General features: G+C 72.3%; 50 protein-coding genes and 1 pseudogene (1 of these 51 only partly in view). 26 read left to right on the top strand and 25 right to left on the bottom strand.

The window, feature by feature from the left end; all coding sequences use genetic code 11:
• The 4 genes from ACJ6WD_RS04335 to ACJ6WD_RS04320 form a co-directional block, all read right to left on the bottom strand.
• A protein-coding gene (locus ACJ6WD_RS04335; protein ID WP_331249260.1) for a penicillin-binding protein 2 crosses the window boundary here: on the bottom strand, positions 1-1,371 show its 5' portion. It extends 114 nt beyond the left edge of the window; 1,371 of the gene's 1,485 nt are visible here — the first part of the coding sequence; the start codon lies at positions 1,369-1,371; the stop codon falls past the left edge of the window.
• 195 nt (positions 1,372-1,566) lie between these two features.
• Positions 1,567-1,695 (bottom strand): morphogenic membrane protein MmpB, encoded by a 129-nt coding sequence (gene mmpB, locus ACJ6WD_RS04330; protein ID WP_016571392.1) that lies wholly within the window; start codon positions 1,693-1,695, stop codon positions 1,567-1,569.
• A 109-nt stretch (positions 1,696-1,804) separates the two neighbouring features.
• Positions 1,805-2,020 carry an acyl-CoA carboxylase epsilon subunit gene (locus ACJ6WD_RS04325; RefSeq protein ID WP_016571391.1) on the bottom strand — a complete coding sequence of 72 codons (216 nt, stop codon included), beginning with the start codon at positions 2,018-2,020 and terminating at the stop codon, positions 1,805-1,807.
• 26 nt (positions 2,021-2,046) lie between these two features.
• The gene (locus ACJ6WD_RS04320) at positions 2,047-3,636 is read right to left on the bottom strand and encodes an acyl-CoA carboxylase subunit beta (protein WP_233657013.1); all 1,590 of its coding nucleotides are present in this window, start codon (positions 3,634-3,636) and stop codon (positions 2,047-2,049) included.
• Positions 3,637-3,767: 131 nt separating this feature from the next.
• On the opposite strand from ACJ6WD_RS04320, the gene ACJ6WD_RS04315 reads away from it, so the two are divergent.
• The 5 genes from ACJ6WD_RS04315 to hutH all read left to right on the top strand — a co-directional run bounded on the left by ACJ6WD_RS04315 (position 3,768) and on the right by hutH (position 9,993).
• Entirely contained in the window at positions 3,768-4,652 is an 885-nt protein-coding gene (locus ACJ6WD_RS04315; protein ID WP_331249261.1) for a biotin--[acetyl-CoA-carboxylase] ligase, read from the top strand.
• 280 nt (positions 4,653-4,932) lie between these two features.
• Positions 4,933-6,144, top strand: a complete 1,212-nt coding sequence (locus ACJ6WD_RS04310) for an adenylate/guanylate cyclase domain-containing protein (RefSeq protein ID WP_233657011.1) — start codon at positions 4,933-4,935, stop codon at positions 6,142-6,144.
• Between the two features lie 99 nt (positions 6,145-6,243).
• A complete protein-coding gene (locus ACJ6WD_RS04305; protein WP_233657010.1) occupies positions 6,244-7,038 on the top strand; it encodes an enoyl-CoA hydratase/isomerase family protein in 795 nt (264 codons plus the stop codon).
• A 167-nt stretch (positions 7,039-7,205) separates the two neighbouring features.
• Positions 7,206-8,318, top strand: coding sequence for a GGDEF domain-containing protein (locus ACJ6WD_RS04300; protein ID WP_233657124.1), 1,113 nt, complete (start codon positions 7,206-7,208; stop codon positions 8,316-8,318).
• A 130-nt stretch (positions 8,319-8,448) separates the two neighbouring features.
• Positions 8,449-9,993 carry a histidine ammonia-lyase gene (hutH, locus tag ACJ6WD_RS04295; RefSeq protein ID WP_233657009.1) on the top strand — a complete coding sequence of 515 codons (1,545 nt, stop codon included), beginning with the start codon at positions 8,449-8,451 and terminating at the stop codon, positions 9,991-9,993.
• Positions 9,994-10,083: 90 nt separating this feature from the next.
• On the opposite strand, the gene ACJ6WD_RS04290 is transcribed toward hutH, so the two are convergent.
• The gene (locus tag ACJ6WD_RS04290; protein WP_233657008.1) at positions 10,084-10,476 is read right to left on the bottom strand and encodes a hypothetical protein; all 393 of its coding nucleotides are present in this window, start codon (positions 10,474-10,476) and stop codon (positions 10,084-10,086) included.
• Positions 10,477-10,584: 108 nt separating this feature from the next.
• Here ACJ6WD_RS04290 and ACJ6WD_RS04285 point away from each other — a divergent pair, with 108 nt between their 5' ends.
• The 4 genes from ACJ6WD_RS04285 (at position 10,585) to ACJ6WD_RS04270 (ending at position 15,158) form a co-directional block, all read left to right on the top strand.
• Complete coding sequence (locus ACJ6WD_RS04285; RefSeq protein ID WP_037633066.1) at positions 10,585-10,923, top strand: hypothetical protein; 339 nt, start codon at positions 10,585-10,587, stop codon at positions 10,921-10,923.
• A 448-nt stretch (positions 10,924-11,371) separates the two neighbouring features.
• Positions 11,372-12,664 carry an Ig-like domain-containing protein gene (locus ACJ6WD_RS04280; protein WP_233657007.1) on the top strand — a complete coding sequence of 431 codons (1,293 nt, stop codon included), beginning with the start codon at positions 11,372-11,374 and terminating at the stop codon, positions 12,662-12,664.
• A 170-nt stretch (positions 12,665-12,834) separates the two neighbouring features.
• Positions 12,835-14,241: a DUF2786 domain-containing protein gene (locus tag ACJ6WD_RS04275; RefSeq protein WP_331249266.1), complete on the top strand. Its 1,407-nt coding sequence runs from the start codon at positions 12,835-12,837 to the stop codon at positions 14,239-14,241.
• A 149-nt stretch (positions 14,242-14,390) separates the two neighbouring features.
• A complete protein-coding gene (locus ACJ6WD_RS04270) occupies positions 14,391-15,158 on the top strand; it encodes an SDR family oxidoreductase (protein WP_331249267.1) in 768 nt (255 codons plus the stop codon).
• A 450-nt stretch (positions 15,159-15,608) separates the two neighbouring features.
• Here the strand turns inward: ACJ6WD_RS04270 and ACJ6WD_RS04265 are convergent, their stop codons facing one another.
• The 3 genes from ACJ6WD_RS04265 to ACJ6WD_RS04255 form a co-directional block, all read right to left on the bottom strand.
• Positions 15,609-16,073, bottom strand: coding sequence for a hypothetical protein (locus ACJ6WD_RS04265; RefSeq protein ID WP_233657004.1), 465 nt, complete (start codon positions 16,071-16,073; stop codon positions 15,609-15,611).
• Positions 16,074-16,155: 82 nt separating this feature from the next.
• Positions 16,156-17,796 (bottom strand): alpha/beta hydrolase, encoded by a 1,641-nt coding sequence (locus ACJ6WD_RS04260; RefSeq protein ID WP_407615157.1) that lies wholly within the window; start codon positions 17,794-17,796, stop codon positions 16,156-16,158.
• 81 nt (positions 17,797-17,877) lie between these two features.
• Entirely contained in the window at positions 17,878-18,480 is a 603-nt protein-coding gene (locus tag ACJ6WD_RS04255; protein WP_233657002.1) for a type VII secretion target, read from the bottom strand.
• On the opposite strand from ACJ6WD_RS04255, the gene ACJ6WD_RS04250 reads away from it, so the two are divergent.
• Positions 18,432-19,292, top strand: coding sequence for a transposase (locus tag ACJ6WD_RS04250; protein ID WP_407615156.1), 861 nt, complete (start codon positions 18,432-18,434; stop codon positions 19,290-19,292). The two genes, ACJ6WD_RS04255 and ACJ6WD_RS04250, sit on opposite strands and share 49 nt — an antisense overlap.
• A gap of 219 nt (positions 19,293-19,511) precedes the next feature.
• Here the strand turns inward: ACJ6WD_RS04250 and ACJ6WD_RS04245 are convergent, their stop codons facing one another.
• From ACJ6WD_RS04245 to ACJ6WD_RS04230, 4 genes and pseudogenes are all read right to left on the bottom strand, one after another.
• Entirely contained in the window at positions 19,512-19,862 is a 351-nt protein-coding gene (locus tag ACJ6WD_RS04245) for a replication initiator (protein ID WP_331250115.1), read from the bottom strand.
• A gap of 39 nt (positions 19,863-19,901) precedes the next feature.
• Positions 19,902-20,271 (bottom strand): annotated as a pseudogene (locus ACJ6WD_RS04240) (replication initiator); the annotation flags it as partial.
• A gap of 85 nt (positions 20,272-20,356) precedes the next feature.
• Positions 20,357-21,022, bottom strand: a complete 666-nt coding sequence (msrA, locus tag ACJ6WD_RS04235) for a peptide-methionine (S)-S-oxide reductase MsrA (protein WP_331250114.1) — start codon at positions 21,020-21,022, stop codon at positions 20,357-20,359.
• Positions 21,023-21,194: 172 nt separating this feature from the next.
• Positions 21,195-22,322, bottom strand: a complete 1,128-nt coding sequence (locus ACJ6WD_RS04230) for a hypothetical protein (RefSeq protein ID WP_407615155.1) — start codon at positions 22,320-22,322, stop codon at positions 21,195-21,197.
• Between the two features lie 200 nt (positions 22,323-22,522).
• Here ACJ6WD_RS04230 and ACJ6WD_RS04225 point away from each other — a divergent pair, with 200 nt between their 5' ends.
• The gene (locus tag ACJ6WD_RS04225; RefSeq protein WP_233656999.1) at positions 22,523-23,683 is read left to right on the top strand and encodes a cystathionine gamma-synthase; all 1,161 of its coding nucleotides are present in this window, start codon (positions 22,523-22,525) and stop codon (positions 23,681-23,683) included.
• Positions 23,684-23,733: 50 nt separating this feature from the next.
• Here ACJ6WD_RS04225 and ACJ6WD_RS04220 read toward each other — a convergent pair whose 3' ends face one another.
• From ACJ6WD_RS04220 to ACJ6WD_RS04210, 3 genes are all read right to left on the bottom strand, one after another.
• Positions 23,734-24,003 carry a hypothetical protein gene (locus ACJ6WD_RS04220; RefSeq protein ID WP_016572716.1) on the bottom strand — a complete coding sequence of 90 codons (270 nt, stop codon included), beginning with the start codon at positions 24,001-24,003 and terminating at the stop codon, positions 23,734-23,736.
• Entirely contained in the window at positions 24,000-24,464 is a 465-nt protein-coding gene (locus ACJ6WD_RS04215; protein WP_376435207.1) for a sigma factor-like helix-turn-helix DNA-binding protein, read from the bottom strand. The genes ACJ6WD_RS04220 and ACJ6WD_RS04215 overlap by 4 nt, the downstream gene beginning before the upstream one ends.
• A 267-nt stretch (positions 24,465-24,731) precedes the next feature.
• Entirely contained in the window at positions 24,732-25,232 is a 501-nt protein-coding gene (locus ACJ6WD_RS04210; RefSeq protein ID WP_016572718.1) for a MarR family winged helix-turn-helix transcriptional regulator, read from the bottom strand.
• 184 nt (positions 25,233-25,416) lie between these two features.
• Here ACJ6WD_RS04210 and ilvA point away from each other — a divergent pair, with 184 nt between their 5' ends.
• The 3 genes from ilvA to ACJ6WD_RS04195 all read left to right on the top strand — a co-directional run bounded on the left by ilvA (position 25,417) and on the right by ACJ6WD_RS04195 (position 28,970).
• Positions 25,417-26,700, top strand: a complete 1,284-nt coding sequence (gene ilvA, locus ACJ6WD_RS04205) for a threonine ammonia-lyase (protein WP_233656997.1) — start codon at positions 25,417-25,419, stop codon at positions 26,698-26,700.
• Positions 26,701-27,078: 378 nt separating this feature from the next.
• On the top strand, positions 27,079-28,095 hold the full coding sequence (locus ACJ6WD_RS04200; RefSeq protein ID WP_407615154.1) for an ATP-binding cassette domain-containing protein: 1,017 nt from the start codon (positions 27,079-27,081) through the stop codon (positions 28,093-28,095).
• Positions 28,092-28,970 carry an ABC transporter permease gene (locus tag ACJ6WD_RS04195; RefSeq protein ID WP_233656995.1) on the top strand — a complete coding sequence of 293 codons (879 nt, stop codon included), beginning with the start codon at positions 28,092-28,094 and terminating at the stop codon, positions 28,968-28,970. The genes ACJ6WD_RS04200 and ACJ6WD_RS04195 overlap by 4 nt, the downstream gene beginning before the upstream one ends.
• A gap of 82 nt (positions 28,971-29,052) precedes the next feature.
• On the opposite strand, the gene greA is transcribed toward ACJ6WD_RS04195, so the two are convergent.
• Complete coding sequence (gene greA / locus ACJ6WD_RS04190; RefSeq protein ID WP_233656994.1) at positions 29,053-29,550, bottom strand: transcription elongation factor GreA; 498 nt, start codon at positions 29,548-29,550, stop codon at positions 29,053-29,055.
• A gap of 246 nt (positions 29,551-29,796) precedes the next feature.
• A complete protein-coding gene (locus ACJ6WD_RS04185) occupies positions 29,797-30,213 on the bottom strand; it encodes a DUF4307 domain-containing protein (RefSeq protein WP_233656993.1) in 417 nt (138 codons plus the stop codon).
• 131 nt (positions 30,214-30,344) lie between these two features.
• Here ACJ6WD_RS04185 and mca point away from each other — a divergent pair, with 131 nt between their 5' ends.
• Both mca and ACJ6WD_RS04175 read left to right on the top strand, forming a co-directional pair.
• A complete protein-coding gene (gene mca / locus ACJ6WD_RS04180) occupies positions 30,345-31,217 on the top strand; it encodes a mycothiol conjugate amidase Mca (RefSeq protein WP_331248665.1) in 873 nt (290 codons plus the stop codon).
• A gap of 4 nt (positions 31,218-31,221) precedes the next feature.
• Positions 31,222-31,470, top strand: coding sequence for a hypothetical protein (locus ACJ6WD_RS04175; protein WP_016572725.1), 249 nt, complete (start codon positions 31,222-31,224; stop codon positions 31,468-31,470).
• Between the two features lie 199 nt (positions 31,471-31,669).
• Here the strand turns inward: ACJ6WD_RS04175 and ACJ6WD_RS04170 are convergent, their stop codons facing one another.
• The gene (locus ACJ6WD_RS04170) at positions 31,670-34,954 is read right to left on the bottom strand and encodes a tetratricopeptide repeat protein (protein ID WP_233656992.1); all 3,285 of its coding nucleotides are present in this window, start codon (positions 34,952-34,954) and stop codon (positions 31,670-31,672) included.
• Positions 34,955-35,170: 216 nt separating this feature from the next.
• Here ACJ6WD_RS04170 and ACJ6WD_RS04165 point away from each other — a divergent pair, with 216 nt between their 5' ends.
• The 4 genes from ACJ6WD_RS04165 (at position 35,171) to ACJ6WD_RS04150 (ending at position 40,276) form a co-directional block, all read left to right on the top strand.
• Positions 35,171-37,216, top strand: coding sequence for a thioredoxin domain-containing protein (locus ACJ6WD_RS04165; RefSeq protein ID WP_407615153.1), 2,046 nt, complete (start codon positions 35,171-35,173; stop codon positions 37,214-37,216).
• A 146-nt stretch (positions 37,217-37,362) separates the two neighbouring features.
• Positions 37,363-38,367: a zinc-binding dehydrogenase gene (locus tag ACJ6WD_RS04160; protein ID WP_407615152.1), complete on the top strand. Its 1,005-nt coding sequence runs from the start codon at positions 37,363-37,365 to the stop codon at positions 38,365-38,367.
• Positions 38,368-38,466: 99 nt separating this feature from the next.
• Positions 38,467-39,810: an amidase gene (locus tag ACJ6WD_RS04155; RefSeq protein WP_407615151.1), complete on the top strand. Its 1,344-nt coding sequence runs from the start codon at positions 38,467-38,469 to the stop codon at positions 39,808-39,810.
• A gap of 37 nt (positions 39,811-39,847) precedes the next feature.
• Entirely contained in the window at positions 39,848-40,276 is a 429-nt protein-coding gene (locus tag ACJ6WD_RS04150; protein ID WP_233656980.1) for a MerR family transcriptional regulator, read from the top strand.
• On the opposite strand, the gene ACJ6WD_RS04145 is transcribed toward ACJ6WD_RS04150, so the two are convergent.
• Positions 40,266-40,889 (bottom strand): TetR/AcrR family transcriptional regulator, encoded by a 624-nt coding sequence (locus tag ACJ6WD_RS04145; RefSeq protein WP_407615150.1) that lies wholly within the window; start codon positions 40,887-40,889, stop codon positions 40,266-40,268. The two genes, ACJ6WD_RS04150 and ACJ6WD_RS04145, sit on opposite strands and share 11 nt — an antisense overlap.
• A gap of 388 nt (positions 40,890-41,277) precedes the next feature.
• Entirely contained in the window at positions 41,278-42,012 is a 735-nt protein-coding gene (trhA, locus tag ACJ6WD_RS04140) for a PAQR family membrane homeostasis protein TrhA (RefSeq protein WP_016570431.1), read from the bottom strand.
• A gap of 239 nt (positions 42,013-42,251) precedes the next feature.
• Between trhA and ACJ6WD_RS04135 the strand changes: the two genes are divergently transcribed.
• Complete coding sequence (locus ACJ6WD_RS04135; RefSeq protein ID WP_233656979.1) at positions 42,252-44,069, top strand: phosphoenolpyruvate carboxykinase (GTP); 1,818 nt, start codon at positions 42,252-42,254, stop codon at positions 44,067-44,069.
• A gap of 143 nt (positions 44,070-44,212) precedes the next feature.
• On the opposite strand, the gene ACJ6WD_RS04130 is transcribed toward ACJ6WD_RS04135, so the two are convergent.
• The 4 genes from ACJ6WD_RS04130 to ACJ6WD_RS04115 all read right to left on the bottom strand — a co-directional run bounded on the left by ACJ6WD_RS04130 (position 44,213) and on the right by ACJ6WD_RS04115 (position 49,151).
• Positions 44,213-44,629 carry a hypothetical protein gene (locus tag ACJ6WD_RS04130; protein ID WP_016570429.1) on the bottom strand — a complete coding sequence of 139 codons (417 nt, stop codon included), beginning with the start codon at positions 44,627-44,629 and terminating at the stop codon, positions 44,213-44,215.
• A gap of 84 nt (positions 44,630-44,713) precedes the next feature.
• Positions 44,714-45,925: a pyridoxal phosphate-dependent aminotransferase gene (locus ACJ6WD_RS04125; RefSeq protein WP_016570428.1), complete on the bottom strand. Its 1,212-nt coding sequence runs from the start codon at positions 45,923-45,925 to the stop codon at positions 44,714-44,716.
• A 77-nt stretch (positions 45,926-46,002) separates the two neighbouring features.
• Positions 46,003-47,709 (bottom strand): amidohydrolase family protein, encoded by a 1,707-nt coding sequence (locus tag ACJ6WD_RS04120; protein WP_407615149.1) that lies wholly within the window; start codon positions 47,707-47,709, stop codon positions 46,003-46,005.
• Between the two features lie 152 nt (positions 47,710-47,861).
• The gene (locus ACJ6WD_RS04115) at positions 47,862-49,151 is read right to left on the bottom strand and encodes an amino acid deaminase (RefSeq protein WP_407615148.1); all 1,290 of its coding nucleotides are present in this window, start codon (positions 49,149-49,151) and stop codon (positions 47,862-47,864) included.
• 273 nt (positions 49,152-49,424) lie between these two features.
• Here ACJ6WD_RS04115 and ACJ6WD_RS04110 point away from each other — a divergent pair, with 273 nt between their 5' ends.
• From ACJ6WD_RS04110 to ACJ6WD_RS04090, 5 genes are all read left to right on the top strand, one after another.
• Positions 49,425-50,528, top strand: a complete 1,104-nt coding sequence (locus ACJ6WD_RS04110) for a sugar kinase (protein ID WP_331248658.1) — start codon at positions 49,425-49,427, stop codon at positions 50,526-50,528.
• Positions 50,529-50,601: 73 nt separating this feature from the next.
• Positions 50,602-51,369, top strand: a complete 768-nt coding sequence (locus ACJ6WD_RS04105) for an IclR family transcriptional regulator (protein WP_376443510.1) — start codon at positions 50,602-50,604, stop codon at positions 51,367-51,369.
• Between the two features lie 20 nt (positions 51,370-51,389).
• On the top strand, positions 51,390-51,800 hold the full coding sequence (locus tag ACJ6WD_RS04100) for a RidA family protein (protein WP_016578960.1): 411 nt from the start codon (positions 51,390-51,392) through the stop codon (positions 51,798-51,800).
• A 142-nt stretch (positions 51,801-51,942) separates the two neighbouring features.
• Positions 51,943-53,418: a gluconate:H+ symporter gene (locus ACJ6WD_RS04095; protein WP_331248657.1), complete on the top strand. Its 1,476-nt coding sequence runs from the start codon at positions 51,943-51,945 to the stop codon at positions 53,416-53,418.
• A 271-nt stretch (positions 53,419-53,689) separates the two neighbouring features.
• Entirely contained in the window at positions 53,690-54,571 is an 882-nt protein-coding gene (locus ACJ6WD_RS04090; protein WP_407615147.1) for a serine protease, read from the top strand.
• A gap of 87 nt (positions 54,572-54,658) precedes the next feature.
• Here the strand turns inward: ACJ6WD_RS04090 and ACJ6WD_RS04085 are convergent, their stop codons facing one another.
• Positions 54,659-55,642, bottom strand: a complete 984-nt coding sequence (locus tag ACJ6WD_RS04085) for a chitinase (protein ID WP_331248666.1) — start codon at positions 55,640-55,642, stop codon at positions 54,659-54,661.
• Between the last annotated feature and the right edge of the window lie 298 nt (positions 55,643-55,940).

Genomic DNA, 55,940 nt, shown 5'->3' with positions numbered 1-55,940 from the left:
CGCCACCGGCGAACTGCCGTCGGGCAGCTTCGCGTAGGAGACGAACCAGGCGTACGGCCGCTCGTCGTTCACATTCGCACCGTGCTGGGCCGTACCGGTCTTGCCGCCGACCGTCACGCCGTCGATCTTCGCCTTCGAGGCGGTGCCGTCCGAAACGGTGTACTCCATCATTTCCTGCACCTTCAGTGCGGTGTCCTTGGAAACCGCCTGCGGGTCCTTCGGATTCAGCGGCGCCGGGTCGAACTTCTCGATCGTGGAAAGGTCCGGACCGCGCAGCTCCTCGACCATGTACGGCTTCATCACCTTGCCGTTGTTGGCGATTCCGGCGGCGACCATCGCCATCTGCAACGGCGTGCTGGTCACGCTGCCCTGCCCCATGCCGGTCAGCGCGGTCTGCGGCTGGTCCAGCTTGCTCGGATAACCGCTCACCGCGGAACGCACCGGAATGAACTGCTCGGCGTTGAAGCCGAACTTCTCCGCGGTCTCGCGCATCTTGTCCGTGCCGAGCTTGTGCGCGGCGTCCAGGAAGACGTTGTTGCAGGACCACTGCATGCCGGTCTTCAGCGACGCCTTGTCGCACGGCGCCCCCTCGACGTCGTTGCCGACCTGGGTGCGGGTCTGCGGGAGCGTGTACGGGGCCGGGGCGCCGGAGGAGGCGTTGATGTCGCCGACCGTGCCGTGCTCCAGTGCCGCGGCCGCGGTGAGCACCTTGAAGGTGGACCCCGGCGGGTAGATCTCGCGCAGCGCCCGGTTGTTCATCGGCTTGCCCTTGTCGGCTTCGAGCGCCAGGTACTTCTTGCCCTCCGCGTCCGACAGCCCCGCGAAGGTCGACGGGTCGTACGACGGCGTGCTGGCCATCGCCAGGATCTTGCCGGACCGCGGGTCGAGGGCGACCACCGCGCCGTTGGCGTGCAGGTCGGTCAGGCCCTTGTACGCGGCCTTCTGTGCCTTCTCGCTGATGGTCGTCAGGACGTCGCCGCCGCGCGGCTTCTCGCCCGTCAGCATCCCCCGCGCCCGGTTGAAGAACAGCCGGTCGTCCTTGCCGTTGAGCACCTTGCGGTAGACGCCCTCCAGCATGGTCTCGCCCGCCGCCTGCCGGGCGTAGCCGGTGACCGGGGCGTACATCGCGCCGTCGGTGTAGGTGCGCTTGTACTTGAAGTCGCCGCTGGTCTGGGTCGACCCGGTGATGGGCTTGCCGCCCACGATGATGTTGCCGAGCGGGTACGAGTACGCCTCGATCTTGACCCGCCGGTTGTTGTCGTCGTTGGCGAGCTGGTCGGCCTGTACGAACTGCACCCAGGTCGCCCGGACCAGCAGGGCCAGCACCAACGCCCCGCAGAAGACGGCTATGTGTCTGAGCGGCCTGTTCATGGTCTCCCTCCGGCCCGGGGGGCGGCCAGCCGATCACCATGCGGCCGCATGCCCGAATTGCACTGTCGAGAGAGAAAGATGCATTTACGGGCTCTGCGGTTGCAGGGAGCGACGAGGCCCCTGTGGCCGGTGGGGCGTTCGATGCGCTCCCCGTCCGTGTCCCGGTCCGCGGAACCGGGCGGTCCACACGTGCCGTCAGCGCACCAGGAGCACCAGCGTTCCCACCATGATCGCCGTGGCCAGCACGAAGCCCATCCGACGGAGCTTCTCCTGCACTTCGCGCAGCTCCTCGGGCGGTTCGTCGGGCGGATCGGACCACAGCATGACCTCGATCCTCCCGCCCCCCACGACGACGGCGCCTGAGTACGCGTACTCAGGCGCCGCACCGCGAAGGACTAGTCAGTGCACCCTGCACCGACCGCGTTCGGCCAGCTCACCGCGGCCAGAAGCTGGTCCGCCAGGCCCGCGGTCCCGGATGGGGCACATGGGACCGGGCCGGAACCGTCGCCGCCGGATCCGACCACTGACTGCGCGGCCCGCCCTCCTCGGCGGCGCCACCGGCGGCCACCGCCGCCGCGCGGGCCTGCACCACCGCCAGTGCGGCGGCCAACTCCTCGGGCGTGGGATTGCCCCGTACGACCTTGATCATCGTCAACCGACCTCCTCCGGCGGGGACTACAGCGGGATGTTGCCGTGCTTCTTCGGCGGCAGCGCCTCGCGCTTGTTGCGCAGCGTGCGCAACCCGCGGACGATGTGCCGCCGGGTCTCGGAGGGCATGATCACCGCGTCGACGTAGCCCCGCTCGGCCGCGACGTAAGGATTCAGCAGCGCGTCCTCGTACTCCTGGATCAGCTCCTGGCGCCGGGTGTCCTGCTCGGCCGGGTCCTCGATCGCGGCCAGCGTGCGGCGGTGCAGGATGTTCACCGCGCCCTGCGCGCCCATCACCGCGATCTGCGCGGTCGGCCACGCGAGGTTCAGGTCCGCACCCAGGTGCTTGGAGCCCATGACGTCGTACGCCCCGCCGAACGCCTTCCGCGTGATCACGGTGATCAGCGGGACCGTCGCCTCCGCGTACGCGTAGATCAGCTTGGCGCCGCGCCGGATGATCCCGTCGTACTCCTGGTCCGTCCCCGGCAGGAAGCCCGGGACGTCCACGAACGTCAGCACCGGGATGTTGAACGCGTCGCAGGTGCGCACGAACCGCGCGGCCTTCTCGCTCGCGTTGATGTCCAGGCACCCCGCGAACTGCATCGGCTGGTTGGCCACCACGCCGACCGAATGGCCCTCGACCCGCCCGTACCCGGTGAGGATGTTCGGCGCGAACAGCGCCTGGGTCTCCAGGAATTCGCCGTCGTCCAGCACGTGCTCGATCGCCGTGTGCATGTCGTACGGCTGGTTGGCCGAGTCCGGGATCAGCGCGTCCAGCTCGCGGTCCGCGTCGGAGACCGCCAGGTCCGCCTCCTCGGGGAAGGCCGGCGGGTCCGAGAGGTTGTTGGACGGCAGGTACGACAGCAGCCCCTTGACGTACTCGATGGCGTCCTTCTCGTCGCCCGCCATGTGGTGCGCCACGCCGGAGGTGGTGTTGTGCGTACGGGCCCCGCCCAGCTCCTCGAAGCCGACGTCCTCACCCGTGACCGTCTTGATGACGTCCGGCCCGGTGATGAACATGTGCGACGTCTGGTCGACCATCACCGTGAAATCCGTTATGGCCGGCGAATACACCGCACCACCCGCGCACGGACCCACGATCAGGGAAATCTGCGGCACCACACCCGACGCATGCACATTGCGTCGGAAAATCTCCGCGAACAGCCCGAGCGCGGCCACGCCCTCCTGAATCCGGGCACCGCCGCCGTCGTTGATCCCGATGACCGGGCAGCCGTTCTTCAGCGCGAAGTCCATCACCTTGACGATCTTCTCGCCGTAGACCTCGCCGAGCGATCCGCCGAAGATCGTGAAGTCCTGCGAATACACGCACACCGGACGGCCGTCGACCGTGCCGTAGCCGGTGACGACGCCGTCGCCGTACGGCCGGTTCTTCTCGATCCCGAAATTCGTCGACCGGTGCCGGGCGAACTCGTCGAGCTCGACGAACGAGCCGTCGTCCAAAAGGAGGTCGATGCGCTCACGCGCCGTCAACTTCCCTTTGGCGTGCTGCTTTTCCACTGCACGGGCGGAGCCGGCGTGAGTGGCCTCCTCGACCCGCCGTTGCAGATCCGCCAATTTGCCCGCGGTGGTGTGGATGTTTGCTTCCGGTTCGGACATCGGGATGCGGCTCCTGCTCGTCCTGGACTGGCACTCGTACGGGGGGAGGTACGGGTGTGGCTACCGATTCGTAGCGTATCGGCGGGACTGCTCTGCGGCACTGCGTCGTTGACCACACCTAGGCTGGGGCCATGACGCCTCAACCACCGGAAAACCGGGACAAAGACGCCGGTCGCTGGAGCGATCTGAGCCGCCCGCCGCTGAACGCCGTCGCGCTGCGCCGGGCCCTCGTCCGGCCCGACTCGCTCTGGTCCGCGCTGGACGTCGTTCCCGCCACCGGCTCCACCAACACCGACCTCGCCGATCGCGCGGCCGCCGGTGACCTGCGCGAGGGGACCGTCCTCGTCGCCGAGGAGCAGTCGGCCGCCCGCGGGCGCCTGGACCGCCGCTGGTCGGCGCCGCCGCGCTCCGGCCTCTTCGTCTCCGCCTACCTCACGCCGACCGTGCCGCTCGCCCGCTGGGGTTGGCTGCCGCTCCTGGCCGGCGTGGCCACGGCCACCGCGATCGCCCGCACCGCCGGCGTCGACACCGCACTCAAGTGGCCCAACGACCTGCTGGTCACCGTGGACGGCGCGGAGCGCAAGACGGGCGGCATCCTCGCCGAACGCGCCGGCGACGGCGTCGTCATCGGCATCGGCCTCAACGTCTCCCTCACCGCCGACGAGCTCCCCGTCCCCACCGCCGGCTCCCTCGCCCTCGCCGGCGCCCCCCACATCGACCGGGACCCCCTGCTGCGGGCCGTGCTCCGCTCGCTGGAGCACTGGTACGGCGCATGGCAGGCGGCCGACGGCGACCCGGGCGCCTGCGACCTCCAGGCCGCGTACGTGGCGGGCTGCGCCACGCTGGGCCGGCACGTGCGCGCGGAACTCCCGGGCGACCGGTCCGTCGAGGGCGAAGCGGTCGCGCTCGACGCCGACGGCCGGCTGGTGCTCGCCACCTCCGACGGCGTCCAACAGCCGGTGGGCGCCGGCGACATCGTCCACCTCCGCCCGTCGACGGGGGACGGCTACACGTAGCGAAGGGGCCTGCCGCGCGGGCCTCGCCGGTGGGGTGCCGGGTGCGTCGGGCCAGGTGGCGGCGGCCCCTGCGGCCCGCACGTGCCGGACGGCGGGCGGGGCCGCCCGCACCGCGACCCGGCCGCACCGGCCGGACGCGGCTCCGCGACCCCGACGCCGCGACGACGTGAGGCAGAGCACACCTGCCGTATCGTTGGGGCGGTCCGCCGGCAGGGAGCGGATCATGGGCGAGCAGCGAGATCGGAAGGGCCGTGCGCAGGGAACGGACAGGGAGCGGTCGGTGACCGCCGACGAGTCGGGGGCCACCCCGCGCGGCGCGGACGCCGAGGGCGAGGCGGTGGGTGAGGCGTCCGCGGGCGACCCCGCGGGCGACCCCGCACGGACCGACGACGGCCCCGAAGCGGCCGCCGGCGCCAACGGCGAGAACGACGGCGAGAACAACGGCGAGAACAACATCGCCGTCAAGCTCGAACAGCTCATCCTCGGTGCCGAGCGCCGCTACACGCCGTTCCAGGCGGCCCGCAGCGCCGGCGTCTCGATGGACCTGGCCGCCCGCTTCTGGCGGGCCATGGGCTTCGCGGACATCGGCCAGGTCAAGGCCCTCACCGAGGCCGACGTACTGGCCCTGCGGCGGCTCGCCGGCCTCGTCGAGGCGGGGCTGCTGAGCGAGGCCATGGCGGTGCAGGTCGCCCGGTCCACGGGCCAGACCACGGCCCGCCTCGCCGACTGGCAGATCGACTCCTTCCTGGAGGGGCTGACCGAGCCCCAGGACTCCGGCCTGACCCGCACCGAGATCACCTACCCGCTGGTCGAGCTGTTGCTCCCGGAGCTGGAGGAGTTCTTGGTCTACGTGTGGCGGCGGCAGCTGGCCGCGGCCACCGGGCGGGTGGTCCAGGCGCAGGACGACGCGGAGATGGTGGACCGGCGGTTGTCCGTCGGGTTCGCCGACCTGGTCGGCTTCACCCGGCTGACGCGGCGGCTGGAGGAGGAGGAACTGGGCGAGCTGGTCGAGGCGTTCGAGACCACCGCCGCCGATCTGGTCGCCGCGCACGGGGGCCGGCTCATCAAGACCCTGGGCGACGAAGTGCTCTTCGCGGCGGACGACGCGGGTGTCGCCGCCGAGATCGGGCTGCGCCTGATCGAGACCATGGGCCACGACGAGACGATGCCCGAGCTGCGGGTGGGCATCGCGTTCGGCACGGTCACGACCAGGATGGGCGACGTCTTCGGCACGACCGTCAATCTGGCGAGCCGGCTGACCTCGATAGCGCCGAAGGACACCGTGCTGGTGGACGAGGCGTTCGCGGTGGAGCTGGGGCGCACCGGCGACGCCCCGGTCTCCGAGGCGGACGCCGCGGCAGCGGAGAAGGCGGCCCAGGAGGGCACCGGCAGTCCGCCGCCCCCGTACCGCTTCGCGTTGCAGCCGATGTGGCAGCGGCCGGTCCGCGGGCTCGGCGTCGTCGAGCCGTGGATGCTGACCCGGCGCGGGTGACCCGGGCGCGAGCGCGGTAGCCCTGCCGGAACCGGCCGTGAGCTGACATGATCCTCGTCGTCAGGTCAACGAGCGTTAACCGGTGATCGGGAGGGCGGCATGCGGCGGTTCGGTGCACAGGAATGGGTGGGCGTGGCGCGCCACGGCTTCGTGGCGGAGTTGGTCCTGGACCGGCCGAAGGCGATGAACGCCGTGTCGACGGCGATGGCCGACGCGCTGACGCAGGCGTGCGCCGAGCTGGCCGCCGACCGGACCGTGCGGGCGGTGGTGCTCACCTCCACCCATGAGCGGGCGTTCTGCGTGGGCGCCGACCTCAAGGAGCGGAACTCCTTCACGGACGCGGACCTGATGCGGCAGCGTCCGCGCACCCGGGCCGCGTACACCGGGGTGTTGGAGCTGCCGGTGCCGACGGTGGCCGCGGTGCACGGGTTCGCGCTCGGCGGTGGCTACGAGTTGGCGCTGGCCTGCGATCTGATCGTCGCGGACGGGACTGCGGTGGTCGGCCTGCCGGAGGTGTCGGTGGGCGTCATCCCCGGCGGGGGCGGGACGCAGCTGCTGCCGCGCCGGGTGGGGGCGGCGCGCGCCGCCGAGTTGGTGTTCACCGCGCGTCGGGTGCCGGCGGCGGAGGCGGGCGAGCTGGGCCTGGTGGACCGGGTCGTGGCGGACGGGCAGGACCGGGCGGAGGCGCTGGCGCTGGCCGCCGCGATCGCCCGCAATTCGCCGGTCGGCCTGCGCGCGGCCAAGCGCGCCCTGCGGCTCGGGCAGGGACTGGACCTGCGGGCCGGACTGGAGGTGGAGGACGGTGCGTGGCGGAGCGTGGCGTTCTCCGGGGACCGGGCCGAGGGCGTCGCGGCCTTCAACGAGAAGCGGGACCCCGACTGGCCGGGGGAGTGACCGCCCGGTCCGCCCCTTCCGGTGGTCCTTGACCAGCGGAAGGGGCGGTTCGGGTCAATCATTCCTACGCTGTAATACAGAGCGTGCGCACGGCTACGGAATGTGAGGATCCGGTGACGGGCGAGGGTGACGCGAGGCTGCGGGCCGTGGTGGAGCTGGCGCAGGCGATGGCGGCCGCGCCGGCGCTGCGCGACTCCGCCCGGGCCGCGGCCCAGGGGGCGCGGCAGGCGCTGGGCGGTTCCTTCGCGGCGATCTGCAAGTGGGAGCGCGAGCGGGGGCGGCTGCGGGTACTGGTCAACGTCGGCGAACTCGCCCCGGGGGAGCGGGAGTTCCCGGACGACGAGACGTATCCGGTGCACGCGTTCGCGGAGATCGTCGGGTTCCTGCACGAGCAGTGGGCCGGTGGCGGGGAGCCGAGCGCCTGGGTGGAGGTGGCTGCGGGGGAGCCGGGCGGTGACGCCGCCGACGGTCCGCTGGTGCCGCCCGGCAGTCCGGGGCGGGTGGCCGCGCTGCGTCGGCGGGGCCGGGGCTGCTGCGTGGTGGCGCCGCTCGTGCTGCACGGTCGGGCCTGGGGCGAGTTGTACGTGGCGCGACGGCCGGGGGAGCCGGTGTTCGGGCGGGCGGACGCCGATTTCGCGACCGTGCTGGCCGCGGTCACGGCCGCGGGGATCGCCCAGACCGAGCGGCTGGCGGAGGCCCGCCGGCTGGCGTTCACCGACGCGCTGACCGGTCTGGCCAACCGCCGGGCCGTGGACATGCGGCTGGACGAGGCGTTGGAGCAGCACCGCGCCGACGGGGTGGTGGTGAGCCTGGTGGTGTGCGATCTGAACGGGCTGAAGCAGGTGAACGACTCGCGGGGGCACGCGGTCGGCGACCGGCTGTTGGAGCGCTTCGGTTCGGTGCTGTCGCTGTGCGGCGCGATGGTGCCGGGGACCCTCGCGGCGCGGCTGGGCGGGGACGAGTTCTGCCTGCTGGCGGTCGGCCCGGACTCCGACGAGGTGGTCAAGGTGGCCGGCGAGCTGTGCGGCCGGGCCGCGGAGTTGGACCTCGGCGAGGGGGTGGCCGTGGGGGTCGCCTCGACCGGCGATCCGATCGGCCCGGTGCACACCGCCCGGCGGCTGTTCCGGTTGGCGGACGCCGCCCAGTACCGCGCCAAGGCGGCGAAGTCCGGCGGTCCCGTGGTGGCCGGGCGGCATGGCGGGGCGGACGATCCGGTCGTGCGGCTGGCGGACGCGCCCGAGCCGTCGCAGGGGCCGGAGCGGCGGAGGTTCCGCAGGTGAGCGGGGGCCGGGGCGCGGGGTGCGGGCGGTCCGGGTGAGGAGCGGCGGTGGTGTCGGACGATGATCGGTAAGGGGTGATCCCGAAATCCGGTGGTGACATCCGGCGATTCAGTCTCTAGGGTGCCTGAATATGGATATGCACACTGTGGTGCTGGGGACGTCCGGCACCACCGCACAGGACGTCATCGCGGTGGCCCGCGGCGCGGCCCGGATCGAGCTGTCCGAGGAGGCCCGCTCCGCCGTCGCCACCTCCCGCGCCTTCATCGACGAGCTCGCCGCCAAGCCGGAGCCGGTCTACGGCGTCTCCACCGGCTTCGGCGCCCTCGCCGTACGCCACATCAGCCCGGAGCTGCGCGCCCAGCTCCAGCGCAACATCGTGCGCTCGCACGCGGCCGGCATGGGCCCGGCCGTCGAGCGCGAGGTGGTCCGCGCCCTGATGTTCCTGCGGCTGAAGACCCTCGCCTCGGGACACACCGGCGTCCGCCCGGTGGTCGTCGAGACCATGACCGCGCTCCTGAACGCCGGCATCACCCCCGTCGTCCACGAGTACGGCTCGCTCGGCTGCTCCGGCGACCTGGCCCCGCTCTCGCACTGCGCCCTGACGCTGATGGGCGAGGGCGAGGCCCAGGGCCCGGACGGCGTCGTCCGACCGTCCGGCGAGCTGCTGGCCGCGCACGGCATCGAGCCCGTCGAACTGCGCGAGAAGGAGGGGCTGGCGCTCCTCAACGGCACCGACGGCATGCTCGGCATGCTGGTGATGGCCTGCGCCGACCTGGCCCGGCTGTTCACCTCGGCGGACGTCACCGCCGCGCTCTCCATGGAGGCGCTGCTCGGCACCGACAAGGTCCTCGCGCCCGAACTGCACGCCATCCGGCCGCACCCGGGGCAGGCCGCCTCCGCCGCCAACATGCTGGCGTTCCTGGACGGTTCCGGCCTCACCGGCCACCACCAGGACGACGCCCCGCGCGTGCAGGACGCCTACTCCATCCGCTGCGCCCCGCAGGTCGCCGGCGCCGGCCGGGACACCCTCGCGCACGCCCGCCTGGTCGCCGACCGGGAGCTGGCCGCCGCCGTCGACAACCCCGTCGTGCTGTCCGATGGCCGGGTGGAGTCCAACGGCAACTTCCACGGCGCACCGGTCGCCTACGTCCTGGACTTCCTGGCCATCGCCGCGGCCGACCTGGCCTCGATCGCCGAGCGCCGCACCGACCGGCTCCTGGACAAGAACCGCTCGCACGGGCTGCCCGCCTTCCTCGCCGGGGACCCGGGCGTCGACTCGGGCCTGATGATCGCCCAGTACACCCAGGCCGCGCTGGTCAGCGAGTTGAAGCGGCTGGCCGCCCCGGCGTCGGTGGACTCCATCCCGTCCTCCGCCATGCAGGAGGACCACGTCTCGATGGGGTGGTCGGCGGCGCGCAAGCTGCGCACCGCGGTGGACAACCTCACCCGGGTCATCGCCGTCGAGCTCTACGCCGCGACCCGCGCCGTCGAACTGCGCGAGGGGCTGACGCCCGCCCCGGCGACCCGTGCGGTGCTGGACGCCCTGCGCGCCGCGGGCGTCCAGGGCCCGGGCGAGGACCGTTTCCTGGCGCCGGACCTGGAGGCGGCGTACGCCTTCGTCCGGGACGGCGCGCTGGTGACGGCGGCGGAGTCGGTCACCGGCGAACTGGCCTGACGCGACATCAATCCGCGCCGGCGGCCCCCGCACCGGGGCCGCCGGCGCCCGGCCGTTCCCGGCCCGGCCGGTGGCGGGACGGCCCCGGGCTCAGGCGGATTCGTCGCGGGTGCGGTGCACGGAGTAGCCGACCAGGGCGGCGCCGAGCGCCAGGCAGGCCGCGCCGCCGACCACGTACGGCGCGGTGTTCGGGCTGCCGGTGTCGGCGAGGTAGTGGGCCGGCCCGGCGCTCCCGACCGGCGCGCCGCCCGGCCGGGTCGTGGTCGAACCGCTGTCGGACTGCCGCGCACCGGCGTGACGCTCGGTGCCCGCCGGGTCCGAGACCTTCGCGCGCCCCGGAACCGCCGGTGCGGAATCCGTCCGGAGGTCGGAATGCGGGGCTTCGCCGTCCCCCACGATCGCATTCGCGGACGGTACGAACCACAGGGCGAACAGCACCGATCCCGCGGCAGTGGCGGTCAGCAGCGGTCGTCGTGCGGTCACGAAAGCAATCCCCCTTGTGGGTTCGGCGAATTGGCCGTTGATCGCAGATGTTAGTGACCGCCGCGGGTCGTGCGGTAGTCGGGACCCGCTGGTGCTTACCCTCCGTTCATGAGCAATGGCGAGACATCACGCTTTGTACGGCTTCACGTCGAACTGGTCATGGAGGTCACCGACGCCGCCGAGCTGACCGGCGCCGCCGTCGGCCGGATCGACGCCGACACCGCGCTCCCCGACGACGAGCGCAGGCAGTCCCTGGAAACGGTCAGAGACGATCCAGCGGAGGCGCTGGCCCACCTCATCGATCCCTTCGACCTGGTCAACGAGGTCCCCGGCACCGAACTCGCCCAGGCGTCCTGGAGCAGCGAGGAGATGACCGACTACGACCCGGACGCCGAGTGGGACGCCGCCGAGTGGGACCTGGCGGACGACGCGGACGAGGAGGGCTGACCGCGGATCCGCCGTCTCCCCGCCCCGTCGGCCACCCACCGCGACCCCCGTGCGACGCCGTGTCGCACGGGGGTCGACGTCGCGCACGGGGGCGACGCGTCCACCGCTCGTTCGCGGCGTCGGCGGGGTTGCGGAGCCGCTCCCCGCGCCGACCGGCGCCCTCACCCCGCGTCGCGCGCCCCGCGCCGTGCGTCATCCCTCCTCACGCACGCCGCACGGCCGGCGGCACTCCGCTGCCCTGTGCGTGATCTACGCCATTGTTTAGCTGATGGGCGTTTTGCTGGCATTGCGTGTCCTTCCCCACACTTCTGCCGTGAATGAAGCGGATGAAAGGGATAAGGCGTACCAATGAAGTCGGCCGGAATGCCTGCGTCCAGATATGCCTGCGTTCATTCGGCGGCTCGCTCGGGGATTTTTCGCGAAATCGTTAGCAATGGAGAAGCGTGTGATGACGGACCGCAAGCGCCGCAAGGGCCTCATAGCCAGTGCCGCGCTGCTCGGGGGAGTGCTCACGGTCGCTGCGTGTGGTGCCAGCAACGCCACCGGTCACGGCGGCGGTGCGAACGCGGGGCGGCAGGACGGCTCCCAGCACGAGAGCACCCAGCAGGTGGACGAGGCAGCAGCGCAGGACGCCTCGCAGGCGAAGATCACCATCACGCCGAGGGACGGCTCGACGGACGCCGGTCTCAACGACGCCAAGGTGACCGCCAGCGGCGGCAAGCTCACCGACGTCACCATGACCACGGTCGTCGCGCACCAGGGCCCGCAGTCCCAGCAGAAGACCGTCGCGGGCACCCTCTCCGCCGACGGCACCTCCTGGAAGCCCAAGCAGGCGCTGTCCCGCGCGACCACCTACAAGATCACCGCGCACGGGGTGGACGCCCAGGGCCGCACGGCGGTGGAGAACTCCACCTTCACCACGGTCTCCCCGACCAACAGCTTCCTCGGGAACTTCACCCCCGAGGACGGCTCGACGGTCGGCGTCGGCATGCCCGTGTCGATCAACTTCGACAAGCCGGTCAAGAACCGCCAGGCCGTCCAGTCCGCGATCTCGGTCGCGTCCAGCAGCAACCAGCAGGTCGTCGGCCACTGGTTCGGCAACAAGCGGCTGGACTTCCGGCCCAAGGACTACTGGAAGCCGAACTCCCAGGTCACCCTGAAGCTCGCCTTGGACGGCGTCGAGGCGTCGCCGGGCGTGAAGGGCATACAGAACAAGACCGTCCACTTCACCGTCGGCCACTCCCAGGTCAGCACCGTCGACACCAAGACCCACCTGATGACCGTGGTGCGCGACGGCCGGACGGTCAAGACCATCCCGATCTCCTCGGGCAGCGACGACCACCCGACCTACAACGGTCAGATGGTCATCTCCGAGAAGTTCAAGCAGACCCGCATGGACGGCTCCACCGTCGGCTTCACCAACAACGACGGCAAGGGCGAGTACGACATCCCCGACGTCCCGCACGCCATGCGGCTGTCGAACTCCGGCACCTTCATCCACGGCAACTACTGGGGCAAGGGCATCTTCGGCAAGACCAACACCAGCCACGGCTGCATCGGCCTGCCGGACGTCAAGGGCGCGGGCGACCCGTCCACCGACGGCGCGTGGTTCTTCAACCACTCGCAGATCGGCGACGTCGTCAAGGTGGTCAACTCCCCGGACCAGACCATCAAGCCGGACAACGGCCTCAACGGCTGGAACATGTCCTGGTCCCAGTGGGTCGCCGGCAGCGCGAGCTGATCCGGGGCGACGCCCCACGGCGATGACCGACGTCCGACGCCCGGGAACCCGCATCCTCCGCGGGTTCCCGGGCGCCGCTCGTCGTCCGCCGCGGCGCACGACGCGGACGGCCGCCCGCTCCGTGCCCCGCACCCCGCGGCCGCCCCGCCGGCCGTCCGTACAGTGGCCGAGTGAGCGAGCGCGAGAGAAACGGCGGCGGGAAGCGCGGCGGGCGGGGCCCCGGGCGCGGCGACGGAGGACGGAGCGCCCGGGCCGGTGGCGACAGCGGGCAGCGGCCCGCCGACCGGGCCCGCCAGGCCGCCGACCTGCTCGGCACCGTCCTGGGCCGGGTCCGGTACGCGGCGGACGGGGCGGCCGCCGAGGACGCCATCGAAGCGGGCGCCTCGACGCTGACCGCCGCGGCGCCCGGCTGGGAAGCGATCAGCGCGGCCGCGGTCACGGCCGCCGTGGAGGCCGTCCGGCGCTGTTGGGCGGGCGGCTGGTACCCCGCCGACCTGCTGCGGATCGTCCGCCGGGAGGCTCCCGACGCCGCGTCGCCGGCCCTGGTCCTCGACGCCGTCGCCGCCGAGGAGGCCCGCCGCCCGCGGTCGTCCGACGCCGCTCGCGACCCGCGCTGGCGCGCCCAGTTGACCGACCTGGACGCCCGCGTCTGGTGGGACGCCGACCCCGGCTACCTGGACGCGGTCGCGGCCCGGCGCCGCACCTCCCGCTTCGAGACCGCGTACGACGTGCTGACCGCGCTGCGCCTGCTCTCCCGGCTGCCCCGGATCACCCCGCTGCCGCCCCCGCCCGGCGCGCCCGATCCGGCTGGCGCGCCCCGGCCGTCGTCCGGCGCCGGCGGACCCGGCGGCGCGTCCGCCACCCGCGCCCTCGGCCGGATCCGCGCCCTGCTCGCCAAGGCGGAGGCGACCGGCTTCCCGGAGGAGGCCGAGGCACTCTCCGCCAAGGCCCAGGAGTTGATGGCCCGTCACAGCATCGACGAGGCGCTCCTCGCGCACGCCCACGGCCCGGGCACCAGTGGGCCCGCCGACGGCCCCGCGGCGTTCCGCATCGGCATCGAGGGCCCCTACGAACAGGGCAAGGCGCTGCTCCTCGACGCCGTCGCGGCCGCCAACCGCTGCCAAGCCGTCTGGGCCGGTGAACTGGCCTTCTCCACCGTCGTCGGCTTCCCGCCCGACCTGGAGGCGACCGAACTCCTCTACACCTCGCTGCTGCTCCAGGCGACGTCGGCGATGAACCGCGCGGGCGACGCACACCACGCCCGCGGTCGCTCCCGCCGCACCCGCGACTTCCGCCAGACGTTCCTCGTGGCCTACGCGGACCGCATCCGCACCCGCCTGGGCGCGGCCACCGCCGCCGCGACCGCCGCGGCCACCGCCGAATCCACCGCCCCGGACCGGCTCCTGCCCGTCCTCGCCGCCCGCGAACTCGCCGTCCAGGAGACCACCGGCACGCTCTTCCCCGACACCGCACCGGTCCGCCTCCGCGGCATCCGCGACGCCGCCGGCTGGCACCAGGGCACCGCCGCCGCCGACCGCGCCCACCTGGGCCGCCCCGAGGGCGACACCCCCACCTGACGACGTCGGAACCGAGAACCGGGGCAGGCCCCCGGTTCTCCCCGATCCCGCGATCCCCCATTATGAACCAATCGATTCAAAACTCATGGTAGCGTTCCGTATCGATCAGTCCAAAACAAGCCCGGCGGAAGCCGAGGAGGGGAGTCGAGATGACCACGGACGGGACCGCGCGCGGGGCGCTGGCGGGCAAGGTCGCCCTGGTGACCGGCGGTTCGCGGGGAATCGGAGCGGCGGCGGCCCGGGCGCTGGCCGCCGAGGGGGCCGCGGTGGCGATCAGCTACACGGCGTCCGAAGCACGGGCCGCCGCCGTCGTGGCCGAGCTGACCGGCACCGGCGTCCGGGCCGCCGCCTACCGCGCCGACCAGGCCGACCGGCAGCAAGTCGCCGACCTGGTGGCCGCGGTGGCCACCGACTTCGGCCGGTTGGACATCCTGGTGAACAACGCGGCCGTCTCCGTCAACGGCGCCGTGGACGCCCCCGCTGACGACCCCGCGGCGTTCGACCGGCAGTTGGCGGTCAACGTGGGCGGCGTCGCCTCGGCCGTCCGGGCCGCCGCCGCCGTCCTGGGGGAGGGCGGGCGGATCATCACCGTCGGCTCGTCCCTGGCCGCCCGCGCCGGCTTCCCGGGCGTCGCCGACTACGCCGCGACCAAGGCCGCCATCGTCGGCTACAGCAAGGGCGCGGCCCGCGACCTCGCCCCGCGGGGCATCACGGTCAACGTCGTCCAACCCGGCAGCGTGGCCACCGACATGAACCCCCCGCAAGGCGCCTTCGCGGACGCCCAGCGCGCGGCCAACCCCATGGGCCGCTTCGGCCACCCCGACGAAATAGCAGCCGGCATCGCCTTCCTCGCCGGCCCAACCGCCTCCTTCATCACCGGCGCCGTCCTCGACATCGATGGGGGGTACTTGGCCTGAACGGGGAGCGGGGGCCGGGGGCGGGTGGGGGCTGCTTCGCCGTCTGGCTCAAGGCATCAGAGAGGGGTGACATTTCGGGTGCAGGGGCCCGCATGGGCGGCAATGCCCCGTATTCCGCCCCGCCCCACCTCGTCAACTGGTCACGTGTGGATGCTCTTCTTTCCCCTCTATCGCTCCAGTATGAGCATTGACGTGCGTGATCGTCATCGCCGGCGGCCCGCTACCTGTCCCCGAGACTCACGACAGCGAACCCTGGTTGACGTTGAAGCCACGGAGCTGGCATGCGTCTTCCTCGCAGGCAAGCCGAACGCGGCGGGACCTGGCTACCCCAGGCGGAACGCAACCTCACAGAGCCCTGCGCCCGGCACAGTGCGCCTCCGACTGGCGCCCGTCTGGGTTCGTCCCTTGGGCGAGAGTGGGAAGTGGGCGAGTTGCATGCCCGCTTGAGGGTCAGAATCGTTGTTGCTCGGCACCCGGCGGCAGGAAGCAGGGTGTGCTGACGGAAAACCGTAGGAGGTTGGGCGGTTTCACCGAGTCCGCGATGAGGCTGAAGTGCTCCTTCTCGTGGTAGCCATAGAGCATTACCTCAGGCCGGGCAGTCCGCTCCTCGTAGCTGGTGATCTTCACTGCATGTTGCTCTAGGGCCTGGCGCACCTTGCGTATGGCCTCGATGTGCCGGTCCTGATCGAGGTGCGCGTAGACAGCGTAGGTGAGAGTGAAGCGGCCATCATCGGCGACCTCGTCGTTGCGGCCGACGCATTCTTCGAATGACTCACGGGGGGCGGGATCCCTGGAGATCTTGACCCCGGCGTAGTGGGCCATGGTCGTGGTGTACTGCTTGGCCCAGGTCAGTGCGTTCGCGCGGCTCTGGCGGGGCAGGGGCTTGTTAAGGTCGTCGTTGCTCTGCTGGGACATGCAGCCTCCAGTGAGGAGAACGGCCAGGGCGGCCAGGATGGTTGGGCGGACCAGGGAAAGGCGTGTCTTAGGCATATAGCTCTTACTGCTGGAGGGCGGGTCCGCCGGGGCCGACGGGCACGACGGGAGTCACCGGCTTGTCATGCCGTTTGGAGGGTTGCTGACCAGCAATGATCTTTCCTTGGTTGTCGAGGCTGTCGCTGCCGTCGTTCCAGTAGCCGCTGTGGCCGTGCGTGTCGACCTTGAAGCGAGTTCCACCGAAGTCGCTTTTGTTCGGGGTGGTCCCCAGAGACATGTCCGTAACGTTGTGGATCGGATCGTCTTCAGCAACGCCGGTGTAGAAATGATCCGGGTCGATGTTGAGATCTTTGGCGTGATCCACGCCCATGCCAGGGCTGCCGACGACGCAGATGTTGTCGGCATCTAGGCCACCGTTCTTCGATGCGGAGATGCCTACGACCGTAGTCCCGTAACTGTGTCCGATCACGGTCAAGTTGGCGCGGTCGCTGCCTTCGTGAGAGGCACGCAGGCCGTGCGTGAAGTTGCGCAGGTCCGGGCCGGCATCTTCCGCACGCCCCTTGCCTGCGACGTCAAGATTGCCCGCCTCGGCTACCGGGATCTCCGGGGCGTCATAGCCAAGCCAATAGACCATCGAGGTCTTCGCTGTTGGATCGGCATTTTCTGCCGAGCGCTGCAGCTTTTCGATTCTCCCGAGCTGTCCGCTGGTGGAGTCCATCGTCGTGGCGGTTCCTGGGACCTGGACGCCGACGTTGTCGGCCGTGTCAGGGTTTCCCATGGCGATGACAGCCTTGCCGTCACCCTCGGAGTCGTAGTTGAGAACGTAAAGCTTCTTGTTACCCTCGGCGCCGTCGTGCTTTTCCAACGCCCGTTGGAGCGTGAGCATATTGTTGAGCCGCTTGTTGTAGTCATCGGTGGAGTACTTGTCGTGGTACTCGTAGTTCTCCATCGCGCTCAACTCCTGTTCCAGAGCGAGCCGGTTGGCGTCGTCGCGCACGGTGGAGGGTAACCCGTCAGTCCGGCCGATGATCTCAGGGTGCAGTGCCGCATAAGCCTCACGTTGGCCCTCCGGCAAATTCTTCCACCACTCGGCGGCATCCTTCGGGTCGCCTGGCGGGTACGGCTTACCAAGCTCCGTGTGCATGTCTTTCGACGCCTGCTGCACATCGTCGCGCGCCTCGCCCGCCGCGTCATCGATGTTGCCTTGTAGAATTTCACCGGTCAGCTCGTACAGGGCTTTGCTCCCCTCCTCGCTAGCCTTGTAGGCTTTATCTATTGCATCGTTAACCTTCCCCTGGTAGGTCTCGATCTTTGCGAACAGGTCGAACCGGTCCTGCCTACTCTCGCCCTCCTGTGGCTCCTCGCGGTCTTTCGGCGGGTGGACGCAGCCTTCGTCGTCGACATAAAAGCGTTCGGACTCCAACTCCTTTACGACCATTCGGAGTCGGTCCTGGGCCAGGAACATCTTGGCCCGGGCGATGCCCAGCGCTTCAGAGATGGCCATCGTCTCGGTCCGCGCAATTCCGAAGCGAGATTCGAGGTTCTCCAGGTAGTAGAGAGCGGCGTCAGCGTCATCGCCCTGCCAGTGTGCATGTAGAGGGCCGGTCACTTTGGCCCTGTGGCGTGCCCCGAGTTCGTCCATGGTCGTGGAGAGCCGGTGCCATGCTTTCTCGGCGGCTTCACTGTCAGAGAAGTCCTGCTTCAACAGACGTGCATAGTAAGAAGACATATCCTTGACCCCCGTTGATGCGTTAAGGATTGCGGTGCGCGGTGCTCGCGCGGTTGGCTATCCGAAGGGTGAATCAGAGTGGTCCGGACTCGGCTTGTTCGGATGGTGCGCTGCACCGCTCCCGGCCTCTGACTCGTACACGGGCATTGCCGGTTTGGCATTGAGCATGTCGTCCGTGGAGAGAGCTTTACTGCCGGGTGCGGGAGGCTGGTACTCGCCGCCTGGGGTGAAGACGGGCGTGGGGGAAGCGAAGCCGGGGTCTGGCAAAGTGCGGTTGTTTGACGAAGGAAGCCGGATCAAGCCCACGGCTCCGGTCACATCGGTCCCCGCAGGTGTGGACATGGCGGCCATCGCGGCGCTAGGCGCCTTCTCGAAGTCGCGTGACACGAGGTCGTCGTTCCATTCATGTCCGTCGGCGGAGGCGCGAAGATTCGCGGCGCCGGCCTTTGCCCGCTCATGCATGCCGTCCAGGGATGGCCGCCAGGTTTCGCCGATGGAGTGCAGTGCGGCAGCGATCGGCCAGCCCTCCAACGACTCCGCGGCTGCCTGGTTGTCGGAGAGGGCTTTGCTGTTCTGGCCCTTCATGTCGTCCGCGATGGCGTCTTCGGCATGTGCAGCAGATCGCAGTTCCGCAGGATCAACATTCATCTTGCCCGGCACGTAGCCCCCCCGCTCTTCGTTCTTACACGACCCTTCACGTCCGAGTGAAAGGCTCGCACGAAGATATCAATGCGGGGACGTATGATGCACGTTCACTTGCACGGCACGACTTAGTACTCCAGTTGCAGTTCGCTATTGCCGCTGGTCAGGAGCGACTTTTTGAGTGTAGTGAACTGACGCACTGTCATGTGTCGGGGTTCCTCAAGCAGAGGGAGACCTCGGCCGGGGCGCAACGGCAGTACTCAGGCACAGTCGGCCGTGCCAAGAACTGCCAAGTAGGGGTTTTTGCCGCCTGCGCGTCTTCGCGGGGCCGGACGTTGGTAGACCGGGAGGTGTATCTACCGAAGTCGTGGACGTCTGACCGGGAGCGATGCCAGGCAGCGAAGGTGCCTGTCGGGCGTGGTTTCGCCACCAAGGCCGAGCTGGCTCGGGTGCTGGTTGCCAGAGCACGGTCCTCGCCGCTGCCCTTTCCCTGGGTGACTGCGGACGCGCTCTACGGCCAGGACGGGCACTTCCGCCGCATGCTCGAAGAAGCCGAGCTCGGATACGTCCGGGCAGTCGCGAAATCACAGCAGGTCAACAGGACCATGGCTGCTTGCGGGCCACGCGCGGGACAGCCTGGCCGCTGTCGCGCCGACCAGACACTGACATGTCCTACTGGCGCCGCCGTCATCAGGCCACCGCCAGACACTGCCAACACAAACGCCGCACGAACGGTCACGAACAACCGCCACATGACAGTACGTCAATTCACTACACGCAAAAAGATGCTCCTGAACAGCGGTAATAGCGAACTGCAACTGGAGTATTAGTTCTGCGCGACAGGATGGAGGAGGCAGTCACATGCCTCCTCCATTACGACTTCCGTTCGGTCACGTCAGCATGTTGGTTCGACCTCGATGGTTGCTTCTCTCCGTCGGGTTCGACTAGATCGACGCCGAGGATCCTTGATGTTCGTTGCCAGCGTGCTTCGCCTCAGAAGGGAGCCTTGGCCGCCTGTGCTCGTCCCCACTCGCGAGCGCTCGGACAGCTCATTCGCCAGCCCTTCGGTTGGCGTGAGGCTTCCTGGTCTCCCTGGCCAGTTCGCGGTTCATCGTGAGGTCTTCGGCGATGTCAGTGGCGATGAGGGCGGCGCCGGGCGTGTGCCCGGAACCGAGGTAGCGCCAGTGCGCTTCGGTGTCACAGTCGGGACCGCTGGCGACGTCGACCCCGGCGGTGGCGCCTTGGTGCTCGACGCGTTCGGAGCGCAGGGCCGCGTAAGTCGTGCAGTAGACGCGGGATTTGGTGAGGATGTGGCCTCGGTAGCCGAGGGCGTGCGCCCAGGCCCGAAGCCGCAGTGGTTCGAACTCGGCCAGTCCGCCGAGTCGCCAGCAGGCCCGCATCAGTGCCCGAACGGAGCTGGGGGCCCCAGCGCAGTTGGTGTTCCCCCAGTGCCCGGCTGTGCGGAGTGCGCAGGTGGACGGCTGCGGCAGCGGTCCGCACGATGGCGGTGAGGTCTTCCGCTGTCGCCCAGGCGGGAGGCAGATCGCCCGGTCCGTTCGAGCCGTCGAGGCGGATCAGGGCGTGAACGTGGACGGCGGCGCGTTCGTCGGCCGGCGGCTTTCTCCGCGTGGCGTCGGGCGGCGATGGCGGCGATCTCGTTGAGCCGTACCGTTCGGCTGACTTCCAGAGTTTCCAGCGCGCGCAGCAGGGCCGCCGGGTCCCTACGGAGCTCAGGGGAAGGGCGTGACGTCGCAGCCAGCTATGCCCAGGTCGCGTTGAAGCCAAGCGGGCAGTAGTGCCCGACGGCACACCCCAGGGCCGTGTGCCGTCGGGTGAGTGGCAACTGTTCGTCGCGCACCCGGCGCGCGTAGGTCTGGAAGCCCACCCGGCGACGTCAGCCGTCGGTCTTGGCCACGCCCACGGGGCAGGAGACGCCCGTGCCGCCGATCCCGCAGTATCCGGCGGGGTTCTTGTCGAGGTACTGCTGGTGATACGCCTCCGCCGGGTAGAAGGGGCGGGTGTCGGCGGGGAGGATCTCGGTGGTGATGGCGCCGTAGCCGGAGGAGTTGAGGACCTGCTGGTAGGCGTCGCGGGAGGCTTCGGCGGCCTGTTGTTGGGCGGGCGAGTGGGTGTAGAGCGCCGAACGGTACTGGGTGCCGGCGTCGTTGCCCTGGCGGAAGCCCTGGGTGGGGTCGTGGGACTCCCAGAACAGCTTCAGCAGGGACGCGTACGAGACGACCTTCGGGTCGTAGACGACGCGGACGGCCTCGGTGTGGCCGGTGTGGCCGCTGCACACCTCCTCGTAGGTGGGGTGCGGGGTGTGACCGCCCTGGTAGCCGACGAGGGTGGTCCACACGCCCTCGGCCTGCCAGAACTTCCGCTCGGCGCCCCAGAAGCAGCCCAGCCCGAAGTCGGCGACCTCCAGTCCCTCCGGATAGGGGCCGAGCAGCGGGTTGCCCAGGACGGTGTGCCGGTCGGGGACGGTGAAGTCCGGCTCGGGGCGTCCCTTCAGCGCTTCCTCGGGGGTGGGGAGATGGTTCTTGAAGCGGGAGAACAGCATCGGGATCGTGCTCCAGAGGAGAGGGCCGGCGGGGGAAGGGGGACGGGCGGGGGCGGGCTGGGGTGTCGCTTCCGTTGGGGGAACGTTCCGGGGGCCCCGGGCATTCCGGGACCGGTGAGCCCCCTGCCCGGCGCGAGCGGAGGGCGACGTCCCGTGACGGCCGGGTCGGTGACTAGGCCCGGAAGCCCGTCGAGGTGCCGCCGAGCTGTTCCCAGCCGGCGATCGCCAGGGCGCGGTACGCGGCGTACTCGGCGGCCGGGCTGCGCCCGTAGGACCAGGGGACGGCGCCCACGTGGCCGTCGACGAGGCGCAGTTGTTCCATCGCCTCGGCGTAGCGCTCCGCGCGGACCAGGAACCAGACCAGCAGGTGGCGGATGTGCGGTGCCATCGGGTGGTCGGCGGGGGCCTCCCGGAGGGCGAAGTGGGCGCCCTCTATGGCGCGTTCGACGACGGCGCTCTGGAAGAGGCTGCGGACCATGTTGGCCTCGGGCAGGTGCGCGTAGACCGCGAACAGCGGCAGGGCCGGCAGCAGGCTCTTCGCGGGCGCCCCGGCGGCGGCGCGCCCGGCGAAGCCCTCGGCCTGCTCCCGGGAGCCCTGCCACTGCTCCGACCAGTACGGCAGCGCCGCCAGGTGCGCGCCCATGTGGTGCGGTGCCCGCTGGCGGACCTTGGACCAGAGCTCTTCGTAGTCGGCGGGGCGCTCGCCCAGGCCGCGGGCGACGGCCAGCTCGGTGATGTACGGGATCGGGCTGCCCGGTGCCAGCAGCGCCGCCTCGTGGCAGACCGTGCGGGCCTCCTCCAGGATCATCCGGAAGTCCTGCGAACCGGGGTCGCGCAGCGCCTGGACGACCAGGAACTGGGCGTGCGTCTGGGCGCCGCCGGGGTCCTTGGGGGCCTCGGCGCGCCAGGTGCGCAGCCAGATGCCGCCGGCCCGGGTGCCGGTGGGGGTGGCGGGGTCCGGCGGCGTCTGTGCCAGCTCGAACGCGGCCGCGCCGGCCAGCGTCTGCACCCGCTGCCAGCGCAGCTCCCAGTCGTCGCCGGTGGACCGCAGGAGTTCGGCGGCCGGCCGCCAGTCGTGCGTGCGGTGCATCTCGGCGAGCGCGTCGGCCAGGTCCTCGTCGGGGCCGGGCAGTCGTACGTCGAGCTCTTCCAGGGGGACGAAGCCGTAGCCGGCCATCGGGTCGGCGGCCACCGTCAGGCCCCGCTCGGCGTGCTGTACGGCCTTCCGGCGCCGCATCCAGGGCAGGAAGACCAGACCGCCGAGCGCGATCGCGGCGAAGAGGAGCAGCAGAACGTCCATGTGGTGTGTCCCGGTCGGAGGGGCTGGGGCTGGGGTGGCGGTCGGTGGGGAGGGGGACCGCGGCGGCGGGTGCGCGGGCCCGCAGTGCGGCCCCGGCGCCGGTCGCCGCGCGATCTCCCGAGCTTTCGTATGTATCCACTATCCAGCGAACCAGAAAGTTCCGGAAAGTTCGGTCCGGTGGCCGACTACCCTCGGCAGGCATGAGCGAACAGCGCGACGAGCGCCACCAGCACTTCGAAACCCTTGCCATCCACGCAGGCCAGGAGCCCGACCAGGCGACCGGCGCGGTGGTACCGCCCATCTACCAGGTGTCCACTTACAAGCAGGACGGCGTGGGTGGGCTTCGCGGCGGCTACGAGTACAGCCGCAGCGCCAATCCGACCCGCACCGCCCTGGAGGAGAACCTCGCGGCCCTCGACGGCGGCCGTCGCGGCCTCGCCTTCGCCTCCGGCCTCGCCGCCGAGGACTGCCTGCTGCGCACCCTGCTCGCCCCGGGCGACCACGTGGTGATCCCCAACGACGCCTACGGCGGCACCTTCCGCCTGTTCGCGAAGGTCGTCGAGCGGTGGGGCGTGGAGTGGTCGGTGGCCGACACCTCCGACCCGCAGGCCGTGCGGGCCGCGCTGCGCCCCCGTACGAAGGTGATCTGGGTGGAGACGCCCAGCAACCCGATGCTGGGCATCAGCGACATCGCGGCGCTCGCCGGGGTGGCCCGCGAAGCCGGCGCCCGCCTGGTCGTCGACAACACCTTCGCCAGCCCCTACCTCCAGCAGCCGCTCGCCCTCGGGGCGGACGTGGTGGTGTACTCCACGACCAAGTACATGGGCGGGCACTCGGACGTCGTCGGCGGCGCGCTGGTCGTGAACGACGACGCGCTCGGCGAGGAGCTGGCCTACCACCAGAACGCCATGGGCGCGATCGCCGGGCCGTTCGACGCCTGGCTGGTGATGCGCGGCATCAAGACGCTGGCCGTCCGCATGGACCGGCACAGCGCCAACGCGGCGCGCGTCGCGGAGCTGCTGGTCTCCCACCAGAAGGTCACCCGGGTCTACTACCCGGGGCTGGCCGAGCACCCCGGCCACGAGGTCGCCGCCAAGCAGATGCGGGCCTTCGGCGGCATGGTGTCGTTCCAGGTGGCGGGCGGCGAAGAGGCGGCGGTGGAGGTCTGCAACCGCGCCCGGCTGTTCACCCTCGGGGAGTCGCTGGGCGGCGTGGAGTCGCTGATCGAGCACCCGGGGCGGATGACGCACGCCTCGACCGCTGGTTCCGCGCTGGAGGTCCCCGCCGACCTCGTGCGCCTCTCGGTCGGCATCGAGTCCGCCGACGACCTGCTGGCCGACCTCACGCAGGCGCTGGGCTGACCCTCGGCCCCCGGGGCGACGCGCGCCCACCCCGGTCCGTTCCGCACCCCTCAGTACCCCGCCACGGGAGGGGTGGTGCGGGCCGGCGGCGGGCGCCAGGGCTGTGCGACCCCCGCCCACAGGGCCAGGGTCAGCAGCGCCAGGACCGCCAGCAGCGTTCCGGTGCGGTGCAGCAGGCGGCGCCGGGCCAGCAGGCGGCGGCCGCGGGCGGCGGCGCGGGCGGGCAGGTCCGGCGGCACCGGTGGCTGCGGGCCGGCCCGCAGCATCCGCCGGGCCTCGGTCTCCTTGCGGTCGGGCGGGCGCCCCTCGGGCGGGATCACGGCGGTGCGACGGCCGGCGGCGGGCGGCGGCTGCGGAGTTCGGCGACGGCGTGCCGGCACAGCGTGCGCACCCGATCGGCGGGCAGCCCCAGTTGGGCCGCGGTCTGCTCCTCGGCCACCTCCTCGTGCAGGCGGAGCACCAGCACCAGGCGCTCGCGCGGGGGCAGCCGGTCGAGCAGACCGCCGCGCGGCCGGCGGTGGCGCCACGCGGCGCGGGCGAACGCCGCGGTCAGTTCCCGGCGGGCCCGCTCGTAGGGGTCCGCGCCGTGCTTCCCGTCCCAGCCGGCGTACGTCCTGGCCAGCGCGCGGAGCAGCAACTCCTCGGCCACCGGCGCCGGTCGGTCCGCCGGCTCCCCGGTGAGCAGGGCGGCGGCGTGCAGCAGCCGTCCCGCCGCGGCCGCGGTGAACGCCTCGAACTCCCGGGCCCGGCGCCGCTCCCGAGCCCGTCGCCGCTCTCCCACCGCGCCTCCCGGATGACGGGCGGCCGGCACCCCCCGCCCCTACGGTGACGCCCCGGCCCGTCGGACAGCCCTTGGCCCTCCATGGCACGGCAGTTGGGGGGACGGGGTCAAGAGGCGTGACGCGGGCATCGCCCTGGGTACGTCCCGGCGCGCCCGGTCACGGCGGGGCGCGGTGCGCACCCCGCCGGCGCGGCGCCGGTCCGGATCCCCCGTCCCGTACGACGCCCCGGTCCGGGCCGGCGGTCGGCCGTGGTCCGACCGGTGCCGTCAGGACGGGGCGGGCCCGCCCGGCGCGAGGGCGGTGATGTCGGCGAGCGAGGTGTTGAAGCGCGTCAGGAGCGTGGTGAAGGCGTCGCGCTCCTCCGCGGTCCACTTCTCGGTGACCATGGCCATCAGGGCCCGCCGCGACGCCCGGACCTCGTCGAGCCGGGCGTGGCCGCGCTCGGACAGTTCCAGGACCACGGCGCGGCCGTCCTCGGGGTGGGTGGCGCGGCTGACCAGGCCGGCGTCGACCAGCGGGGCGACCTGCCGGGTCACCGTGGAGGAGTCGATCCCCATCCCGCAGGCCAGGGCCTTGACGCCCATCGGGCCTTCCTGGTCCAGGCGGTTGAGGAGCAGATAGGCGGCGCGGTCCATGGAGTTGCGCGCCTGCCCGACGCCGCCGAGCCGGCTCTGTTCGGCGCGCCGGGCGAAGACGGCCACTTGGTGCTGCAGCGCGTCGAGGAGAGCGGAGTCGGGGTGGGTCGTCATGTCCGGAGAGGTGGGCATGGCCGGGGCTCGCTTAATCGGGGTGGGTACGGACGGGGAAACAGCGTACGCGGCGCCGGCGCGGGCCGTGCCGGCGCTGCCGCGTACGACCCTGACGGCCCTGGCGGGCGGCCCCGTCGATCCGCGGGTGTCCGGCATCCGGCCGGAAAGGGCCCGTTCGTGGCCGAACTGCGAAACTGGCCGCATGGTCGACCACACGTCGCGTCCGCCGCATCCGCCGCATCAGTCCGCGGCCCCCGCGAGCACCGCTCCGGCCGTGCCGGCGGGGATCACGGTCGACGACGTGCGCGAGGCGCAGAAGCTGCTGTCCGGGGTGGCGCGGACCACCGCACTGGAGGGCAGCCGCTACCTGTCGGCGCTGGTGGGCGCCCCGGTCCACCTCAAGTGCGAGAACCTCCAGCGCACCGGCTCGTTCAAGATCCGCGGCGCGTACGTGCGGATCGCCGGTCTCTCGGCGCAGGAGCGGGCCGCCGGCGTGGTGGCGGCCAGTGCCGGCAACCACGCCCAGGGGGTGGCCCTCGCGGCGTCCCTGCTGGGCGTGGCCTCGACGGTGTTCATGCCGGTCGGCGCGCCGCTGCCGAAGGTCGCCGCGACCCGCGAGTACGGCGCCGAGGTGCGGCTGCACGGCCAGGTGGTGGACGAGACGCTGGCCGCCGCCCAGGAGTACGCGCGGCAGACCGGTGCGGTCTTCATCCACCCCTTCGACCACCGCGACATCATCGCGGGCCAGGGCACGGTCGGCCTGGAGATCCTCGAACAGTGCCCGGAGGTGCGCACCGTCGTGGTCGGGGTGGGCGGCGGCGGGTTCGCCGCGGGCGTCGCCCTCGCGGTCAAGGCGCTGCGGCCGGACGTGCGGGTGGTCGGGGTGCAGGCGGCGGCCGCCGCCTGCTACCCGCCGTCGCTGGCGGTGGGGCGCCCGGTGGCGATCGAGCCGCTGGCCACGATGGCGGACGGCATCAAGGTGGGGCGCCCCGGCGACGTGCCGTTCGGCATCGTGCGGGAGCTGGTGGACGAGGTCCGCACGGTCACCGAGGACGAGTTGTCCGCCGCCCTGCTGCTGTGCCTGGAGCGGGCGAAACTGGTGGTGGAGCCGGCCGGGGCGAGCCCGGTGGCGGCGCTGCTGTCGTCGCCCGGCTCCTTCGAGGGGCCGGTGGTCGCGGTGCTCTCCGGGGGCAACGTCGATCCGCTGGTGATGCAGCGGATCCTCCGGCACGGCATGGCCGCCGCCGGCCGCTACCTGTCCTTCCGGGTCCGGCTGACCGACCGCCCGGGGGCGCTGGCCAATCTCCTCGGAGTCCTGACGGTGGTGGACGCCAACGTCCTCGATGTCGGGCACGTGCGCATCGACCCCCGTCTCGGGCTCACCGAGGTCGAGGTCGAACTGCACCTGGAGACGAAGGGCCCGGAGCACTGCGCCGAGGTCACCGCGGCGCTGCGCGGGGCGGGCTACGACGTGGTCGCGGTCTGACGCGGGGCGGTGCGCGGGCGGGGCGGTGGCGGGCAGCCACCGCCCCGCGGCGTTCGGGGCCCGGCCGTCGCTGCTCCGTCGGGTCGCCGTCGGGTCCCCGTCGGGCCGGTTCCGCGCCGCGACGGAAGACCGCTCACGCACCCGTATCGCGATGTATCGCGTTTGCGCTACGATCGGCGCGAGCGGGGGTGCCGCGGCATGGCGTCCGCCGCGGACGAGCGCCCGTCAGTCACCCGCACGCCCTGGAGTGCGCCGGCCCCCCTGCGGAACCGTGGGGCATCGGCACCGGAAGCAGGGCCGCCGCACGCCCGAAAACGTACTATTCGGCTTATCTGTCGTATTCGACCTGGAACTGATCCAAGCCATGGGGGTACCCACATGCCAGGCGCCATTTACGCCGAAGGTCTGGTGAAGACCTTCGGTGAGGTGAGGGCACTGGACGGCGTCGATCTCGACGTTCCCGAAGGAACCGTCCTCGGAATGCTCGGCCCGAACGGTGCCGGCAAGACCACCGCCGTCAGGGTCCTGACGACCCTGCTCCGGCCCGACCGGGGGACCGCGCGGGTGGCCGGCGTCGACGTCGTCGCACATCCCGACGCGGTGCGCCGCGCCATCGGCCTCTCCGGCCAGTTCGCCGCCGTCGACGAGTACTTGACCGGCCGGGAGAACCTCGTGATGGTCGGGCGGCTCTACCAGATGAGCGGACGCGACGCCAAGCGCCGGGCCGCCGAACTGCTGGAGCGCTTCAACCTCGGCGACGCCGCCGACCGCACCGCCAAGACCTACTCCGGCGGGATGCGCCGCCGGCTCGACCTCGCCGCCGCCCTGGTCGTCAGCCCGCCGGTGATGTTCATGGACGAGCCCACCACCGGCCTGGACCCGCGCAACCGCCAGGCGCTGTGGGACGTCATCCAGGAACTCGTCGCCGGCGGCACCACCCTGCTGCTCACCACCCAGTACCTGGAGGAGGCCGACCGGCTCGCGCACGACATCTGCGTCGTCGACCACGGCCGGGTCATCGCCCGCGGCACCTCCGACCAGCTCAAGGCGCGCACCGGCGGCGAACGGATCGAGGTCGTGGTGCACGCCCCCGAGCACCTCCCGGTGGCCGAGGGTGTCCTGCGCGCGGTCGCCAAGGGCGACGGTGCGGTCGAGCCCCACACCCGGAGGCTGACGTTCCCGGTGACCGGCGGCGCCAAGCTGCTCGCCGAGGTCATCCGCGAACTGGACTCCCGCGGCGTGGAGATCGACGACATCGGGCTGCGCCGCCCCACCCTCGACGACGTCTTCATCGCACTGACCGGACACACCGCCGAGGCGGCACGGGACGGCGTCGACACCCCCGCCGACGGCGACCGGGCCGGCGCGGCCACCACCAAGGAGGGCGTGCGATGAGCGCGTTCGACCAGGCGGCCGGCGCGGCCGCCGCCCGCAACCCGCAGCCCCGCGGCGGCCTCGTGCGATCCGTCCGCGACGCACTGGTGGTGGCCCAACGCAACTTGATCCGGATGCTGCGGATCCCCGAGGTCGTGATCTTCGGGCTGATCCAGCCGATCATGTTCGTGGTGCTGTTCACCTACGTCTTCGGCGGATCCATCGCCGTCCCCGGCGCCCCGGCCGGCGACGCCCAGGCGTACCGCGAGTTCCTGATGGCCGGGATCTTCGCGCAGACCGTCACCTTCGCCACCGCCGGTGCCGGCGCGGGCATCGCGGACGACATGCACAAGGGGCTGATCGACCGGTTCCGCTCGCTGCCGATGTCCCGCGGCGCGGTGCTCACCGGCCGGACCCTCGCCGACCTGGTGCAGACCGCACTGACCCTGGTGGTGCTGGCCGTGGTCGCGCTGCTCATCGGCTGGCGCAGCCACGAGAACCCGGCGAGCGTGCTGGCCGGCTTCGCCCTGCTGCTCCTGCTCGGCTACGCCTTCTCCTGGATCGGCGCACTCATCGGCCTCTCGGTCCGCACCCCCGAGGCGGCCACCTCCGGCGGACTGCTCTGGCTCTTCCCGCTGACGTTCATCTCCAACGCCTTCGTCCCGGTCAACGGCATGCCGGCGTTCCTCCAGCACGTCGCGGAGTGGAACCCGTTCAGCGCCACCGTCGCCGGCGCCCGGCAGCTGTTCGGCAACACCATCGAGGGCGTGCCGCAGTCGGTGACCGGGGCCTGGCCGATGGAGCACCCCGTGCTGGCCTCGGTGATCTGGTCGGTCCTGATCATCGTGGTCTTCCGGACCCTGGCGGTCCGCAAGTACCGCTCGGCGACCGCCTGAGCCGGCCGCCCCCCGCACGCGGAAGGCGGCCCGGAGCGCTCAGCTCCGGGCCGCCTGCGTCGTGTGTGACGTGGTGCGCGGCTCAGCCGTTGTACGGCTTGGCGTCGAGGATCTTCACCGACGCCTTCTTGCCGTTCGGGAGCTCGTACTCCGCGTCGGCACCGATCCGCTTGCCGTTCACGCCCGACCCCAGCGGCGACTGCGGGGAGTAGGTCTCGACGTCCCCGCTCGCGTACTCCCGCGAAGCCAGGAGGAACGACAGCGTGTCGTCCGGGTCCCCGTCGAACGCGATGGTGACGACCATGCCGGGGGCGACCGTGCCGTCGGCCGCGGGAGCCTCGCCCACCTTCGCGGCCTCCAGCAGCTGCTTCAGCTGGCGGACGCGGAGTTCCTGCTTGCCCTGCTCCTCCTTGGCCGCGTGGTACCCGGCGTTCTCCTTCAGGTCACCTTCCTCGCGGGCCGCCTGGATCTTCTCGGTGATCTCGGCGCGTGCGGGACCAGACAGGTACTCCAGCTCGGCCTTGAGCTGGTCATACGCCTCCTGGGTCAGCCAGGTGACGTTCTCGCTGGTCTGGGTCACAGGTGCTCCTCGTCGGTACTGGGGATAAATCAAACGCCCTACCAGGAAGGTTTGCGCCTTCACAGGTGGGCGAAACCACGAGCCTAACAATTCCGGCACAAAAGGGGGAAGAGGAATTTCACAGTGGTCGCACAGGAATGCATCGCCGCAGATCAGAGTCGTTCGGCCGGCGCGCGGACGTCGGCCGAACGGGTCACCGGCCCGCTCCGCTCCGTCGGCGCCGGATCCCGCAGGGGCGTCGTGCGGTCAGCCGTTGCCGGCCGGCGCGCCCGTGCAGCCGACCAGGACCGCGTTGGTCGCGCGCTTCGTCGTCCGCACCGTGACCTCGGTGTCGACCTGGCCGGCGCGCTGGTCGATGGCGACGTCCTTGCGGCCGACCTCGGAACCGTCGGTGGCCTGCGAACGCAGCGTGCACACCCCCGTGTCGTCCTTGTCCTTGACGACTTCGAGGTGGACCTTGACCGCGTGGTCGGAGACGGCTTCCCAGGTGATGATCCGGCCGCTGAGGTCCTGCCCGGAGATGTACGAGACGCCGAGCCAGCCCACCACGCCGAGCAGTGCCGCACCGAGCACCGCCCCGATGATCTTCAGCTTGCGGTCCGCGCGCTGGTCAGCGGAACGGCCGTAGCGTCCGTCCGGGAGCCCTTCGCGCACCGCAGCCATGATCCATCCTCCTGATAGGGGACCGGGAACCGACGGACCCCCGGGGGGTCCCCGCCCCAGGGAATACAGCGCCCCCTCGCTTCGGTCACTATAGGAGGCATCTTCTCCGGCTTTTCACTGAGGATCGAGTCTTGACCGAGCAGCTGCGATTGATGGCGGTCCACGCCCACCCCGACGACGAGTCGAGCAAGGGTGCGGCCACCATGGCCAAGTACGTGTCCGAGGGGGTGGACGTACTGGTCGCCACCTGCACAGGCGGCGAGCGAGGCTCCATCCTCAACCCCAAGCTCCAGGGCGACCCGTACATCGAGGAGCACATCCACGAGGTGCGCAAGAAGGAAATGGACGAGGCCCGGGAGATCCTGGGCGTCAAGCAGGAATGGCTGGGCTTCGTCGACTCGGGGCTCCCCGAGGGCGACCCGCTGCCGCCGCTGCCCGAGGGCTGCTTCGCCCTGGAGGACGTCGAGGTCGCGGCCGGGCGCCTGGTCAAGCTGATCCGGGAGTTCAAGCCGCAGGTCATCACGACCTACGACGAGAACGGCGGCTACCCGCACCCGGACCACATCATGACCCACAAGATCACGATGGTGGCCTTCGAGGCGGCCGGCGACCCGGAGAGGTACCCGGAGGCCGGCGAGCCCTGGCAGCCGCAGAAGCTCTACTACAACCAGGGCTTCAACAAGCCCCGCACCATCGCGCTGCACGAGGCGCTGCTGGAGCGCGGCATGGAGTCGCCCTACGGCGAGTGGCTGGAGCGGTGGAAGCAGTTCGAGCGGCGCGAGCGGACGCTGACCACCTACATCCCGTGCGCCGACTTCTTCGAGATCCGCGACAAGGCGTTGATCGCCCACGCCACCCAGATCGACCCCGACGGCGGGTGGTTCCGGGTGCCGATGGACGTCCAGCGCGAGGTCTGGCCGACGGAGGAGTACGAGCTCGCGAAGTCGCTCGTGGACACTTCGCTCCCCGAGGACGACCTCTTCGCGGGCATCCGCAACAATTGAGCCCATGATGAGCGCGACCAGCACCCTCGCCCTGACGCACTTCGTCACCCTTGCCGACAGCTTCGACAAGGACAAGGTGACCCCCGGCGTCCTCGGCTTCATCGTTTTCGCGGTCATCGGCGGCGCCGTGTGGCTGCTGATGAAGTCCATGAACAAGCACATGCGCAAGGTGGACTTCGAGGAGCCCGCGGAGGACGGCCAGGGCACTGCCGCCCCGGCGGCCGCCGCGGCTGCGGAGCCGAAGACCAGCTGACCGCCCGGCGCCGGGCCCGCGGGCCCGGCGTGGGGCGTGCGCACCGCGTCGCCGGTCCATGGACCCGGTGCCGGTCCGCGCGCCGGCCGTCTGGCAGCGGCCGGTCGACCGGCCCGGCGGCTCGCTGATCCAAGAGGTCAGCGAGCCGTGCCCGCGACCGGACGCCCCGCCTCCGCACGGGCGGCGCACGCCGGCACCGTCACTCGGCGGCGGCCGGCTCCTTCGGCACGCCCATGACCTCCCGGGCGTGCCGGTCCGGCACCATGCCCAGGCGCCACGCCTGCCACCCCGTCTCGGGCTCCACCCCGCGCTCCAGCAGCAGCCCGAAGGTCTGGGCGCAGTCCTCCAGCTTCGCGTCCCGCCCGTCGTGCCGCTCCCGGACCAACTGCGCCAGCTCCTCCTGCGCCACCGCCGCGCCGACCACCGAACCGCCGGGCGAGGCGAACGGCAGCAGCGTGCACCGCAGGAACCGCGCCCAGTCCGCCCCGCGGCGGTCGCCGTACCCGGCGAAGAGCCGCCCGGCCTCGTCGGCCAGCTCCAGCGCCTGGGCCGTGCGGCCGTTGCCGGCGTCGACGATCACCAGCTCCAGCACCGACCACGCCTCGCCGTGCGCCACCCCGATCCGCTGGAAGTCCTTCCGGGCGTCCTGGAGCAGCTGCCGGGCGAAGCCGCTGTTGCGCAGCGAACCGGTCTGCTCGGCCCGCAGGTCCCGGGTCACCCGCCCCGCGTGGTGCCGGGCACAGGCCAGGCCGTAGCCGTCCTGCATGCGACTGAACATGTTCCGCGAGCGCTCCAGCTGCCGCAGGGCCTCGTCGCGCTCCCCGCGCTCCTCCAGCGCCTGGCCGAGGTAGTACATCGTCCACGCCTCGCCGCGGGCGTCCTCGTGCTGGCGGTGCAGCGGCAGTGCCTGGCGCAGCTGGTCCACCGCGGGGCCGGGGTCGCCGGCTACCAGGCGGGCCCGCGCCAGCTGGGTCATCGCCCAGGCCGTGCCGCGGTCGTCGTGCGTGCGTCCGTACAGCTCCAGGGCGGCGTGCAGGGCGGCCTCGGCGGCCGGGACGTCGCCCCGCCGCAGGTGGACCTGACCGAGCTGGAAGTGCGCCCACGCCTGGCCGTGCAGGCTCTCGCTCTCCTCGTGGAGCGCCACGGACTCGCTCAGCAGCTCCAACGCCTCGGCGAGCCGCGCCCGGTCCCGCTCGACCGCCGCCAGGGCGTGCAGCGTCCACGCCCGGTCGCCGCGCATGTCGGGGCCGGCCTGGAGGTCCAGCGCCTCGCGCAGCTTGGCCGCCGCCTCGGTGAGACTGCCCTGCTGCTGGAGCGTGATGCCCAGGTCGCGCAGCGCACGGGCCGCACCCACCGGGTGCTGTGCCTCGAAGTAGAGGTCGACCACCGACGACAGCGTCGTCCGGGCGCGGTCCAGCTCGCCCAGCTGGCGGGCCGCGACGCCGGTGCGCCACTGCACCGAGCGGACCAGCATCCCCTGGCCGGCCGCCCGGGTCAGCTCGCTCAGCTCGCCCAGGCGGTAGAGGTCGCCGCGCAGCAGGCAGTAGTCGCACAGCGCGCCCAGCAGGTGCGAGACGGTGTCCTGGTCCACCTCCTGATCGGCGTGGCGCAGGGCGGCGGTGATGAAGCTGGTCTCGTCGTCCAACCACTGCAGGGCCGCGTCCAGGGACGCGAAGCCGTGCGGGCCGAAGCGGTCGGCGCGGGTGGAGGTGTTGCCGTCGACGAGCCGGATCACCGCGTCGGCCAGCTCCGCGTAGCCGCGGATCAGCCGCTCCTGGGCCGCGGCGCGCTCGGCCGGCTCCTCCTCCTCGGCCAGCCGGGCGTGCGCGAACCGGTGCACCAGGGGGTGCAGGCGGTACCGCTCGCCGCGGACGTGCTCGATCAACCCCGCCCCGGCCAACGCGGTCAGCCGCTGCTTGGCCTCCGTGTCCGCGACGCCCAGCAGCGCGGCCGCGGCGGCCACCCCCAGGCTCGCCCGGCCCACCAGGGCCAGCCGGCGCAGCAACTGCCGGGCCTGCGGCGGCTGGTCGGCGTAGCGCAGCGCCAGGGCCCGCTCCACCGGTGCCGCCCCGCCGGCCTCCGCCAGCTCCTCGGCCAGCGCGGCGGGGGAGCGCTCGCCCAGCGCGGAGCCGACGACCCGCAGCGCCAGGGGCAGGCCGGCGCACAGCTCCGCGATCCGGTCGATCGCCCGCGCGTCGTACGGGGCGGCGTCGTCCGCCGGCTCCGCACCGGCCGCCGCCGAGCGCAGCAACTCCTCGGTGCCCGCCGCGTCCAGCGCCGCCACCGGCAGGTGGTGCACCCGGGCCGCCAGGTCGGCGGGCAGCTCCAGCGGTGTGCGGGAGGTGACCAGGACCAGGCTCTCGGAACGGTCCGGGACCAGGGCCCGCACCTGCTCGGCGTCCGAGGCGTCGTCGAGCAGCACCGTCACGGGAAGTCCGGACAGGTGCTGGTGGTAGAGCTCGGTGAGCCGCCTGACGTGCTGCTCCTGCGAGGGACGCTCGCGGAACAGCAGCTGCTCGCGCGGCGCGCCCAGACGGTTCAGCAGGTGCAACAGCGCGTCCCGGGTCGGCAGGGGCACCTCGCCGGGGGTGTCGCCGCGCAGGTCCACCAGACACGCGCCGCGGAACTGATCGCGCAGTTGGTGGGCGGCCCGCACGGCCAGCGCCGTCCGCCCCGCGCCGGACTCGCCGTGCAGCACCACCACGATCGGCCGGGTCTCCGTGCTCGCCCGGCCGGCCTGTACCCACTGGACGATCTGCGTCAGCTCTGCCCGCCGCCCGGCGAACGGGCCGTCAGGGCGGGGGAGTTGCGTGAACGACCGCTCCAGGACCGACCGCTGGCGGGCCGCCGCGCTACGGTCCGCGCCGCGCAACTGCGGCCCCCGCGCGCCCTTCGCCTTCCCCGCCGGCCGGGCCGCGGACCCGCCGCCGCTGCGGGCCGCCGCGCTCACCATCCGCTGCTGGTCCAGGAACGGGCGGATGCCACGCACCTCCAGCGCCGTCAACCACTGGAGCCGCAGTTGCTCCGGCCCGCCGGGCTGGCCGCGCATCCCGGCCTGGCGGTGCGCCGCCGGGAAGTGACCAGCCGTCAGCTTCACCACCGTGGCCGCCGCGCCGGCCACCAGCGCGGCGGCGCCCGCCCCGACCGCCGGCCCGCCACCCGTGCCGTACGCCAGGTCCACCCCGAACGCGGCCACCGCGGCGACCGCCGACGCCACGACCGGGGTGCCCAGCTCCTTGCGCGAGAGCCGCTCCGCGAACGGCCGCCGGCCGGCCGCCGCCTCGTCCAGCGCACGGACGTACGCCGCGTACTCCTCCCCGGCGGGCGCGGCCAGCTCGTCCAGCGCCGCCCGCGCCCTGCCGAGCAGTGCCGGCCCGTCGAGCCGGCCGCCGGATCGGCGCACCTCCTCCTCGACGGCCCGCGTCAGCAGCCCGTCCGCTTCCTTCCGGTGGCCGTCCCGCAGCCCAGCCAGTTCGCCCGGCATGCCCGTCCCCCCTCCAGCAGTCGCCAGGAGTCCTGGCGGTCCAGCGGTCGTCGACGGATCACCCCTGCCCACCGGCGCGTCCCCGCACCCGTGCGGCTCGCCCGGCGTGATCTCCGCCGTGCACACAGTCTTCCGTGTCCGGGCGGATTCCGGCAGGGCTGTGGATAACTCCTGCCTCTCCCGGAATCCGGGGCCCCAGTGGGAGAGGATGGCCCCATGCCGAACCGCCTGGCCCATGAGACGTCCCCGTACCTGCTCCAACACGCCGACAATCCGGTCGACTGGTGGCCGTGGTCCCCCGAAGCGTTCGAGGAGGCCCGACGGCGCGGCGTCCCGGTACTGCTCAGCGTCGGCTACAGCTCGTGCCACTGGTGCCACGTCATGGCGCACGAGAGCTTCGAGGATCCGGCCGTGGCCGCGCTGCTCAACGAGCACTTCGTGGCCGTCAAGGTCGACCGCGAGGAGCGTCCGGACGTCGACGCCGTCTACATGGAGGCCGTCCAGGCCGCCACCGGTCAGGGCGGTTGGCCGATGACCGTGTTCCTCACGCCCGACGCCGAGCCCTTCTACTTCGGGACGTACTTCCCGCCCGAGCCGCGCCACGGCATGCCGTCGTTCGGGCAGGTCGTCGAGGGGGTCCGCGGGGCGTGGGCGGACCGGCGCGAGGAGGTCGGCGAGGTCGCCGGCCGGATCGTCGCCGACCTCGCGGGCCGTTCGCTGGCCGAGTCGCTGCCGGAGGGGGACCAGCGGCCCCCGCGCCCCGAGGAGCTGGCGGCCGCCCTGATGGGGCTGACCCGCGAGTTCGACGCGGTGCACGGCGGGTTCGGCGGCGCGCCGAAGTTCCCGCCGTCCATGGTCGTGGAGTTCCTGCTGCGCCACCACGCCCGGACGGGGTCCGCGGGCGCCCTGGAGATGGTCGAGGCGACCTGCGCCGCGATGGCCCGCGGCGGCATCTACGACCAGCTCGGCGGCGGCTTCGCCCGCTACTCCGTCGACCGGGAATGGGTCGTTCCGCACTTCGAGAAGATGCTGTACGACAACGCCCTGCTGTGCCGCGCCTACGCCCACCTGTGGCGCGCCACCGGCTCCGACCTGGCCCGTCGGATCGCCCTGGAGACCGCCGACTTCATGGTCCGCGAACTCCGCACCGAACAGGGCGGCTTCGCCTCCGCACTGGACGCGGACAGCGACGACGGCACGGGCCGGCACACCGAGGGCGCGTACTACGTGTGGACGCCGGAGCAGTTGCGCGCCGCCCTGGGCGAGAAGGACGCCGAGTTCGCCGCCACGTACTTCGGCGTCACCGAGGACGGCACCTTCGAGGAGGGCGCCTCCGTCCTGCAACTCCCGGACACCGGGGACCTGGTGGACGCGGAGCGGGTGGCGTCGGTGAAGGAGCGGCTGCTCGCGGCCCGCGCCGAGCGCCCCCGCCCCGGGCGCGACGACAAGATCGTCGCCTCCTGGAACGGGCTGGCCGTCGCCGCGCTCGCCGAGACCGGTGCCTTCTTCGACCGGCCCGACCTGGTGCAGGCCGCCACCGACGCCGCCGACCTGTTGGTCCGCGTCCACATGGACTGGCAGGCCCGGCTGCACCGCACCTCCCGCGACGGCGCGGCCGGCACCCACACCGGTGTCCTGGAGGACTACGCGGACGTCGCCGAGGGGTTCCTCACGCTGGCGTCGGTCACCGGGGAGGGCGTCTGGGTGGAGTTCGCCGGCTTCTTCCTGGACACCGTGCTGGTCCAGTTCGCCGCCCCGGACGGCACGCTCTACGACACCGCAGCCGACGCCGAGCGGCTGATCCGCCGTCCCCAGGACCCGACCGACAACGCCACGCCCTCCGGGTGGACCGCCGCGGCCGGGGCGTTGCTGTCGTACGCGGCGCTGACCGGCAGCGCCCTGCACCGGGACGCCGCCGAGCGCGCCCTGGGCGTCGTCACCGCCCTGGGCGGCCGGGCGCCGCGCTTCATCGGGTGGGGGCTGGCGGTCGCCGAGGCGGCGTTGGACGGGCCGCGCGAGGTCGCAGTGGTCGGCCCGTCGGACGCCCCGGCCACCCGGGCGCTGCACCGGGCCGCGCTGCTGGGCACCGCCCCCGGGGCGGTGGTGGCCCTGGGTGCTCCGGGGGAGGACACCGCCGAGGTGCCGCTGCTGAGGGCGCGCCCCCTGGTCGACGGCGAGCCGGCCGCCTACGTGTGCCGGCACTTCACGTGCGAGCGGCCGACGACGGACCCGGAGGAGCTGGCGGAGCGGCTGCGGCCCTGACGTGGTGCGGCGGGGCCGGCCGGCGGCCCGTAGGCGGCCGGGCCCGCCGGTTCCCTCCGGGGCCCGGCGACCCGGCACCCGCCCCAGGTCCTAGGACCAGCGACCGGATTGAACTTGACGCGGGCGTCAAGTTCTAGCCTCGGCGCATGACGAACCGCACGCACCGCGAAGTCCGCCTGGCCGCCCGACCCACCGGCCCGGTCACCGACGACCTCTTCGAGATCGTGGAGGTCCCCGTCCCGGAGCCGGCGGTGGGTCAGGTCCTGGTACGCAACACCCTGATGAGCGTCGCCGCCGTGATGCGCACCCTGATGGACGAGGTCACCACCCTTCCGATGCCGTCCTTCGTGGTCGGCAAGGCGCTCGACGGGCCGGCCGTCGGCGAGGTGGTCGCCGCCCCCGGGACCGACCTCGACCCCGGCGACCTGGTGACGCACCGCCTCGGCTGGCGCGAGTACGCCCTGTTGGACGCCGGGGACGTCCAGCGCCTCGACGCCGGGCTGCTGCCCGACCCGGCCGGCTACCTCTCCCAGGGCCCCACCGCCCTGATGGGCATCGACCGCGGCGCCGAAGTCCGGCCCGGGGACACGGTGTTCGTCACCGGGGCGGCCGGCGGCGTCGGCTCGCTGGCCGGCCAGATAGCCAAGCTGCGCGGCGCTGCCCGGGTCATCGGCAGCACCGGCTCGCCGGAGAAGGCCGACCGGCTGCGCAAGGAGTTCGGCTACGACGCGGTGGTCGTCCGCGGTGCCGGGCCCATCGAGGAGCAGTTGCGGGCGGCCGCCCCGGAGGGCATCGACGCGCTCTTCGACAACGTGGGCGGCGAGCAGCTCCAGGCCGCGATCGCCCTCGCCAACCGCGGCGCCCGGCTCGCCGTGGTGGGCGCGCTCTCCGTCCAACTGGCCGACGGGAAGCCGGCTCCCACCCCGATCGACACCCTGTCGCTGCTGGCTCGCAGCATCACCCTGCGCGGCGTCCCGCTCTACGACCACCTGGACCTGATCCCGGCGTGGCACCGGCTGTTCGGGCAGGGGCTGCGCGAGGGCACCCTCACCTTCCCGCACGCCCGTCTGCACGGCATCGAGCAGGCCCCGCAGGCGCTGCAGGAGCTGATCGCGGGCCGCCATCTGGGCGCCGTCCTGGTGGAGTTGTAAGACACGCCCCCGGGCGGGGCGGTCGCGCGGGGTGGCCCGGAGGCGCCCCGGACGGTCGTTCCTCCGGGGCCGTCCCCGTCCCGGAGGTAGCCTGCGGGGGTGACGACCTTGCTCGGGTACCGCTCGCTCGTCCAGGGGGCCGCGGCGCTGCGCTCCGGCGTGGACGCTCCCCTCGACGCGGTGCGCCGCACCTGCGACCGCATCGACGCCGTGGACCCCCGGATCCGGGCCTTCGTGCCGGAACCACGGCGCCGCGACCGGCTGTCGGCCGCGGCCCGGGAGTTGGCCTCGGCCGGTCCACCGGGCCCCGCCGGGCGCCCCGCCCTGTACGGCGTCCCGGTCGGGATCAAGGACATCGTGCACGTCGACGGGTTGCCCACCCGGGCGGGTTCGGCGCTGCCGGCCGACGAGTTGACCGGCCCGCAGGCGGCCGTCGTGGACCGGCTGCGGCTCGCCGGGGCGCTGATCGCCGGCAAGACGGTGACCGCGGAGTTCGCGGTCACCGCCCCGGGGCCGACCCGCAACCCGCACAACCCGGTGCACACGCCCGGGGGTTCGAGCAGCGGCTCGGCGGCGGCGGTCGCCGCCGGGATGGTCCCGCTGGCCATCGGGACGCAGACCGTGGGCTCGATGATCCGGCCCGCCGCCTACTGCGGAGTGGTCGGATTCAAGCCGACCTACGGGCGGATCCCGCTCGACGGGGTGATCCCGAACGCGCTCAGCTTCGACACCCTCGGGTGCTACACCGCGGAGCTGGCGGGGATCGCGCTGGCGGCGCCGGTGCTCTGCGACGACTGGCGGACCGCGGACGCCGAAGTGCCCTGCGGGCGACCGGTGTTGGGCGTACCGGCCGGGCCCTATCTGGAGCGGGCCGACACCCAGGCACTGCACGCCTTCGCGGCCCAGCGGGAGGTGCTGGCGGCGGCCGGCTACGAGGTCCGCGAGGTGCCCGTGATGGCCGACTTCGCGCAGGTCGTGGCGGACCTCTTCACCATGAACCGCTACGAGGTCGCCCGCGCCCACACCACGTGGTTCGCCCGCCACGCCGACCTCTACCGGGAGCAGACCGCGGCCGCCCTCCAGGAGGGGCAGGTGATCGGGGACGCCGCCTACGGGGCGGCCGCGGAGCGCCGCACCGCCTTCCGCGAACGGCTCGCGGCGGCCGGCGCCGCCGCCGGGATCGACCTGTGGATCGCTCCGGCGGCCACCGGTCCGGCGGCCCCCGACCTCACCACCACGGGCAGCGCGATCATGTGCCTGCCGTGGAGCAACGCCGGGCTGCCCTCGCTGAGCCTGCCCGCCGGCCGGGCCGTCAACGGGCTGCCGCTGGGGCTCCAGTTGGTGGGCCGGTCCGGGGCCGACGAGTCCCTGCTGACCTGGGCCGTCGACGTCGAACGGGTCCTGAACGAGACGTTCGGGGATCCCTCTGCGGCCGGCCGCTAGGCCGTCGCGCGCACCACGGGGGACGAGGGGGAGACGGATGCGAATCGGGGACGCGGCGGCGGCCGCCGGGCTGACGCCGCGGGCGCTGCGCTACTACGAACAGCAGGGTCTGGTGACGGCCCGGCGGATGCCGTCGGGCCACCGGGAGTACGACGCGGAGGACGTCCGCCGGCTGCGGGCCGTCCGCGAACTGCGCGAGGCGGGGCTGACCGTCGGCGACGTGCGGGCCTTCGCGGACCTGCTGCAGTCCCTGCCGCCGGAGGGCGTGCCGGACCTGCTCGTACAGGATCCGGGCTCCGGGCGCTGTGCGGCCGCCGAGGCGGTGGCCCGCCGCCGGCTGGCCGAGCTGGACGGCCACATCGCGCGGTTGTCCCGGGTGCGGTCGCGCCTGGCGGCCCGCCTGGGGGAGCCGGGCGACCCGGGGGCCGGCGGTCCGGGTGCGGGGGGCCGCGCGGTCAGAGGGTGAGCCCGCGGGCCAGGACGTCCATGGACTGCTGGATGAGTTCCTGCGGGCTGGTCTCCTCGTGGTCCCCGGCCCAGCGCAGCATCGCCTCCTGGAGCGCGGCCAGGACGGCCGCGCTGACGACGCGGATGGCCAGGTCGTCCGCCGGGCGACCGGCGCGCTCGGCCAGCGCGGTGCTGACGGTCTCGATGTGCCGGGCGGTGAGTTCCGCGGTGCGGCCCCGCACGGCCGGCACGTCGCGGATCAGCCGGATGCGCTGGACGAGTTCTCCGCGGTCGGTCGCGCTGATGTCGCGCATGATCCCGACCGTGACGTGCCGCAGGGTCTCGACGAACGCTTCGCCGGTCGGGCGGGCGCGGATCCCGGCGGCCAGCAGGGCGTCGTACTCGTCGGTGAGCACGATGTCCTCCTTGGCGGGGAAGTAGCGGACGACCGTGCTGGGGGAGACCTCCGCGGCCGCGGCGATCCGGTCGACGGGGGTCGCGTCGTAGCCCCGCTCCGCGAAGAGCCGGAAGGCGGCCCGGCGGATCGCCTGCCGGGTCTTGAGCTTCTTCCGCTCGCGCAGCCCGGGCTTCGGCTTGCCGGGCGTGGCGGCGGAGACGCGTGCGCAGACCATGCGGCTCATTGTCCCGGTCGTCTCGTGGCCGATGCACGGTGCCCTGACGGCGCTCTGATTGTCAGTGGGGTGTGTCACGCTGTGAAGCGGGCATGATTACTGTCAGTGACGATCGGGTGATCGGACGGGGAGGTTCGCGATGCGACCCGCGATTCATGTGTACGCCGCGCTCGCCGCCGCGCTGTGCGTGGGCGGCTTCCTGGTGGGGGGCGGCCTGTTGGTGACGGCGCTGGTGCTGGCCGGTCTGGCGGTCCTGACGTGGCGCGTGGCCGCCGCCTCGCGGCCGCGGCCGGGGTGGGGCGCGGCGGGTGCCGGCAGATCGGGCGGCAGGCCGGGCGGTAGACCGGGTGGCGGACCCAGCGGGTCGGCCACCCGGCTCCGCCCCGCCTCAGCGGTGCGAATACGCGACGAGCGAGATGCCCACGTAGTGCACGACGAAGGCCGCGAGGGTGAGGGAGTGGAAGACCTCATGGAAGCCGAACCACCGCGGTGACGGGTTGGGGCGCTTGATGCCGTAGATCACGCCGCCCGCGCTGTAGAGCAGCCCGCCGACGATCACGAGGACGAGGACGGCGATGCCGCCGGTGCGCAGGAAGTCGGGGAGGAAGAAGACGGCGGCCCAGCCCATGGCGATGTAGCAGGGGGTGTAGAGCCAGCGCGGCGCGCCGACCCAGAAGACCCGGAAGGCGATGCCCGCCAGTGCGGCGGCCCATACCGCCCAGAGCAGCACCTGGCCGCGGGTGCCCGTCACCAGCAGCAGCGTCAGCGGGGTGTAGGTGCCGGCAATGATCAGGAAGATGTTGGCGTGGTCGAGCCGGCGCAGCACCCCGTCGACCCGGGGGCTCCAATTGCCGCGGTGGTAAAGGGCGCTGACGCCGAACAGCAGGCAGGCGCTGATCGTGTAGATCGCGCAGGCCAGGCGGCCTCGGGGGCTGTCGGCGAGCGCGGTCAGGACGACGCCGGAGAGCAGGACGGCCGGGAACATCCCGGCGTGCAGCCAGCCCCGCAGCTTCGGCTTGAGCGGTCCGGCCGTGGCGGCGACCGCCGTGACCGGGGACCCGGTATCGGTCCTGGACGGCGCGGCAGGGGGGCGGCTCTCGGCGGCGTCAGGCGCGGAAGTCATGGCGCAATGCTACCTACGCAACCGTAAGTTACGGATTCGTCCGGAAGTGGTGACGGTCACCACGGGGCCCCCTGGACAGATCCGATTCAGGGTCGGATGATCAAATGAGTGCGGTCGGCACCGGATGAGCGGTCACGAAGCATCCGGGTCGCGGCCCCCAAGGGGCAGACAAGTAAAAGCAGCGGTTTCCTTGCCTTATGAGCAGGAAGCCGGCCAAAACCCCTCATCTAGGAGCGATCGTGGCGCGCGACAACGCGGCTCCCACCCCGACCCGGCACCAGGCCCTGCTCGATTGGGTCGACGAAATAGCGGCGATCACCCAGCCCGACCGGGTCGTCTGGTGCGACGGCTCGGAAGCGGAGTACGAGCGGCTGTCCGAGGAGCTCGTCGAGAAGGGCACGTTCCGCAAGCTCGACCCGATCAAGCGCCCCAACTCGTACTACGCCGCGTCCGACCCGACGGACGTCGCGCGTGTCGAGGACCGCACCTTCATCTGTTCGGAGAAGGAAGAGGACGCCGGCCCGACCAACCACTGGAAGGCCCCCGCCGAGATGCGGGAGATCTTCGCGGGGGAGAAGGGCATCTTCCGCGGCGCGATGAAGGGCCGGACGATGTACGTCGTCCCGTTCTGCATGGGCCCGCTCGGCTCCCCGCTCTCCGCCATCGGGGTGGAGATCACCGACTCCGCGTACGTCGCCGTGTCGATGCGCACCATGACGCGGATGGGCCAGGCGGTCCTCGACGAGCTCGGCACCGACGGCTTCTTCGTCAAGGCCGTGCACACCCTCGGCGCCCCGCTCGCCGAGGGTGAGCAGGACGTGCCGTGGCCGTGCAACTCCACCAAGTACATCTCGCACTTCCCCGAGGCCCGCGAGATCTGGTCGTACGGCTCGGGCTACGGCGGCAACGCCCTGCTCGGCAAGAAGTGCTACGCGCTGCGGATCGCCTCCGTCATGGCCCGCGACGAGGGCTGGCTGGCCGAGCACATGCTCGTCCTCAAGCTGACCCCGCCGCAGGGCGAGGCCAAGTACGTCGCCGCGGCGTTCCCGAGCGCCTGCGGCAAGACCAACCTGGCCATGCTGGAGCCGACGATCCCCGGCTGGACGGTCGAGACCATCGGCGACGACATCGCCTGGATGCGGTTCGGCGAGGACGGCCAGCTCTACGCGATCAACCCCGAAGCCGGCTTCTTCGGCGTGGCGCCCGGCACCGGCGAGCACACCAACGCCAACGCCATGAAGACCCTCTGGGGCAACTCCGTCTTCACCAACGTCGCCCTCACTGACGACGGCGACGTGTGGTGGGAGGGCATGACCGAGGAGACCCCGGCCCACCTGACGGACTGGAAGGGCAACGACTGGACGCCCGCCTCCGGCGTCCCGGCCGCGCACCCCAACGCGCGGTTCACCGTGCCCGCCGCCCAGTGCCCGACCATCGCGCCCGAGTGGGAGGACCCCAAGGGCGTGCCGATCTCGGCCATCCTGTTCGGTGGTCGCCGGGCCAGCGCGGTGCCGCTGGTGACCGAGTCGCTCAGCTGGCAGCACGGTGTCTTCCTCGGGGCCAACGTGGCGTCCGAGAAGACCGCCGCCGCCGAGGGCAAGGTCGGGGAGCTGCGTCGCGACCCGTTCGCCATGCTGCCGTTCTGCGGCTACAACATGGGCGACTACATGGCGCACTGGCTCAAGGTCGGGGCCGACAAGGACCCGGCGAAGCTGCCGAAGATCTACTACGTCAACTGGTTCCGCAAGGACGACGCGGGCCGTTTCGTGTGGCCGGGCTTCGGCGAGAACAGCCGGGTGCTCAAGTGGATCGTCGAGCGGCTGGCGGGCACGGCCGAGGGCGTCGAGACGCCGATCGGCGTGCTGCCCACCAAGGACGCGCTGGACACCGAGGGCCTGGAACTCTCCGAGAAGGACCTGGAGTTCCTGCTCACCGTCGACAAGGAGGTCTGGCGCGAGGAGGCGGCGCTGGTCCCCGAGCACCTCAACACCTTCGGCGACCACACGCCGAAGGAACTGTGGGACGAGTACCGCGCGCTGGTGCAGCGGCTCGGCTAGTCCCGGCCGGCCGGGCGGCGCACCGCCCGCCCGGCCCGTGTGCACGACCGCCCGGGGCCCGTACGCGCGTACGGGCCCCGGGCGGGTGCGTTGTGGGGCCTTCGACCGGCCGGACGCCGGTCGGCGTCCTCGGGAGTGTGCGGTCAGGTGGTGGCGAGGTCCCGTTCGCCGGCGCGGTGGGCGGAGAGCCGCTCCTCGGCCAGCGCGATGGCCTCGGCGTCGTCCCGCGAGGTGGCGACGGCGAGGGCGTTTCCGGCGAGGGTGTGGGCGCGCTGCCGGAGGGCCGGGATCCGGGTCGGGTCGCCGCCGGTCGGTTCGGCGCGCAGCGGCAGTTGGCCGCTCAGCCGGGCGACCGCGGCGGCGATGCGCTCGGCCGCCGAGGCCAGGGCGGTGCGCGCGGCGCCGCACTCGGTCAGGGCGTGCAGCTCGTCGGTGACGGTGAGCAGCGCGGTCAGCTGCCCGGCGAGCCGGATGTCCAGCTCCTCTTCGCGGGAGCGGTGCGGGATCCCCGGGGCGACGGCCATGGTGTGGACCGACTTGGTGCGGATCGGTTCGTACATGGGACGGCCTCCTGAAAACGTCTAGGAGGCCATCCTAGCTTAGACCCTGTCTAAAGTTGTGTCTCGTATAGAACTTGCTGCGGTTCAGTACTGTCCGTAACCGTCGAGGAAGGCGCCGATGCGGGTGACGGCGTCCGTCAGGTCGTCCTTGTTCGGCAGCGTGACCAGGCGGAAGTGGTCCGGCTCGGGCCAGTTGAAGCCGGTGCCGTGAACGATCATGATCTTCTCGGCGCGCAGCAGGTCCAGCACCATCTGCCGGTCGTCCTTGACCTTGTACACCGCGGGGTCCAGTCGCGGGAAGGCGTAGAGCGCGCCCTTCGGCTTGACGCAGCTGACGCCCGGTATCCGCGTGAGCAGTTCGTAGGCGGTGTCGCGCTGCTCCAGGAGCCGGCCGCCGGGGAGCACCAGGTCGTTGATCGACTGCCGGCCGCCGAGGGCGGTGGCGACCGCGTGCTGCGCCGGCATGTTGGCGCACAGCCGCATGTTCGCCAGGATCGTCAGTCCCTCGATGTACGAGGCGGCGTGCGCCTTCGGGCCGCAGACCGCCAGCCAGCCGCTGCGGTAGCCGGCGACCCGGTACGCCTTGGACAGGCCGTTGAAGGTCAGCGTCAGCAGGTCCGGGGCGAGCGCGGCGAACGGGGTGTGGGTGACGCCGTCGTAGAGGATCTTGTCGTAGATCTCGTCGGCGCAGACGATCAGGTTGTGCCGGCGGGCGATCTCGGCGAGTCCGCGCAGCAGCTCGTCGTCGTAGACCGCGCCGGTGGGGTTGTTGGGGTTGATGACGACGAGGGCCTTGGTGCGGTCGGTGATCTTGCGCTCGATGTCGGCGAGGTCCGGCATCCAGTCGGCCTGCTCGTCGCAGCGGTAGTGGACGGCGGTGCCGCCGGAGAGCGAGACCGACGCCGTCCACAGCGGGTAGTCGGGGGCCGGGACCAGCACCTCGTCGCCGTCGTCCAGCAGCGCCTGCATCGACATCTGGATCAGCTCGGAGACGCCGTTGCCGAGGTAGACGTCGTCGACGGAGAGGTCGATGCCCTTGGTCTGGTAGTGCTGCACCACGGCCCGGCGGGCCGAGAGCAGGCCCTTGGCGTCGCCGTAGCCGTGCGCGGTGCCGACCGAGCGGAGGACGTCCTCCAGGATCTCGGGCGGGCACTCGAATCCGAACGCCGCCGGGTTGCCGGTGTTGAGCTTGAGGATGCGGTGACCCTCTGCCTCCAGCCGCATCGCCTCCTCAAGCACGGGGCCGCGGATTTCATAGCAGACGTTGGCGAGCTTCGTTGACTGGATCACCTGCATGACGGCCACTCTACGGGGGCGTAGGGCAGCGCGCCGGGTGGTTTTCGCCACGTGGTCGGCGGACGGTGGGCGGGCGCTCACCCAGTGTGAGTGGTGGGGCGGGTGCTGATTTCGTGGCGGGAGGTCGGGCCCGGGCGTCCCGACGGGCGCGGCTGGGACCGGCCCGGGGTGCGGCGGACCGCCCGGCCGGCCAGGACGTCGGTGCGGCGGCCGTCCTCGATGACGAACCGGCCGTCGATCAGGACGTGCGGGATGCCGGTGGGCGGGGTGCGGGGGGCGTCGAAGGTGGAGCCGGCGGCGACCGTCTCCGGATCGAAGAGGACCAGGTCGGCGCGGTACCCCTCGCGGACCAGGCCGCGGTCGGGCAGCCGCAGCCGGGCGGCCGGGCGCGACGTCAGGTGCGCCACGCACTCCTCCAGGGACAGGACGCCCAGCTCGCGGGCGTACCGGCCGAGGTACTGCGGGAAGGTGCCGTACGCCCGCGGGTGCGGTTTGGCGCCCTGGAGGATGCCGTCGCTGCCGCCGGTGTGGACCCGGTGCCGCATGATCTGCCGGACGTTGTCCTCGTGCCCGACGTGCTGGAGGATCGTGGGGCCCAGCCGGTCGGCGCGCAGCAGGTGGCGGGCGGCGTCCCAGGGGTCCTCGCCGCGGACGGCGGCGGTGCGGGCGACGGTCGCGCCGACCCAGCCGTCCAGTGCGGGGTCGGTGACGCCGGAGATCTCGATGGTGTCCCAGTCGATGGGGACGCCGTGGCAGCCGTCCGACCCCTCGACCTCCAGGGCGTGCCGGATGGCCGCGGCGGTGGTGTCGTCGGCCAACCGGGCCAGGATCGCGTCCGGGCCGCCCTCGCTGGCCCAGCTGGGCAGCATCGCCACGAGCGTGGTGCAGCCGGGGGTGTACGGATAGGTGTCCAGGGTGAGGTCGGCGCCGGCGTCCAGGGCCTGGTCCAACAGGGCGAGGAGTTCCGGCGCCCGGCCCTCGTTGACGCCGAAGTTCATGGTGGCGTGGGCGAGGTGCAGCGCGCAGCCGGCCTCGCGGGTGAGGGCGATCATCTCCTCGTACGCGGTCAGGGCGCCGGCGCCGTAGGAGCGGTGGTGCGGGCAGTAGTAGCCGTCGTAGTGGGCCACCACCCGGCACAGTGCGGTCAGTTCGGCGTCGGAGGCGTACATGCCCGGGGTGTAGGTCAGGCCGGACGAGAGGCCCACCGCGCCCTGCTCCAGGCCCGCGGCGACGAGCTGCCGCATCCGGTCGAGTTCGGCGTCGGTGGCCGGGCGGTCGTCCCAGCCGACGGCGAGCATCCGGACGGTGCCCTGGGGGACGAGGTAGGCGGCGTTGACCGCGATGCCCTCGCCGTCGAAGCCGTGGTCCAGGCGGTCGAGGTACTCACCGACGGTGCGCCAGGTGAAGGGGAGGGCGTCGTCGTCGGGGCCGCCGCCGTTCCAGCCGGCGATCTGGGCCCGGACCGCGGCGAGCGTGCGGTCGTCGACCGGGGCGTAGGACAGGCCGTCCTGGCCGAGGACTTCGAGGGTGACGCCCTGGGCGGCCTTCGCGGTGTGCTCCGGGTCGCGCAGCAGCGCCAGGTCGCTGTGCGCGTGCATGTCGATGAAGCCGGGGGCGAGGGCGAGGCCGGCGGCGTCCACGGTGCGGGGGGCGGACGGGCGGGGGCCGCCGTCCGCCTCCCGGTGGACGGCGGCGATCCGGCCGTCGGCCAGGGCGACGTCGGCGCGGTAGGAGGGGCCGCCGGACCCGTCGATGACGCGTGCGTCGCGGAACACGGTGTCCATGGGCGGGCTGGCCTCTCTCGGCGGTCTCGGGTCCCCGCCGCCCCGTCCGCCCCGTCCGGGCCGTCCGGGGCGGTGCATCAGGGGTGGGTCAGGGGGCGGTCAGGGGATTGATGGGGGGTGCTCCGGGGCGAGCGGCGCGCCCTCGGTGGGCATCAGAAGAACGTGCGGACGAAATCGACGACCGTCCCGTCCCGCTCGACCAGCGGGATCAACTGCCACTTGTCGAAGGAGGTGCAGGGGTGCGACAGGCCGAGGGCGACCCAGTCGCCGACCTCCAGGTCCCCGGAGTGCTCGGTCCGCACCCAGGCGTGCTGGTCGGACAGGCCGGTGACGGTGAGGCCGGCCGCCGGGCGCAGGGTGCCGTCCCGGCCGGAGCGCACGGCCTGCGGCTGCGGCAGGTGGAGGTCGTACGCGGCGTCCCGCTTGCCGGCGTTGAGGAACGCCTGCTCCGGGGTGGGGCGGGAGACGACCTGCGCCCAGAGGCGGAAGGCCGGCTCCAGCGCGCCCTCTTCCGGGACGCGGTTGAAGGGCGTGAGGTGGCGGTAGTGCCCGTCGTCGTGCGAGACGTACGCGCCCGAGCGCAGCAGCTTCAGGACGGGCGCGGAGAGCGCGGGGAGGTCCGCGAAGACCTCGGCGACCGCGTCGAACCACGCGCTGCCGCCGGCGCTGACCACGATCTCGTCGAGGTCGGCGAAGCGGCCGGCGGCGTCGAGGTCGGCGGCCAGCGTGACCAGCCGGCGCAGCCACGCCGTGACCCGCTCGTGGTCCGCGTCGGGCACCTCGCCCTCGTAGCCGGCCACGCCGACCAGGCGGAGGGTGTCCACGCCGGCGATCGCATCGGCCAGTTCGCGGCACTCGGCCTCGGTGCGGGCGCCGGTGCGGGCCCCGTCGCCGGCGCCCAGTTCGATGACGACGTCCACCGGGCGGGTCGCCTCGGCGGCGCGCAGGGCGGTGTCCATCAGCTCGATGCCGCGCACCGAGTCGACGTAGCAGATGAAGCGGAAGTCGGGGTCGGCGGCGAGTTCGCCGGCCAGCCAGCGCAGTCCGGCGGCGTCGACGACCTCGTTGGCGAGGAAGATCCGCTGGATGCCGAAGTCGCGGTAGACGCGCGCCTGGTGGGGGACGGCCGCGGTGATGCCCCAGGCGCCGTGCGTCAGTTGGCGTGCGAAGAGCTGCGGGGCCATGGAGGTCTTGCCGTGCGGGGCGAAGGCCAGGCCGTGCCGGGCGGCGTAGGTCTCCAGGAGGGCGAGGTTGTGCTCGACCGACTCGGCGGAGAGGGCCAGCACGGGGGTGGTGAAGCCGCCGGTGAAGAGGTTGCGGCGCTCGGCGGCCAGCTCGCCCACGGTGCGTCCGGCGGCGTCCGGGGGCAGCCCCTTGAAGCGGTGATCGACCTTCTCGTCCGCGAGGTTCTTGAGTTCCTGCGCGAGCCGCTCGCCGGCCATGGAGCCTCCTCAAAGAGCGTGTTGCACCCTCTGCAACACCCATTGCGCATATCGCTTACAGCTGTCTAACATCCGAGCCATCGCCCGGTCAATGGTGGGAAAACGCCAGGGCCGACCGGGCGGAACACGCCGCGGGCAGACCGGAAACCCCACGTCACACCGCCCGGAAAGCGGCCCCGCCCGCGGCCGGCGCACCCGCCCGCGGCCCCTTCGAGGGGCCCGCGCGGCAGAGCGGACGGCCAGGGACGGCACAGCGAAGGAGCGCAACCGATCGTGACCAGGTCCTCGAACGTCAGCGACCCGCCCGTCCCGGCGGCCGGCGCGGCCCCGGACGTCGACGTCGTCTGCCTCGGCGAGTCCATGGTCACCTTCCTGCCCACCGTCCCCGGGCCGCTCGCCGACGTCCCGGCCTTCGAGCGCGCCATCGGCGGCGCGGAGTCCAACGTCGCCTGCGCCCTCGCCCGCGCCGGCCACCCGACCCGCTGGATCTCCGCCGTCGGCGCCGACGGCTTCGGCGACCACCTGGTCCGGGAGATCGCCGGCCACGGCGTCGACACCAGCGCGGTCCGCCGCGACCCCACCCGCCCCACCGGCATCTACTTCCGCACCGCCGGCGACCGGGCCACCGCCGCCCACGAGGTCGCCTACTACCGTGCCGGCTCCGCCGCCTCCGCGATGGCCGCGGACACCATGGACCTGGCCGCCCTCCGCTCCGGCCGGGTGCTGCACCTCTCCGGCATCACCGCCGCGCTCTCCGCGGACTGCCTGGGCCTGCTGCGCGCCCTCATGGCCCGCCCGGACGACCGCGCCCGCCCGCTGGTCTCGTTCGACGTCAACCACCGTCCGCACCTGTGGTCCGGCGCGCGCGGCCCGGAGGTCCTCCTGGACCTGGCGCGCGCCGCCGACGTGGTCTTCGTCGGCGCCGACGAGGCGCTGGCCGCCTGGGGCCTGCCCGACCCGAGGGCGGTCCGGGCGGCGCTGCCCCAACCCCAGACCCTGGTCGTCAAGCTCGGCGCGGCCGGCGCGCTGGTCTTCCGCCACGCCCCCGGCACCCCCGGCCGGGACGAGGAGCCCGCCGGCACCCTCGTGCCCGCCCCCACCGTCGACGTGGTCGCCGCGGTCGGCGCCGGCGACGCCTTCGCCGCCGGGTTCCTCTCCGCCGCCCTGCGCGCCCTGCCGCTGCGCACCCGGGTCCGGCACGGCCACCTGTGGGCCGCCGCCGCCCTCACCGTCCCCGGCGACCTCGCCGCACCCCCCTCCCGCGCCGTGGCGGACCGGTTGGCCGGGCTCGACGACGACGGGTGGGGGAAACTGCACCTCGGCCCCGGCTGGACGGACGCCGGCCAGGCCGCGGACCAGGAGGTACGGACGCAGTGAACGAGCGCAGCCAGAGCACCATGGACCGGCGCGCCCCCGGCGGGGCCGGGGCGAAGCGGAGCGGGGCACGAGCATGAGCCAGACCGTCGACCGCGCGCTGAGCATCCTGCCCCTGCTCGCCGAGGGCCCCGCCGACCTGGGACGGGTCGCCGACCGGCTCGGCGTGCACAAGTCCACCGCGCTGCGGCTGCTGCGCACCCTCCACGAGCACGGCCTCGTCTACCGCCAGCCCGACCAGCGCTACCGCCTCGGCGCCCGGCTCTTCGCCCTCGCCCAGGAGGCCGTGGAGAGCCTCGACGTCCGGGACATCGCCCACCCCCACCTCGTCGCGCTCAACGAGCAGTGCGGCCACACCGTCCACCTCGCCGTCTACGAGGAGAACGAGGTCCTCTACATCGACAAGGTCGAGAGCCGCTACCCGGTCCGGATGTACTCCCGGATCGGCAAGCCGGTCGCGATCACCGTCGCCGCGGTCGCCAAGCTGCTCCTGGCCGACCTGCCCGAGGCCGAGCGCCGCACCGTCGCGGAGAAGCTCGACTACCCCCGCTACACGCCCCGTTCGACCACCGACGCCGCGGCCTTCCTGGCCGAGCTGGCCACGGTGCGCGAACAGGGCTGGGCCACCGACCTCGGTGGCCACGAGGAGTCCATCAACTGCGTCGGCGCCCCCATCCGGGGCGCGGACGGCCGGGTGGCGGCGGCCATGTCGGTCTCCGCACCCAACGTCGTCGTCAGCGCGGAAGAACTCCTCGGCCTGCTCCCGCTGGTGCGCCGCACCGCCGACGCCATCAGCCGGGAGTACTCCGGCACCCCGAGCCCCGGCCACAGGCCGGCCCCGTGAAGCACGTCTGAAGGACACACATGAGCGAGAAGACCGCCCTCACCCCGGCCACCCACACCACCCCGCCCGCGAAGTTCTCGCACGGCGTCAAGAAGGGCAACATCCTCCAGGTCGCCGGCCAGGTCGGCTTCCTGCCCGCCGTCGCGGGCCAGCCCCCGACGCCGGCCGGCCCGACGCTGCGCGAGCAGACCCTCCAGACCTTCGCCAACGTCCAGGCGATCCTCGAAGAGGGCGGCGCCACCTGGGACGACGTGATGATGATGCGCGTCTACCTCACCGACGTGGACCACTTCGCCGAGATGAACGAGATCTACAACGCCTACTTCGAGGAGCAGGACCTGACGGCCCCGCCGGCCGCCCGGACCACCGTCTACGTGGGCCTGCCCAAGGGCCTGCTCATCGAGATCGACGCGCTCGCCGTCCTGAGCTGAGGCACCAACCCCCTTGCTCCGCCCGCCGTTAGCGCACCGCCGCGCGCACCGCCCGCCGCACGGCACGGCACCCCGTAACGCCGGGGTGCCGTGCCGCGGTCCCCCCTGCCTGGACACACCCGGCCTGACAACGGAGTCACCCATGGTCCTTGCTGCCGCGACCCCCGCCCCGCCCGCACCACCGCACACCGGTGGACTGCTCGCCCTGATACCGGGCACGCCCGGCCTGTTGACCGTCGCCGCCCTCGGCATCGCCCTGCTGCTCTTCCTGATCATGAAGGTCAGGCTGCAACCCTTCGTCGCCCTGCTCGGCGTCTCCGTCGCGGTCGGCCTGGCCGCCGGCCTCTCCGTCACCGAACTCTTCGGCACGGTCCAGAAGTCCGACGCCGTCTCCATGATCGAGACCGGTATGGGCGGCATCCTCGGCCACGTCGCCATCATCATCGGCCTGGGCACCATGCTCGGCGCGATCCTCGAAGTGTCGGGTGGCGCCGAGGTGTTGAGCGCCCGGCTGCTGGCCCTCTTCGGCGAGCGGCGCGCCCCGCTGGCGATGGGCCTGACCGGCCTGATCTTCGGCATCCCGGTCTTCTTCGACGTCGGCATCTTCGTCCTGGCGCCGCTGGTCTACGCGGCCGCCAGGAAGAGCGGCAAGTCGGTCGTGCTCTACGCCATGCCGCTGCTGGCCGGACTGTCCATGACGCACGCCTTCCTGCCGCCGCACCCCGGACCGGTGGCCGCGGCCGCCCTGTTCAAGGTCGACCTGGGCTGGGTCATCCTGATGGGCGTGGTGTGCGGGGTGCCCGCGGTGCTCGCGGCCTGGGGATACGCCGCCTGGATCGGCAAGCGGCTGTTCGTGCCCGTCCCGCAGGACATGGCCGAGGCCGCCGAGGAGGCGCGGGCCGCGGTCGCCGCCGAGCAGGCGGCTTCGGGAGGCACCCCGCGGGAGCGGCCGGTCGCGCTGGCCACCGTGCTCGCCATCATCGGCACCCCGCTGGTGCTGATCCTGCTGGCGACCTTCTCCTCCATCGCGCTGGCCCCGTCCACCGGCCGCTCGGTGATCGAGTTCTTCGGCCACCCCTTCGTCGCCCTGACGCTCGCCCTGCTGCTGGCGTACTACCTGCTGGGCGTGCGGCGCGGCTGGTCCCGCAAGTCCCTGGAGACGGTCTCCACCGCGTCCCTCAAGCCGGTCGGCAACATCCTGCTGGTCGTCGGCGCCGGCGGGATCTTCGGCGCGGTGCTCAAGGGCAGCGGGGTGGCCGCCGCGCTGTCGGACACCTTCCACCACGTCGGCCTGCCGGTGATCGTGCTGGCCTACCTGCTCTCGCTGGTGCTGCGGGTGGCCCAGGGCTCGGCGACGGTGGCGATCGTGACCACCGCCGGCATCGTGCTGCCGCTGGTCGAGGCGCAGGGGCTCTCCCAGGCGCACCTGGCCCTGGTCATCATGGCGATCTCGGCCGGCTCGATCTTCGCCTCGCATGTGAACGACGGCGGGTTCTGGATGGTCAGCAAGTACTTCGGGATCTCCGAGCGGGACACGCTGAAGTCCTGGACGGTGCTGGAATCGGTGCTCTCGCTCGCCGGGTTCGCGGTGGCGGCCGTGGTGAGCCTGCTCGTCTAGGGAGCCATCGGGGAGGGACGGGCGGTGTCCCGGAGTGCGACGCGGCGCTCCGGGGCACCGCCCTTCCGTGCCCGCCGGGGTGGTCGAGGGGGTGCCGTGGGTAGGGAATCCCGGCGTCCGTTCGTGGGTGCGGCGCGGGGCGGGTCACCGATTTCCGGAAAATCCTTGCCGCGCGGTCCCCGTCAGCGAACAATGCGCATGACAAATCCGGAGCGGTGCACGGAAACTGACGCCGCGGAACTCCGGACACACAGCTGAGAGGACCCCCCACATGTATCGACCTCTCGTCGGCACCCTGGCCACCGCCGTCATGGGAGCCGCCGCCCTGGTGACCGCCGCCAGCCCGGCGGGCGCCGCCCCGGCCGGCGCCCCCGCGCACCACACCCCGAAGCCCCCGCACACCAAGGCCGTCGACTTCGCCGGCACGGTGGCGCTGGACGACTGCTCCGGATCGATCGTCAAGATGCCCACCTCCCAGCCGAACGACCCGGCGCTGGTGATGACCAACGGGCACTGCCTGGAGAGCGGCATGCCCGACCCGGGCCAGGTGATAGTCGACCAGCCCTCCAGCCGCAGCTTCACCGTCCTGGACAAGTCCGCCGGCGACCTCGGCACGCTCCAGGCCACCAAGATCGTCTACGCGACGATGACCGACACCGATGTAACGCTGTATCAGACCGGTTCGACCTACGCGCAGATCGAGCAGAAGTACGGCATCAAGCCGCTGGAGCTGTCCACCGACCACCCCGCCAAGGGTGCCGGGATCACCGTCGTCTCCGGCTACTGGAAGAAGACCTACACCTGTAGCGTCGACGGCTTCGTGCCCACCCTCAAGGAGGGCGGCTGGTCCTGGAAGGACTCGGTCCGCTACACCCCGGAGTGCAAGACGATCGGCGGGACCTCCGGCTCGCCGGTGGTCGACAACGCCACCGGCAAGGTCACCGCCATCAACAACACGGGCAACGAGAACGGTGAGCGCTGCACCGAGAACAACCCGTGCGAGGTCGACGAGAACGGCAACGTCACCGTCCGCAAGGGCATCAACTACGCCGAGGAGACCTACTTCATCCCCAAGTGCTTCGGCGCCGGCAACGCGCTGGACCTGAACGCCTCGGGCTGCACCCTGCCCAAGCCGTCGGGCGTCCGGCACTGACCCGAACGACGCGCGACCGGGCCCCGCGCACCTCGTGCGCGGGGCCCGGCCCTTTTCGGGGGGTGGCGTCTGACGGGAGGGCGCCGGCTACGGCAGCCCGTGGACGTGGCCGCCCACCTGGCTCGCGAAGGCACCGCCGTTCGCGGCGTCCCAGTTCGTCGACCAGGTCATCGCGCCCCGCAGCCCCGGATACGTCTTGGCGGGCTTGAACGAGCCGCAGTCGGTGCCCGTGGTCAGGCAGTCCAGCGCCGCGTTGACCACGGACGGGGCGACGTACCCGCCGCCCGCCGCGCTCGGGGAGGCCGGCAGGCCCAGGCCGACCTGGGACGGGTCCAGGCCGCCCTCCAACTGGGTGCAGGCGAGCGAGGTGAGGAAGTCCACCGTGCCCTGGGAGTAGACCTTGCCGTCGCAGCCGTTCATCGCACCGCTGTTGTAGAACTGCGTGTTGACGACGGTGAGGAAGTCCTTGATGCCCAGTGCGGTCTTGAAGTACTCGTTCTGCGGCGACAGCATGTCGATGGTCTGCGGGGCCATCGTCACCACGACGCCGGGGTGCTTGGCGTGCACGGCCTTCAACGCCTGCGTCATGTAGGTGGAGTTGAGGCCGTTCTCCAGGTCGATGTCGACGCCGTCGAAGCCGTACTCGTCCATCAGGCCGTTGATCGAATCGGCGAAGTTCTGTGCGGACGTGCCGTCGTTGACCGCCACCGCGCCCTTCTCGCCGCCGACCGAGAGCACCACCGACTTGCCGGCCGCCTGCTTGGCCTTGACGTCGGCCTTGAAGTCGGCCGCCGAGCCGTAGCCGACCGCCGGATCGAGGGTGAAGGTGACGGCGCCCGGCTGCCCGGTCGCGTCGGCGAAGGCCACCGCGATGATGTCGTAGGCGTCGTCGACGTCCTTCAACTTCTGCACTTTGGCACCGTTGTTGAAGTTCTGCCAGTACCCCGTCAGGGCGTGCTGGGGGACGGCCGCGGTGCGGGCCGGCGGGCCGACCGCCCCGGCGGCGGCGGCCGGGCCGGCCGCGACCAGGCCGGCCGAGGTCAACACGGCGGCGGCCACCCCGGCCAGCAGCCGTCCGCGGGCGTACCGCGACCGCGCCGCGCGGGTCGTGCGTGTCCTGACCGTCGTCCTCGTCGTGCCTGTTCCTCCACGTGCGCGAACCACGACTGCCTCCGTGTGGGGGGTGGTTGGGGGAGTGGTGCCGTGCGCGCTCAGGGGCCCCTGGGCTTGTCGTACAAGGTGGTCCAGACCAATAAACGGTGTCAAGGGTCCGGTCGGAAGCCGGTGTTCCGATGGTCGCCGCTTGAGGGGTATGCGGGGTTTCCCTGTGGACCAACGGGCAAGACGAGTAGCCCAGAACGTGTTCTCC

The sequence above is a fragment of the Streptomyces sp. VTCC 41912 genome (assembly GCF_045799175.1).
GTDB classification, from domain to species: domain Bacteria; phylum Actinomycetota; class Actinomycetes; order Streptomycetales; family Streptomycetaceae; genus Streptomyces; species Streptomyces albulus_C.
This window is presented reverse-complemented; position numbering and strand designations above follow the sequence as displayed.

What these genes read in the sequence shown, in the direction of transcription:
- ACJ6WD_RS04115 (WP_407615148.1), bottom strand. Translation starts at nt 49,151, where the DNA reads ATGGCCGGCGAGCGGCTCGCGCAGGAACTCAAGAACCTCGCGGACGAG.
- ACJ6WD_RS04175 (WP_016572725.1), top strand. Translation starts at nt 31,222, where the DNA reads ATGATGAGCGCGACCAGCACCCTCGCCCTGACGCACTTCGTCACCCTT.
- ACJ6WD_RS04225 (WP_233656999.1), top strand. Translation starts at nt 22,523, where the DNA reads ATGAGCGAACAGCGCGACGAGCGCCACCAGCACTTCGAAACCCTTGCC.
- ilvA (WP_233656997.1), top strand. Translation starts at nt 25,417, where the DNA reads ATGGTCGACCACACGTCGCGTCCGCCGCATCCGCCGCATCAGTCCGCG.
- ACJ6WD_RS04145 (WP_407615150.1), bottom strand. Translation starts at nt 40,889, where the DNA reads ATGGTCTGCGCACGCGTCTCCGCCGCCACGCCCGGCAAGCCGAAGCCC.
- ACJ6WD_RS04325 (WP_016571391.1), bottom strand. Translation starts at nt 2,020, where the DNA reads ATGATCAAGGTCGTACGGGGCAATCCCACGCCCGAGGAGTTGGCCGCC.
- ACJ6WD_RS04320 (WP_233657013.1), bottom strand. Translation starts at nt 3,636, where the DNA reads ATGTCCGAACCGGAAGCAAACATCCACACCACCGCGGGCAAATTGGCG.
- ACJ6WD_RS04305 (WP_233657010.1), top strand. Translation starts at nt 6,244, where the DNA reads ATGCGGCGGTTCGGTGCACAGGAATGGGTGGGCGTGGCGCGCCACGGC.
- trhA (WP_016570431.1), bottom strand. Translation starts at nt 42,012, where the DNA reads ATGACTTCCGCGCCTGACGCCGCCGAGAGCCGCCCCCCTGCCGCGCCG.
- ACJ6WD_RS04285 (WP_037633066.1), top strand. Translation starts at nt 10,585, where the DNA reads ATGAGCAATGGCGAGACATCACGCTTTGTACGGCTTCACGTCGAACTG.
- ACJ6WD_RS04210 (WP_016572718.1), bottom strand. Translation starts at nt 25,232, where the DNA reads ATGCCCACCTCTCCGGACATGACGACCCACCCCGACTCCGCTCTCCTC.
- ACJ6WD_RS04120 (WP_407615149.1), bottom strand. Translation starts at nt 47,709, where the DNA reads ATGGACACCGTGTTCCGCGACGCACGCGTCATCGACGGGTCCGGCGGC.
- ACJ6WD_RS04100 (WP_016578960.1), top strand. Translation starts at nt 51,390, where the DNA reads ATGAGCGAGAAGACCGCCCTCACCCCGGCCACCCACACCACCCCGCCC.
- ACJ6WD_RS04315 (WP_331249261.1), top strand. Translation starts at nt 3,768, where the DNA reads ATGACGCCTCAACCACCGGAAAACCGGGACAAAGACGCCGGTCGCTGG.
- ACJ6WD_RS04270 (WP_331249267.1), top strand. Translation starts at nt 14,391, where the DNA reads ATGACCACGGACGGGACCGCGCGCGGGGCGCTGGCGGGCAAGGTCGCC.
- ACJ6WD_RS04150 (WP_233656980.1), top strand. Translation starts at nt 39,848, where the DNA reads ATGCGAATCGGGGACGCGGCGGCGGCCGCCGGGCTGACGCCGCGGGCG.
- ACJ6WD_RS04125 (WP_016570428.1), bottom strand. Translation starts at nt 45,925, where the DNA reads ATGCAGGTGATCCAGTCAACGAAGCTCGCCAACGTCTGCTATGAAATC.
- msrA (WP_331250114.1), bottom strand. Translation starts at nt 21,022, where the DNA reads ATGCTGTTCTCCCGCTTCAAGAACCATCTCCCCACCCCCGAGGAAGCG.
- ACJ6WD_RS04185 (WP_233656993.1), bottom strand. Translation starts at nt 30,213, where the DNA reads ATGGCTGCGGTGCGCGAAGGGCTCCCGGACGGACGCTACGGCCGTTCC.
- ACJ6WD_RS04160 (WP_407615152.1), top strand. Translation starts at nt 37,363, where the DNA reads ATGACGAACCGCACGCACCGCGAAGTCCGCCTGGCCGCCCGACCCACC.
- ACJ6WD_RS04245 (WP_331250115.1), bottom strand. Translation starts at nt 19,862, where the DNA reads ATGCGGGCCTGCTGGCGACTCGGCGGACTGGCCGAGTTCGAACCACTG.
- ACJ6WD_RS04105 (WP_376443510.1), top strand. Translation starts at nt 50,602, where the DNA reads ATGAGCCAGACCGTCGACCGCGCGCTGAGCATCCTGCCCCTGCTCGCC.
- ACJ6WD_RS04280 (WP_233657007.1), top strand. Translation starts at nt 11,372, where the DNA reads ATGACGGACCGCAAGCGCCGCAAGGGCCTCATAGCCAGTGCCGCGCTG.
- mmpB (WP_016571392.1), bottom strand. Translation starts at nt 1,695, where the DNA reads ATGCTGTGGTCCGATCCGCCCGACGAACCGCCCGAGGAGCTGCGCGAA.
- ACJ6WD_RS04130 (WP_016570429.1), bottom strand. Translation starts at nt 44,629, where the DNA reads ATGTACGAACCGATCCGCACCAAGTCGGTCCACACCATGGCCGTCGCC.
- ACJ6WD_RS04090 (WP_407615147.1), top strand. Translation starts at nt 53,690, where the DNA reads ATGTATCGACCTCTCGTCGGCACCCTGGCCACCGCCGTCATGGGAGCC.
- ACJ6WD_RS04230 (WP_407615155.1), bottom strand. Translation starts at nt 22,322, where the DNA reads ATGGACGTTCTGCTGCTCCTCTTCGCCGCGATCGCGCTCGGCGGTCTG.
- ACJ6WD_RS04165 (WP_407615153.1), top strand. Translation starts at nt 35,171, where the DNA reads ATGCCGAACCGCCTGGCCCATGAGACGTCCCCGTACCTGCTCCAACAC.
- hutH (WP_233657009.1), top strand. Translation starts at nt 8,449, where the DNA reads ATGGATATGCACACTGTGGTGCTGGGGACGTCCGGCACCACCGCACAG.
- ACJ6WD_RS04195 (WP_233656995.1), top strand. Translation starts at nt 28,092, where the DNA reads ATGAGCGCGTTCGACCAGGCGGCCGGCGCGGCCGCCGCCCGCAACCCG.
- ACJ6WD_RS04300 (WP_233657124.1), top strand. Translation starts at nt 7,206, where the DNA reads ATGGCGGCCGCGCCGGCGCTGCGCGACTCCGCCCGGGCCGCGGCCCAG.
- ACJ6WD_RS04265 (WP_233657004.1), bottom strand. Translation starts at nt 16,073, where the DNA reads ATGTCCCAGCAGAGCAACGACGACCTTAACAAGCCCCTGCCCCGCCAG.
- ACJ6WD_RS04095 (WP_331248657.1), top strand. Translation starts at nt 51,943, where the DNA reads ATGGTCCTTGCTGCCGCGACCCCCGCCCCGCCCGCACCACCGCACACC.
- ACJ6WD_RS04170 (WP_233656992.1), bottom strand. Translation starts at nt 34,954, where the DNA reads ATGCCGGGCGAACTGGCTGGGCTGCGGGACGGCCACCGGAAGGAAGCG.
- ACJ6WD_RS04200 (WP_407615154.1), top strand. Translation starts at nt 27,079, where the DNA reads ATGCCAGGCGCCATTTACGCCGAAGGTCTGGTGAAGACCTTCGGTGAG.